The following is a 57671-nucleotide window of genomic DNA, read 5'->3' on the forward strand; positions in this document are numbered from 1 at the left end:
CGATGCCGATCTTCGACACGTTGCGGCCGGCCGGTGAGATCGCCGACGGGTTCGTGCACGCCGGTCCGGTGGGCGCCGGGCATTACGCCAAGATGGTGCACAACGGTATCGAGTACGGGCTGATGCACGCCTACGCCGAAGGCTACGAACTGCTGGCCGCTGAGAAGCTCATCAAGAATCCACAGGCCGTCATCCAGGCGTGGAGCAATGGCACGGTGGTGCGGTCGTGGTTGCAGGAGCTGCTGGCCAAGGCGCTCAAGGAAGATCCCGGTTTCGACGACATCACCGGGTACACCGAGGATTCCGGTGAAGGCCGGTGGACGGTCGAGGAGGCCATCTACCACCGGGTGCCGATGCCGGTGATCGCCGCAGCGTTGTTCGCCCGGTTCGCCTCGAGGCAGCAGGACTCCCCCACCATGAAAGCGGTGGCGGCCCTGCGTAACCAGTTCGGTGGACACGCGGTCCAGAGGATCAGCGAGTCCGGGTGATCGCGATTTCGGTCGCTTAGAAGTCCCCACACGAGAGGTCCAGATGATGACGACCGAACAACCCACCGATCCCTGGGCACTGACTCGTAATGGAAGGCCGGACGTCGGGCAGAAGGCCACGCGTGAGTACACGCTCACCATGGAGCACACCAGGATGTGGGCTGAGATCAGCCAAGACTTCAACCCGTTGCACTTCGATGACGACGCGGCGGCCAGGTCGCTGTTCGGTCGGAGGGTGGGTCACGGGGGCCTCATGCAGGCGATCCTGCACGGCATCTGTGGAACTGACCTACCCGGACCCGGGACGGTCTTTTTGAACCTCGACTGGCAACTAAAGAACCCGATCTACTTCGACGAAACCGTGGTGGGTGAGGTCGAGGTGCTCGAGGTACGCGACGACAAGCCGATGTGCCTGCTACGGACCACGATCACCCGGCCCGACGGTGTGGTCGCCCTGACGGGCGAAGCGCGCACCTGGACCACCGCACTGGACTGATCGCTGTCATGGTGGCGCTTGTCATCAGCGAAATCTGTTGTCCGATCTTGCCATTTGTATTCGGATAAACCTGGATCCGCAGGGCTGCGATGTTTTTCGGTATGCGGTGAGCCCGAACAACTGGCTCGCCGAAGGTTTTGGAGAACCAGATCATGTCGAGCGCAACAGATTTGGTCAACCGGGGCATCGTAGAAGTGATGACCGCGGCCGCCGCTGCAGTCGACAACCATCGCCACCCGTACTGCCAACGAATCTCCAACCTGGGGATTGTCAAATGTGTTGTGCTGGTGCATAGTAACCGTGTGGGTGTAAGACACCTCACAGCCGACGCGACACAGCACCGTGGTTCGGGTTCCTTGGGTGGGCGTTATCGCCGCCGCGAAAACAAACGATCATGGAGGTGGCTGCCGTGGAAGTGACGGTAGTGGTCGGCAATCCGAAGCCGCGCTCACGCACGCGCGAAATCGCCGAAGCGGTAGCGAAGTTCGTCACCGAGCACAACGGGGCGCAGCTGGCCCCGACAATAGATTTGTGCGATGTCAGCGAGTTGATGTTCCGTTGGCCGAACGCCACCCTGGAGGATCTCGGGAACCGGCTGGCAGCAACCGATATTGCGGTGGTCGCGTCCCCCACCTATAAGGCGGCCTACACGGGCCTGCTCAAAGCATTTTTGGATCGATACGGCAACAACGGACTGGCCGGCGTCACTGCGATTCCCGTCATGACGGGGGCGGGACTGCAACACGCGTTGGCAGTGGAAACAAGCTTGCGACCGGTGCTGGTGGAGCTGGGGGCATCGGTACCGACCCGTGGGTTGTACTTCGAAGTATCGCAGATGGACCAGATGTCGAAAGTTGTTGAGCGGTGGGCCATGGACAATCTCGCAACATGCGGCGCGATCCGCGGCGCGGCACGGGTTGGAGCCGGGCGATGAGCACCAGACTCGATTTCGACGGCGCCCGCTTTCGTGATGTTCTCGCACACCTTCCGACGGGCGTAACGATCATCACGGCGAACACGCCGGAAGGTCCCACCGGGATGGCCGCAAATTCGTTCACCTCGGTCTCGCTTGATCCGCCGCTTGTGCTGTTCTGCCCGGCGAAATCGTCGTCGACCTGGCCCCTGTTGCGCACCGCCGGAATGTTTTGCGTAAACGTAATGGCCGGGCACCACAGAGAATTGGTCGGGCAGTTCGCCCGCAAGGGTGCCGAGCGATTCGCCGGGGTGAGCTACCAAACCCATGAGGAAGGACCGGTACTCAACGAGGCGGTGGCTTGGCTCACGTGCCGGATTCACACCGAGCACGATGCGGGAGACCACACGATCGTGGTCGCCGAAGTGACCCGCCTAGACGCCCGCCCCGAGAGCGAACCGCTGGTCTTTTTGCGGGGTCGGTACGGGATGTTCCAGGAAGTCGCCACCCGTGAGGTCGTCGCGGAACCGAAACGGGCATGAATACGTGCACTGAAAACCCCGCCATGTCCCCTGACCGTGACTCGAGTCAGCTAGCCAACTCAACGCCCACCCGGATCGGGAGCTTGCGGCGTTCGCACGGATCAACAACTTCTTCAACCTCTTTCGCGCCCGGCATCACCGCTGGGCCACTCGTGGAATGGATCGGTAACTAATGGGAAACGTTGGACTGCTTCTTGTCGGCGTGGCATTGCTCGTCAACGGACTTGTGTCGGTCGGGGTTGTCGAAGCCCGCGGGGCCGCGCCGCTGAACCTACTCGTCGGGTCCGCCCAGGTCGTGCTGCCGACGCTCGTGCTCATCCAGTCCGAAGGCGATCCCGCCATCGTCAACGCGACCTGGCCGAGTTATCTGTTCGGGTTCACCTACCTGTGGTTCGGGCTCATCCAGATCTTCGACCTGGACACGCGAGGATTCGGCTGGTTCAGCTTGTTCGTCGCGGCCATCGCGGTGTATCACGCGATCAAGAGCATCGGCACGGATTCGGTGTTCGCGGTCATCTGGCTCACGTGGGCCATTATGTGGTCGCTGTTCTTCGTACTGATGGCTCTGGGCGTGACCAAGGCGGGCCGCGTCGACCTGGGCCATTTCACCGGATGGTTCCTCGTGCTGCTCGGGGTCCCGACCGCCACCGTGACGGGGATCCTGCTGCTCAACGGGCAGTGGCCCACCTCGGCGGGGGCCGGTTCGGCTGCGTTGGCAATCCTGGTGGTGGCGACGGCGCTCTCCGTGGCGCTGGCGCGGCGCAGCGCACCTCGAGACGAGGACGCGGCGGGCGAGGCGTCGGTGAACGGGGGCGTGCCACAAGCCGTGTCAGTTACCGTGCGTGGCTAAGATCAGTAGGCTGACTGTGATTACCGTCACTGACGAATGGTGGGGCGCCGCTGGGGGGTGCTGAAGATCGGAGGACTCTAGGGTGACAACTCATTCGATCGGTGGGCGGAGCATCACCGGTCGAGAATGGGAAACCCTCCAGCAGGTGCTCGGACACTCGACCAACGCCGAGGTTGCGACGGCTCTCGGAATCAGCGTCCGCACGGTGGAAAGCCACGTGTCGAAACTCCTCGCGAAGTTCGAAGTGACTGACCGACGGGACCTGATCCAGGTCGTCAAGGCCGAGATGGACGATGCGCCCCCCACCCCCGTTGCCCCGCCCACAGCGTTGCTACGCATGGTAGATGCCGGGCGGTTCGTGGGCCGTACCGACGAAATGGGCCAACTTCACCGAGAGTGGGCGGCTGTGCAAACCAGGGCCAGCACCCGGATAGCCCTCGTCGTCGGCGATGCCGGCATCGGCAAGAGCAAGCTGGTCGCCGAGTTCGCCCGGCAGGTCTCGGAGCAGGGTTCGCCACTGGTTTTCTACGGTCGCTGCGAGGAGGTCGGCGGGGGGCCGTTTGAAGCGATAGGACGCGCGATCTCGCCCTACGTCGAGTCGTGTAATCCACTCGCGCTCGCGGAGCACCTGGGTGATCTCACATCCGAGCTGCGCAGAATCTGCCCCGATTCGCGAGTTCGCTTCCCGTCGGGCCTCGCGGACGAGATGCCGACCGATCCCAACCTCACCCGGATGCGGATGTTTGGCGCCACAGCCGGCGTGCTTCGCCATGCGGTGCAGGTCGCGCCGCTCCTACTGGTTATCGATGACCTCCATTGGGCGTCTGCGCGGACGCTGCAGTTCCTGCCCTATCTGGTGAAGTCGGAGTTCCAGGGCCCGATGCTCGTGGTGTGCACCTACCGCCCGCAAGCACCGTCGAGCGCCATGATCGATTTCCTCGGGGAGATGAGCAGGGATATCGTTCCGACGCAGATCCACCTCGACGAACTGCACCGAAGCGACGTGGTCGAGCTGTTGGAGTCGGTGCCCGGTCTGAACGTTTCGCGGGAACGGCTGGCACAGGAGATCTTTTCGGAGACCAGAGGCAATCCCCTGTTCGTGGCGGAGCTGATCCGCAACATCGCCGATAGCTCGGCGGCATCGTCGGCCACGTCGACCCATGTGCCACGTGGAATCAAGGATGTGATCGCTGTGAGATCACGACGCCTCGCGCAGGAAACCCAGGACTTGTTGCGGACCGCCGCGGTGCTTGGACATGAGTTCAATCTGGCCCTGCTGCAGCACGTTGCCCAGGTCGACGATCAGACACTCTTGGCCGCCGTCGAGGAGGCAGTGCAGGCCAATCTGCTGTTCGACGTCACAGTGGCGGTACCACGGGCGGTGGAGCGGTACGCGTTCTGCCATGCGATCGTGCACCGCGCCATCCTGGAGGGCGTGTCAGCCGTGCGGCGTCGACGTCTGCACGCGGCGGCCGCCCGGGCACTGGAAGAACTATATTCCGATGATCTCTCGGAGTGGGCCGACGAGATCGCGCGCCACCTGGTGGAGGCGGGGCAGGTCACCGACCGCGCGGACGCCGTTCGGTACCTGACGATGGCGGGGCGGTCCGCACTGGGTAGTTCCGCAGTCGAGGAGGCGCTAGGCTTCTTCGATCAGGCCATAGTGTTCACCGAGTCGAGCGATGCCTCGGAACGCGCCGAGCTCTCCTATCAGCGGGGCATCGCGCAGCGCGCCCTGGGACAGTGGGCGGAATCGGTCGCGTCACTGTACAAGGCACTCGATCTCTATGCCGAAGTCGATGACGCCGTTGCCATTTCGCGCACATGTATGGCCGCGAGCCAGACCATCTTCTGGTCTTTCCGGACCGGGGAGGCGCGCGACCTGGCGCTCTACGGGTTGGGCTTGATCGGTGACGCGTCCGGCCGGGAGCGGGGACGACTGCTCGGCGCGTTGGCCTTCGCGAACGCGTGGGACGGCGACTACGAAGCCGGCACACAAAACATCGAGGAAGCACTCGAGCTGGCGGAACGGACCGGCGATACGGAGCTCAAAGGCCACGCCCTGGCGATCCGCGCGATGCAGTTGCCGGCCTTCCTCGAGCACGCCAACGCGGTAGCCGCGGGTTACGAGGCTTTGCAGATATTGCGCCACAGCGATGATGCGTGGACCTATGCCAGCCTGTTGGGCTTCATGAAATACGCACTGGTGGGATTGGGGCGCCTGGACGAAGCAACCACGATCGGGGTGGAACTCAACCAGGTGGCGAATCGGGTCGGCAATTATGCGGCACAGCAACATTACAGTCGGATGAAGGCGCTGATTGAGTTCTTCCGGCGTGGACGCATTCCTGATCTGGAGAGGTTCGCCCGTCGCGACCTTGAGTTCTGTGACACCGTCGGTCCCGGCGTGCGAGAGCATTCGTTGTCCTGGCTCGGGCTCAGCAAATTCCTGGCCGGAAACTGGTCGGAAGCTAAGGCTTTGTACTCCGCCGCGCTGGACATCGAGGTGGAGGACACCGCGATGGTCGGCTGGAGTTGGTCGTCGCTGTTCGAAATCCTCGCCTACCTGGGCGACGACAACGCGGCCATGGAACTACTGGACCAGCATCGGCACAATCTGCCCACACCGGGACAGCCGAACACCTGCGGTTCATGGACCGCAGGGCTGGCCGCGGTGGAGGGTTTGGCCATCTTGAAACGGTTCGATCAGGCGGCTGAGCTGCTCCCCGTGGTGGAAGGGTTCCTCGATAAATCCGCCGTGGTGTGTATCGAGTACCGAGGCGGTCGATTGGTCAAGCGTGCCGTTGCCGTTGCCGCCGCCGCGGCGGGTGATTGGGTGCGTGCAGAGTCGTACTTCCTTGCCGCACTTGCCGATGCAGAGTCGATGCCGCATGTCGTGGAACATGCGCACACCCTGCGGTTCTTCGGGCAGATGCTCCTCACCCGGGGAGATGAGGAGTCAACCGCACGCGGCCGGCGCTACCTGGAAGCCGCATTGACCGAATATTCGCACCTCGAGATGCCGCGCCACGCCGCGCTGTGCCGATCCGGACTTTCGGAATAGGAAGTGCTCACGTAAACCGTCGGAACATCCGTGGACGCCACGAGTTCCGGTCAACGGGCTGGGCGGCCTTCACCGCTAATCCGACAGCTGGAAGGCCTGTGGCGAGATCACGACGAGGGACCGAATCCGGCCGATTGTGCGACCGGCTCGTCGACGCCGGTATCCGGCCGACCGAGGAGCCAGCTCAGCAGCGGGCCGGCCATGGCAGTCGTGACCACGGCCATCACGACCATGAGTGAGTAGAGTTCGCGCCCGATAAAGCCGAGCTGCAACCCGACGTTGAGGACAATCAGCTCGGTCAGCCCGCGCGTGTTCATCAGAGTGCCCAGCGCGGCGGCCTGGCGCACGGGCATCCGGTTCAGGCAGGCGGCGACGAACGCGCCGACGAACTTGCCTCCCACGGCCACCGCCAAGATCAGCCCGAGGCTGCCCAGCCCACCCAGCCCGAGCCCGGACAAATCGACGGCCAGTCCGGCTACCAGGAAGAACACCGGCAGCAGCAGGGTCTTGATCAGCGGCGCCAGGCGCTCGTGCACCTCCCGGCGCAGCTGGTCGGTGCCCGCGTGCGGCATGGCGATGCCGAATAGGAAGGCGCCGAAGATGTAATGCAGGCCGATCCATTCGGTGGCGGCGGCCGAAACCAGGAGCCCGGCGAGAATGCCCACGAACACCGTCGGTGCCAGCCGCGGCGATGTGCTGCGGGCAGCCAGCCGGCGCAGTGCCGGCCGAACGACATACAGCATGATCAGCAGGTAGGGGATGGCGAGCAGGACGCGCCATTGGCTGGCGCCGTCGCCCTGCGCTGTGATCGCGACCACTATGGCCAACAGCGACCAGGCCAGTATGTCGTCGATGGCGGCGCAGGCCACGGCGACGACACCGAGTGGTGTCCCCGCCATGCCCCGGTCGGTGAGGATGCGGACGAGCACCGGAAAAGCGGTGATCGACATCGCGATGCCCACGAACAATGCGAACGCCAGCTTGTCGCCGGTACCGTAGCGGGGCATCAGATGCAGGCTGAGCAGGACACCGAGGCCGAACGGCAGCAGGATGGAAGCGATCGACACCGTGACCGGAGTGGCACCGCTGCCGCGAATCACCGCCGGGTTCCATTCGAGGCCGACGATGAACATGAACACCGCCACTCCGATCGCCGCCAGAGCGCTGAACAGTGGTCGGGTCTCGGCCGGGAAGAGCGCGCCGGACACGGCTCCGTGGAAAAACGTCGGGCCCAGTGCGATACCGGCCAGCATCTCGCCGATGACGGCGGGCTGGCCCAACCGCCGGGCCAGCACACCCAGCAGCCGTGCGAGCACCACCATCGTGGCCAGGCCCAGCAGGAGCATGCAAGTTTGTTGGGGGGTCATACGTGATGCACTCCGTTCTCTCCCGGCATCAGCCGAGAAGGAGTTCGAGATGGACGGATGAGGGAATGAGCCGCAGCAGGGGGGAACGGAAAGCCACGTCGAGGCGATTCTCGACCGAAAAAGACGATGTCATGGCCCTCGTCAGGCAGCTGTTCGATAGTCGTCAGCCCGCCCCCACTCACACACCTTCATCGATCCATGACCCTTCGCAATTCCGAGCAACATGTGTGCACACACAGGTTAGGCAACACTAATTTGTTTTGGTGGCCCACGTTGAGCTGGGATACGCAGTGGAATCGCTGTCTATGGGCGAAGTTCGGGACATGTCGGCGGGTCCGGGTGCACAGTGCCCCGAACTGCCGCTTCCCGCAGAACTAACGCCCGCACGACAGTACCGAGGGACGTGGCTGTCGACGCCGCGGCACCAGCCGCTACGCGAGTGCTTCGATAGGCGGGCACGAGCACATGAGATTGCGGTCGCCGTAAGCGCCATCGATCCGACGCACCGGAGGCCAGACCTTCGGCCGAAAACCCTTTCCCAGCGGGTAAGCGGCCTGTTCCCGGGTGTAGGGGTGCTTCCAGTCAGCCACCATCAGGCATTCGGCCGTGTGCGGTGCGCCCCGCAGCGGGTTGTCGTCCACCGACCACTCGCCCGACCCGACCCGGTCGATCTCGGCGCGGATGGCGATCATCGCGTCGCAGAACGCGTCCACCTCAGCCAGGCTCTCGCTTTCGGTGGGCTCCACCATCAGCGTGCCGGCCACCGGGAAGCTCATGGTTGGCGCGTGGAAACCGTAGTCCGCCAAGCGCTTTGCCACGTCATCGACCGTAACCCCGGTGTCCTTGGTGATCGCGCGCAAATCCAGGATGCACTCGTGGGCAACCATGCCGTTCTCCCCCGTGTACAGCACGGGGTAGTACTCGTCGAGCCGCCGGGCGATGTAGTTCGCCGAGGCGATCGCCATCAGCGACGCCGCGCGCAGTCCGTCGGCACCCATCATGCGGATGTAGGCCCAGGTGATCGGCAGGATCGAGGCCGAGCCGTACGGTGCCGCCGAGACGGTGTGGTGATCGGAGAGTTCGTCGGCAAGCGGGTGGCCCGGCAGGTACGGCGCCAGGTGCGAACGCACCGCTACCGGCCCGACGCCCGGCCCGCCGCCTCCGTGCGGGATGCAGAACGTCTTGTGCAGGTTCAGATGACTGACGTCGCCGCCGAAACGGCCGGGCCGGGCCAGGCCCACCAAAGCGTTGAGGTTCGCCCCGTCGACATAGACCTGGCCGCCGACGTCGTGCACCGCGGCGCAGATCTCGACGATGTCGTGTTCGTACACCCCGTGCGTCGACGGATAGGTGATCATCAGCGCCGCAACGCGATCCGCGTGTTCGGCGACCTTGGCCCGCAGATCGTCCAGGTCGACGTCGCCGTTCTGCCGGCAGGCCACCACGACCACGCGCATCCCGGCCAGTGCCGCCGACGCCGCGTTGGTACCGTGCGCGCTGGACGGGATCAGGCAGATGTCGCGGCCGGCCTCGCCGCGCGCCACATGGTAGGCCGTGATCGCCAGTAGGCCGGCGTATTCGCCCTGTGAGCCCGCGTTGGGCTGCAGCGACACCTCGTCGTAACCCGTGATCGCGGTCAGCCAGTCTTGCAGATCGGTGATGAGCCGGCGCAATCCCGGGTTGTCCGATTCCGGGGCGAACGGGTGTTGCCGGGCGAACTCCGGCCAGGTGATCGGCTCCATCTCGGCCGCGGCATTGAGCTTCATGGTGCATGAGCCCAGCGGGATCATCGTGCGGTCGAGCGCCAGGTCTTTGTCGGCCAGTGACCGCAGGTAGCGCATCATCTCGGTTTCGGTGCGGTACCGGGTGAACGCGGGGTGGGTGAGGAACTCGGACGTGCGCGTGGCGATGTCTGCGGACGCGAGGAGCAAATTGGGCTCTGCGGACGCGAGGAGCACATCTGGTTGAGCGGACGCGAGGAGCACATCTGGTTGAGCGGACGCGAGGAGCACATCTGATTCGGAAACCCCGAAAGCCTCACGCACGGCAGCCACATGTGCCTCGGTCGTCGCCTCGTCACAGGACACCGACACGTGATCGGCGTCGACTCGCCACAGGTTGATGCCGCCGGCCTTGGCCGCGGCGATCACGTCGTCGGCACGGCCGGGCACCCGCGCCAGCACGGTATCGAAGAACTTGTCGTGCACCAGCGCGTTGCCGAGAGCCGCGGCGATGGCTTTGGCATGACCGTGCACGCGGTGCGCGATCGCGGTCAACCCGTCGGCACCGTGATAGCTCGCGTACATCGCCGCCATCACGGCCAACAGCACCTGGGCGGTGCAGATGTTACTGGTCGCCTTGTCCCGGCGGATGTGCTGCTCGCGGGTCTGCAACGCCAAGCGATATGCCGCAGCGCCGTCGACGTCGACGGACACCCCGACCAACCGGCCCGGCAGCTGCCGGGCGTGCTTGGCGTGCACCGCCAGGTATCCGGCGTGCGGGCCGCCGAAACCCATTGGCACACCAAAACGTTGGCTGGTGCCGAAGGCCACGTCGGCGCCGATCTCACCCGGTGGGGTGATGACGGTCAACGCCAGCAGATCGGCTCCGACCGCAACCAGTGCGCCGCGCTCGTGGCAATCAGAGACCAGACTCGTCCAATCCACAATCCGGCCACTGGCGCCTGGCAACTGCACGATCGCACCGAAGAACTCGCCGCCGGGCAGACCCTGCGTCAGGTCGGCGCGGACGATCTCGATACCCAGTGGCTCGGCCCGGGTGGCCAGGATCGCGGCCGTTTGGGCGTAGATGTCAGCGTCGACCGCCAGTCGGTTGGCCGATCCTTTGACGGCGCGGTGCATCAACGTCATCGCCTCGGCCGCCGCGGTGCCCTCATCGAGCATGGAGGCGTTGGCGACTTCCAGCCCGGTGAGATCGCAGATCATGGTCTGGAAGTTCAGTAGCGCCTCGAGCCGGCCCTGGCTGATCTCGGGCTGGTACGGCGTGTAGGCGGTGTACCAGGCGGGGTTCTCAAGAATGTTGCGGCGCAAGACCGGTGGGGTGAACGTGTCGAAGTAACCTTGGCCGATCATCGATGTCGCGACCGTGTTGGAGTCGGCCAGCACACGCAGCTCCGCCAGCGCGTCCTCTTCGGTCACAGCGGCGGGCAGGCAATCAAGACCCGGTGCGAGGCCTTCTGCGGCGAGCCCGTCGAGGATGCCCACCGGCAGCGCCTTGGCGGCGAGTTCGTCAAGCGACGCCACGCCGATGACGTCGAGCATCTTGGCGACGGCGGCGAAGTCCGGACCGATATGACGATCGACGAAACGTGCTTGCTGCTGGTCGGACACTCAAGGCTCCCTGGTTGCGCCGCGCCGCCGCGGTAGGTCGAGACGGCAGCCCTGTCCGCAGACGACGGGCTGCACTCCCTCTCCCTCTGTCGTCAACCCGGTCCCGGGCGCCTGAGAGATTCGATGCCGGTCGGCATCTTTCCCCATGGGCGGGCACTCGCGGGGAGCACCACTTTCCAGAGGCATCGGGGCCCGTGCGGTCCTGGGTACCTGAGAGGTTGACGGAGAGGTGTTGCTCCTTCGGCGTCCGTAGCTGGCAACCACGGAACTCTCCCGCACAAGGGCGATGCGCGGTCAATTCTACCGGCCGGTTGCGGCCACCGCGAACACCGCTCTTGCCGGCGAAATCGAGCGGCTCAGCCGATCTTGCGGTCGCGACTCTTGCGCCGGGAAGCCAGTTCATCCTCCGGGGCGGCGATCGACTCACCGCCGTCGGCGCGCTCACCCGGGAAGTCCGCGATGGCGCCGGTCAATTCGCGCATGGCACCCGATACGGCGATTCCGAACACCCCCTGGCCGCCCTGCAGGAGGTCGACCACCTCCTCGGCCGAGGTGCACTCGTAGACCGTGGTGCCGTCGGAGAACAGCGTGATGTTGGCCAGATCCTGGACGCCGCGCTGGCGCAGATGATCCACAGCCACGCGGATGTTGTGCAGCGAGATGCCGGTATCGAGCAATCGCTTGACAATCTTCAGGACAAGGATGTCCTTGAACGAGTACAGCCGCTGGCTCCCGGAGCCGGCCGCACCGCGAATCGAAGGCACCACCAACGACGTGCGGGCCCAGTAGTCCAACTGCCGGTAGGTGATACCTGCGATCTGGCAGGCACTCGGACCGCGGTAACCGACCAGTTCGTCTGGCACAGAATCGTCGGGGAACAACCCGCCCTGAACAGGCTGGGCAGCCGGCCGAACAGGCGCATCGACCTCGCTTCCGGTGGTGAGATCCAACTCTCCCTGCCGTGGCGTGTCACCCACTGTGAATCCTCTCGCCGATCGAACCCGCCTACCCTCACCGCCGCCGTGACCTGCACCGCAGCGGGTTTGCTGCGAGCCCGAATGTGTCGAGCATACGCTTCCCGCCGAGCCCTCACTGCTCGTCACCCTCAAAGTATGGCTGCCCAAAACGGACTTGGATGACACCCACACCGCGTGTCGAGGCCCATCAGGTCAGTTGAGACGCATCCGTGACCTCGGCGCCCTGAGGTGGCTGACGGTCATGTTGCCTTGAAGTCGTCAGGCGACACGCTGTCGAGGAACTCTTTGAACTTCTCCACCTCGTCCTCGCGGACGGTGCCGGCAGCTTCTTCGTCGTTTTCGTCCGGGATCAGCAGCCCGGCCTCGGCCAGCACTGCCTCCTCCACGTAGATCGGCACCCCGACCCGCAACGCGATGGCCACCGAATCAGAAGGCCTGGCCGACACCGTGATATCCCGATCGAAGATCAGGTCAGCGTAGAACGTGCCTTCCTGCAGGTCGACGATCCGCACCTCTTTCAATGAATGCCCAAGTGCGGCAATGAGATCTCGGATCAAATCATGCGTCAGCGGTCGGGCCGGCTCGACACCCTGCTGTTCCAGCACGATGGCGGCGGCCTCCGACTGCCCGATCCAGATCGGTAGGTAGCGATCGCCATTGGACTCGCGCAGCAGCAGCACAGGCTGGTTCTGCGGCTGTTCCACGCGAATGCCCACTACCCGAACCTCAGCCATCTGTGCCTGCCCTCCGCACCGCTGTGCTGCTTCGTCGCTTATATCCGTCTGTCGCTGATTCGTCGGAGGCACACCTCAACGAAATAGCTGTCGAATACGAGTCTAATCCTCAGCGGTCGAGAACGTCTCGCACCGCCGACTTGATCAACGACGTGTGCAAGGTGATCGCCAGCGCGGCCACCTCCCTGGCCAGATCGTCGGCCCGGTCACGGGCCCCGGCCTTGCCGGCCTTGACCATTGGTCCGGCAATCTGGGCGATCAGGTCGGATTGCCGGTCGGCAGCCGACCGGAACGCGCGCAGATGGCGTGGCTCCACGCCGTAATCTGCAAGCGCGCCGGCACACTGCGCGATCACCACGGAATGCTCGTCGAAGAACCCGCCCGGTCCGGTGGTGATCACGCCGTTCTTGACCAGCGCGCCCAAGAGCTCGTCCTCGACACCTGATCGAGCCAGCAGGTCCTCGCGCGACAACCGCACCTGAGTCGGCGCCATGGCCGACGCTGCTGCTGCGCCGTCAGTCGGTTCCACTGCCACCAAACGCGGTACGCCGTAACCGGATCCACTCTGGGGCAACTCGCCGTCGGGCTGGGCGTCCAGTTGCGCCTTGATCACCTTCAGTGGCAGGTACTGGTCCCGTTGTGCCGTCAGGACGAACCGCAGCCGCGCACAGTCGTACGCGGTGAACCGCCGATACCCCGACGCTGTGCGCTCCGGAGTGACCAACCCTTCGGCTTCCAGGAACCGGATCTTCGAGATCGTCACGTCCGGAAAGTCACCGCGGAGCAGGTCGAGGACAGCACCAATCGACATCCCGGCAAGAGCTGGGCGGTCAGGCTGAGTCATCGGCTCTTCGCCTGTGTCCGCGAGCACTCATAAGCTAGCCGGTCGAGCCACTGTCGTCGTCGGACCTGGGGCCGGTCAGGAACACCAGCCGGAACTTGCCGATCTGCACCTCGTCGCCATTGGCGAGCACGGCAGAGTCGACCGGTTCGCGGTTGACGTAGGTGCCGTTGAGGCTGCCGACGTCGACAACCTGGAACTCGGCACCCTCCAACCGGAACTCGGCGTGGCGACGGCTCACGGTCACGTCATCGAGGAAGATGTCGCTGTCCGGATGCCGCCCGGCCGAGGTGGTCGGCTGGTCGAGAAGGAAACGCGAGCCCGCATTCGGGCCACGTTTTACGACGAGCAAAGCCGAACCCGAGGGCAGGCCCTCAACCCCGGAGACGGTGCCCTCGGCGCTCTTCGCGGCAGGGGCGTCCAGTTCGTTGAGGAAGTCCGCACGGAAGACGGATGTCGTCTCCACCGTAACTTCGTCAGACGTCTGGTCAGCCCCCAGATTGCTGTCCTTGTCCGTCACCCGCTGCTCCTCACTGGCTGCTGTGGCGTTGCCCGGCGGGGCCCCCAGCCGTCGTCGGTGTCACGTCGACCGTACCGCGCAATGGGCCTTGTTGTGTCCACCAACGCCGGATCCGATGTGGTGGAAATCTGCGCGTTACGTACGGCCGAACAGGTCGATGCAAACCCTAACAACTCGTTACTCCGACGCGACCGCGCGGTAGCCGTCGGCGTCGAGCAGGCCGGTCAGCGCGTCCGCGAGCACACCGGACTCCAGCTTGAGGTCCACGAGCCAACCCTCACCGTACGGATCGGAGTTGACCAGCTGCGGGTTGGCTTCCAGATCACCGTTGACAGCAATGACTTTCGCTGTCACCGGTGCATACAGATCCGACACCGACTTGGTCGATTCCACCTCGCCGAACGAGTCACCTGCGGTCAGGTCGGTGCCGACATCCGGCAGTTGAACGAACACCACGTCGCCCAAAGCCGACTGGGCGTAGTCGGTGATACCCACGCGTACCACGTCATCGCCGGTGCGCTGCACCCACTCGTGCTCGGATGTGTAGTACAGCTCGGCTGGGATCTCGCTCACGGCGCTCCTAGGTTGTCAGGGGTCGGGTCAGGTCGCTCGGAAGCTCACTTGACGGGCTGAGCGTATTGGCGTGGTTTCGGTTGCCGCAAGGCGGTCACGTCGACCCGCTCGGCTTGTTGTACCACCATCGTCCCGCCAACCCGCTTGATACTGTCCATCGCGCCGCCGGGAATGTTCATCGCCGCTGCGAGCGTGGGAGGATCGCCAATCGCCAGAACCGAATAGGGCGGCTGCAGAGCGACGTTGTCGATCGTGAGCCGGCCGGGTGTGCCGACCACCCACGTGTCGACGCCGACGCGTACAGCACTTTGCTGATCTGCCCCACCGCCACGGATCTCGATGGCCTCGGCGCCGGCCGCGCGCAGTTCGTTGATGACATCGAGCATGGTCTCGGCCGACACCCCCGGCGCGGTGTCGTCGATGGTCAGGGTCACGCCAGGGCCCGTCGCCCCGACCGTGCCGATCTGGATGGACAGGGCGGCCAAGCGGGCTTGGGCGTTCTCGATCGCGGCCTGATCGCTGCTGCCCGACGCCTGGAGCTGTTGCAGCGTCCGCTGCAGATCGGCCACCTCCGTATTCAGCGATGCCTCACGCTGCTGCAGAGAATCCAGCAGGATCAACAGGTCGGCCGGACGTGCGGTCTCCAGAGAATCACCCGAATCGTTTTGCCGGACCTGGGTGACGATCGCCACGCCGAGCAATACGCACAGCAGCAGCCCGAGCGCGCCAAACATCAACTGGGAGCGGCCTCGGCGCACGACGGCCAGATTCGCCCACCGGTTGCGCGGCGTGTCGTTCGGCATCTCGTGCCTGCCGTGGTGCTCCGCCTTGTGCTGGCCGGTTTCCGTGACATCCTGGGACGCATTCTCGCCGGCCGGAGCATGAGCCGCCGCAGGCGGGCGGGCGGGCAACTCAGCGTCCTTCGGGTGCTCGGCTTCACTCATGTCAGGCGCCGAACAGCCTGCGGCGCAACGCGGCAGCGTTGCCGAAGATCCGGATGCCCAGCACGACGATGATCGCCGTCGACAGCTGGGTGCCCACCCCCAACTGGTCACCGACATACACGATCAACGCCGCGACCAGCACGTTGAAGACGAACGAGATGACGAACACCTTGGAGTCGAAGATGCGTTCCAGGTAGGCGCGCAGCCCACCGAACACCGCATCAAGCGCCGCGACGACGGCGATCGGCAGGTAGGGCTCGACGAACTCAGGCACGTTGGGATGAAACACCAGACCCAACACGATCCCGACGACAAGTGCGGCGATTCCGATCATCTACCCGGTCAATCCTGTGTATCTCAAGGCCGTCCAATCTGCTTGGCGAAGTTGACATCCCGCACCGGCACCGCCGGCACACTGAGGCCGTCACCGGCGCTCACGCTGACCTCGACACCGTACGAGGTCTCCAGCAACCGCAGCCGTTGCAGCCCGGGGCTGCGGTTGAAGGTGTCGGCCATCCCGTGCGGCGGGCCAATGGCCACGATGGCATACGGACTGGTGATCGGCTGATTGTCGACCAGGATCCCACCGCCGGCCTGCCGGATGGTGACTCCTGCACCGATCCGCACGCCGCCGACCGCAATGGCCTCGGCGCCACTGACCCACAGCGAATTGACCACGAGTTGCAGGTCACGGTCGAGGATCACCTGCTGGCTGCCCGCCACCCGCTGCTTGGACACGTCGCTGAGGTCCTTCGACATGCCCGGATCGGTCACTGTGACGGTCAGGCCCGGACCGATCATCGGTGTTGCGGCGGCCACGATATTGGCCGTGTCGAGATCGCTGAGCAACTGTCGGCCGTTCTCGTCCATACCCAGTTTGGCGTGTCGCTCGGCATCCACTCGATCCGTCAGCGCATCCCGCGCAGCACTGGCGTGTCGCGTCGCGGCCTCCACCGCCCGCACTCGGCCGGCCAGGGTGTGCTGGGCCTCTCGGGCGGCCGGCGCCGTGATCTGGGCCTGTGCGGCCGCGACCGCGAAGACGGTGGCAATCGCCAGCGCAGCCAGCACTTGCCAGGCCCATTCGCCGAGCCGGCGCCGCGGTTTCGCACCCGCCTCCCGGGCGGCGGCCGCCGCGGCATAGCCGGGGTCCAGATGCTCTGACAACAACGACCGCAGCAGTGAAGGCACCGGGATACGCACCGGCGCGTCGGCGTCGTGGGTGTTCAGCCCGGCGCCTGAGGCGTAGCCCCCGAGTTCGCTGCCTCCAGAAGTGCTCATGGGCGCTCTCGGCTCATCGCGGCAACCTAGGGAGGTGGCGCACCACCAACACCACCTGAATGAGATACAGCACCGCCGACCACAGATACAGCGCCATGCCCCAGATCAGGAACGCCCAGCCGCAGTACAGAATCACCTTGCTCCACAACGCATCCCACTGTCCGAACAGAACCAGAGGAAACCCCGACATCAGCGCGAACGTGGCAGCCTTGCCGATGTAGGTCACCGACAGGGCGGCGAGCCCGCGGCTGCGTATCACCGGCAAGGTGGCAGCCAACACCAGATCGCGTCCGATCAACGTGGCCACGAACCACCACGGCACCACGCCATACAGCGCGAGCGCCAGCGGGACGGTCACCATGTAGATCCGGTCCACAAGTGGATCGAGCAGCTCACCCAGCCGCGAGGATTGGTTGGCCATCAGGCGGGCGATCTTGCCGTCGGCCCAGTCCGAGAACCCGCTGAACATCAGCACCGCGACCGCCCATGCGTTCGCGTGGGCGCCGAACAGCAGCCACAGGAACACCGGCACCAGCACCAGCCGCAGCACGCTGAGCGCGTTGGGCACAGTCACTATCCGGTCCGGCACCGCGGTCGCGTCGGAAGCCGCGCTCCTGCCCTGGGGAGCAGGCGCGTTGTCCATGGCTAAAACTTAGCGGAACACCCCGGGCAGGCTCAGTGCAGACATGGTGTCGTCGTTGAGCGGGTTGTCGTGAACCATGTAGGTCCACGTCGAGGTGGGCCGTGCCAGTTTGGACAGATCGACGCCGGGTTCGTCCTCGATCGAGTCCGCGGTGTCGAAGGTCTGCTGGGCCGCCTCGATGGCGTCGGCGGCCAGCGAGGCGAACGCGTCCACGGCCATCCGGTGGAACTCGTCGAGCGGGTTCTGCCTCCCCAAAGCCCTCAGGTGGATGCTCTCGCGGATATCGGCAAGGTAGGCAAGATGCTCGCACCAGCCGCGGTCCAGGTGATACAGCATGATCAGCCGGCAGATCTTGACCAGCTTGGCCTCGGCGTCCTCGCCGAGAACCTCGACCAGACTGTCGTAGCGTTCCGGCGAACGTTCCCGGAGCTCGTCACGCGCGGTCTCGGTGCGTAGCAAGGTGTCGCGCCGGTCCACGATGATGGCGCGCTGCTGGGCGATCAGCTGGTTGTAGCGCCAGGTGTTGGCGTGCACGTCCAGTAGCCGGCCCTCCGCCACGCGCTGCGCGTGGTCGAGCAGCCCGGCAGCCTTGGGATTGACGATCCGGCCGTTCTCGTCCGTCTCGGTCGGTAGTTTGCCGCTGTCCAGGTGGGCGGCCACCACGTCGTCTTCCCAGCTGGAGAAGAACACCGACGAGCCGGGGTCACCCTGGCGGCCGGCGCGGCCGCGCAGCTGATTATCCAGCCGCTCGGTGTGGTGTCGACCGGTACCGACCACGTGCAGACCGCCGAGTTCGGCCACTTCATCGTGGCTGGATTCATCGGAGCCGCCCAACCGAATGTCGGTACCGCGTCCGGCCATCTGGGTGGACACCGTGACCGATCCGAGCTTTCCGGCCTCGGCGATCACCGCGGCCTCCTCGGCGTCGTTCTTTGCGTTGAGAACCACGGCGGGAACCCCGGCTTTGACCAGCTTCTCGTGCAGCTCTTCGGATTCGGCGACATCGTGGGTGCCGACCAAGACGGGTTGTCCGGTCGCGTGCACCTCGGCGATGTGCTCGACGATCGCGTCGGTCTTGGCCGCGGCGGTGATGTACACCCGGTCGGTTTCGTCCGCACGGATGTTGGGCATGTTCGACGGGATCGGCGACACGCCGAGCTTGTAGAACTGGCGCAGCTGCTCGCCGGCAGCGAGCGCGGTGCCGGTCATGCCGCACACGGTCGGATAGCGGTTGACCAGTGCCTGGACGGTGATGGTGTCGAGCACCTCACCGGTCTCGGTGGTCTCGATGCCCTCCTTGGCCTCAACCGCGGCCTGCAACCCGTCGGGCCATCGCTGTAGCGAGGCGATGCGGCCACGCGAGGCGTTGATGAGGTGCACCGCGTTGTCGCGCACGATGTAGTGCACATCGCGCTGCAGCAGCACGTGTGCGTGCAGCGCCACGTTGACCTCGGTGAGCGTGGTGCCGACATGCTCCTCGGAGTACAGGTCGATGTTGCCCAGTCGGGCTTCCAACTTGCGGGCCCCGGTGTCGGTGAGGTGCACGTTGCGGTTGTCGTCGTCGGTGTCGTAGTCAGTGCCTGCGGTGAGTTCGCCGACCAGTCGGATGACCTCGACCCGGGGCTGCTCGCGGTGGCTCGTACCCGCCAGCACGAGCGGCACCAGCGCCTCGTCGACCAGCACCGAGTCGGCCTCGTCGATGAGCGCGACATCGGGGTTTGGCGACACCAGATCGGCGACGTCGGTGACCAGCTGATCACGCAGGACGTCGAAGCCGATCTCGTTGACCGACGCATAGGTGACATCGCACTCGTAGGCCGCGCGGCGCTCCTCGGCCGTCGAATCCTCGGTGATCCAGCCGACCGTCAGCCCCAGCGCCTCCAGCAGCGGACTCATCCATTCCGCGTCGCGCTTGGCCAGGTAGTCGTTGATGGTGATGACGTGCACATTGCGCCCGCCGATGGCGTAACCGGCCGCGGCGATCGCGCCGGACAGGGTCTTGCCCTCGCCGGTCGCCATCTCGACGACGTCACCGGCCAGCATGCGCAGCGCGGCCAGCAACTGCACGTCAAAGGGCCGCAGCCCGGTGGCTCGTTCGGCGGCCTCGCGGGCGATGGCCAGGAACTGCGGAATGTCAGCGGCCGCGGCCAGGTCCTCCAGCTGCAGCAGCTTGGCGGCCTTGGTCAGCTGCTCGTCGTCGAGGCCGGCGGCCTTCTCCTCGAACTTGTCGGCGCCTTTTACCTCCGTGAGCGAGCGGGCCTCGTTGCGCTCGGTGGTGGCACCCAGTAGCTTCCAGAACTTGCTGCTCAAGCGCCCCGGTTTGGCGCTGGACGTCTTCGGCACACGTTCACGTTACGCGGCCGCCGGTCCGCGTCGTCCACGCCCGTGGCAGCGCCGCGGAGTACCTTGCCCGCATGGAGATGTTCACCCCGTCACTCGACTGGGGCAACGAGTGGGGCGCGTCACTAACGTGGATTGCCACGGTATGGGTGTACACGGCGATACCAACCCTGATCGTGCTGGTGTTACTCGGGCGGTTCACGACATGGGGTCGGCAGTGGTGGCGCATCACCGGCGCCTACTTCACGGGCCGGCCCAGCGTCACGGTCTGGGTATGGCTCGCGGTCCTGCTGGTCTCGGTCGTCGGCGGCGTGCGCATCGATGTGCTGATGAGCTACTACGGCAACGATCTGATGTCTTCTGCGCAAACGGCCTTCGAGGGGATCGGCGCAGGCAATCAGGCGGTCAAGGAGTCCGGGATCCACGGCTTCTGGTGGGCCCTCATCCATTTCGCCGTTCTCGCCACCATCCACGTGGTCCGCGTGATGCTGGACCTCTTCCTGATGCAACGCTTCACGCTGAGGTGGCGCGCGTGGCTGACCGACCGACTCACCGGCGACTGGCTCAACGGCAGGGCCTACTACCGCAGTCGGTTCATCGACGACAGCATCGACAACCCGGACCAGCGTATCCAGTCCGACATCGACATCTTCACCAACGGGATCGGCCCGTTGCCCAGCAATCCCAACACCTTCACCCAGAGCACATTGCTGTTCGGCGCCATCGACGCCATCGTGAGTGTGGGCTCGTTCACCGTCATCCTCTGGAACCTGTCCGGTCCGCTGACGATCTTCGGGTTCACGTTGCCCAGGGCGATGTTCTGGATCGGTATCGTCTACGTCCTGCTCGCCAGTGTCGTGGCGTTCTGGGTCGGCCGCCCATTGATCCGCCTGACCTTCAACAACGAGCGATTCAACGCCGCCTTCCGATATGCGCTGGTCCGGCTGCGCGACGCGGCCGAGGCTGTGGCGTTCTACCGCGGCGAGGTGGCCGAACGGCTGCAGCTGCGGCAACGGTTCTCCCCGGTGGTGGCCAACTACAAGCGCTTCATCAACCGGTCGGTCAAGTTCTACGGCTGGAACCTGTCGATTTCGCAGATCATCGTTCCGCTCCCGTGGATCATTCAGGCCCCGCGGATGTTCGCCGGGCAGATCAAGCTCGGCGACATCTCGCAGACGTCGTCGGCGTTCGGCAGCATCCAGGGTGGTCTGTCGTTCTTCCGGAACAACTACGACGGCTTTGCCGGTTGGCGTGCGTCGATCATGCGTCTGCACGGCCTGGTCGTGGCCAACGCGGAAAGCCGGGCGCTGCCCGAGCTCACGGTCGAGGCGGGCGACGACTGCCTGGTCGAACTCGAGGATGTCCACATCAACACGCCTACCGGCGAGACGTTGATCGAGGACCTCGACCTGCGCCTGCACGCGGGCGACACCCTGATCGTCACCGGCAAGTCCGGCGCGGGCAAGACCTCTCTGCTGCGTTCGCTGGCCCAGTTGTGGCCGTATGCCACCGGCACGTTCCGCTGCCCGCAGGGTGTCGAGGAGACGATGTTCCTGTGCCAGCTGCCCTACGTGCCGCTCGGCGATCTGCGCGCCGTCGTGTCCTATCCGAAGAAGCCGGGTGAGATTCCCGACGAGACATTGCACTGGGTCTTCGAACAGGTCGCGCTGCCGCAATGCGTCAAACGCCTGTCCGAGGTGGCCGACTGGGCCAAGGTGCTCTCACCGGGCGAACAGCAGCGCATCGCGTTCGCCCGCGTGCTGCTGACCAAACCCAGGGCGGTCTTCATGGACGAGGCCACCTCGGCACTCGACGAGGGCCTGGAATACATGCTTTATGGATTGGTTCGCAAACACTTGCCGGACACCATCCTGGTCAGTGTCACGCACCGCAGCACGGTCGGCCAGCACCATGAGCAGCACCTCGAGCTGCTCGGCGAAGGGCGTTGGCGGCTCGGCGAAACCGATGAGAACTCCGCTCGCAATCCCGCGTTGGTAGACCAGTAGCAGCCTGTCCGCCGGTACCTTCCCGGCATGGAGATGTTCACCCCGACGCTGGACTGGGGCAACGAGATCCTCGCGTCGGTGCTGTGGGTTGCCAAGGCGTGGGTCGTCGGCGCCGTGGTGACGTTGGCCGTCCTTGCCGTGCTGGCGCGGACCACCACGTGGGGCCGCCAGTTCTGGCGGATCACCGGTGGGTATTTCACCGGGCGCCAGAGCATTACGCCCTGGATGCTGCTGTCGGTGCTGCTGCTGTCGATACTCATCTCAGTGCGGATGGACGTGCTGTTCAGTTACTACGCCAACGACCAGTCCTCGGCTTTGCAGGTCGCCTTCGAGGGCGCCGCCGCGGGTGACGACGCGGTCCGCAACTCCGGTGTCAGCGGGTTCTGGCGCTCGATCATGATCTTCGCGCTGCTGGTCGCGGCCGACATCACCCGCACGTTGCTCGACCTGTATCTGATGCAGTACTTCATCATTCGCTGGCGGGTGTGGCTCACCGACCATCTCACCGGCGACTGGTTCGGTGATCGCGCCTACTACCGCGCCCGTTTCCTGCCGTCGTTCGGCGGCGATCTCGTCGACAACCCGGATCAGCGCATCCAGCAGGACATCGACGTGTTCACCACCGGGACGGGGCCGGAGACCAACACCCCGACCGTCGGAACCGCCCAGACGCTGCTGTTCGGTTCGGTGAACTCCGTCGTCTCGGTGGTCGCGTTCACTCCGATCCTGTGGAATCTCGCCGGGCCGCTGACGATTCTGGGTGTGACGGTACCCAAGGCATTGTTCTGGATCGCGCTGGTGTGGGTCGCGGTCACGACCGTGGTGGCGTTCTGGATCGGCCGGCCCATCATCCGGCTGACTTTCCGCAACGAGCTCACCAATGCCGCATTCCGGTACGCGCTCGTGCGCATCCGTGACGCCGCCGAAGCGGTGAGCTTCTACCGCGGCGAACACACCGAGCGCGGCGCGCTCTCGCTGCGCTTCGCGCGGATCATCGCCAACTACCGCAGGCTGGTCCGCCGCGGCGTGGCTTTCCTCGGTTGGAATCGCTCGATCAGCCAGATCATCTCCCCGCTGCCGCTGATCGTGCAGGCCCCGCGGTTGTTCGCCGGAGAACTCAGGCTGGGCGACGTCATGCAATCGGCGGGGGCTTTCGGCTCGGTGCAGAGTTCGTTGAGCTTCTTTCGGGCCGTCTACGACGCATTCGCCGGCTACCGCGCCGCGATCATCCGGCTCGACGGACTGGTCACCGCGAACGAACAGGCAAGGACGCTACCGAGATTGGCGGGTGCGTCCAGCGTCGACGGCACGCTTGAGATCGACGCTGTCGAGGTGCGCTCACCGGCCGGTCAGCTCCTGCTGGACGACCTCGATCTGCGACTGGCAACCGGCGAGGCCCTGGTGATCACCGGCCCGTCCGGAACCGGCAAGACCACGCTGCTGCGCACCCTCGCGCAGCTGTGGCCGTTCGGCTCGGGAACGGTCCGGTTTCCCGACGATCGCCGGGTGATGTTCGTGTCCCAATTGCCCTATGCCCCACTCGGCGACCTACGCACCGTGGTCAGCTACCCGGCGGCGAGCGGGGCGTACGGCGACGACGCCATCCGGGACGCCTTGGCGACAGTCTCGATGGGGCATTTGGTATCTCGACTGGACGAGGAGTCGGACTGGTCGAAGGTGCTCTCCCCCGGCGAACAACAACGCGTCGCATTCGCCCGCGTGCTGCTGGCCGAGCCGCGGGCGGTGTTCCTCGACGAGTCGACCTCGGCGCTCGATGCCGGCCAGGAATTCGCGATGTACACGGCGTTGCGCAGCCGGTTGCCGGACACGATCGTGGTGAGCGTCAGCCACCGCGACACCGTCGAACAGCATCACGACCGGCGTCTCGAGCTGCTTGGCGACGGCCGTTGGCAGCTCACCGAACTTGGCACTCCTGCCTAGTTTCGGCCGCATCATGTAGCCAACACGTCGACCAGCAGACGGATCTGAACCTCGAACACCAGCCTTGGGTTCGTGAGGGTGTCGGCACCGTACTGACCGAACACCTCAAGGCTCACCGCACCGACCAGCGCCGCCCACAGCAGGAAGCACTTCGCCAGCGCACCATCGCCGCCGGGAAAGTCGAACTCCGCGCGCAAGCGGTCGAAATCGCTCGAAAGTGGTTGCGCTACAGCGTATCCCGATTCCCCGACGGCTCCAGCGGCAACTCCTTCGGCCACCGCCGAGAACAGGGCAGCCGCCACCCGGGTCCCCGGCCCGACCGTACGCTCGGCCGGTGCATGGTATCCGGGCACCGGGCTCCCGTACAGCAGCGCCCAGCGTGCGGGCTGATCGATCGCCCACCGACGGACCGCATATGCCATTTCCGACAGCCTCGTCCGCCAGTCTGATTCGACAGAAAGCCCGGCCGCGGCCTGATCGACTGCGTCGGCGAGTTCGGAATAAGCGTCGACCACCAGCAGCGTGAGCAAGTCATCGCGGTCGGCAACGTAGCGGTAGATCGCCGAAGACACCATGCCGAGCTCGCGCGCGACGGCCCGCAAGGACAGTCCGGCCGCACCTTCGGTGACCAGGTGCCTCCTGCCGATCTCGACAATAGCCGCCTCAATGCGCCGCCGGCTCTCCTGCCGTTTGCCCACGGCAGTAGTCTGCCACAACCGAGATCGGCGCTCTTGAATTATCGCCCCGATCATGCCACGCTGCTATTCGAGAGCACTGCTCTGTTTTATGACTTGTAGGAGGCCGACGATGACCGAGCGATACGACGCACCGGGCCTGCTGGCCCGTACCGGCAACAACCTGATCCTCCGGCTCGCCAAGGCCGGTGTCAGCATCGCCGGCACCACCGTCCTGCGCGTGCGAGGCCGGCGCACAGGGCAGACCCGCACGGTGGTGGTGAACCTGATGTCGGTGGACGACAGGGATTTCCTGGTGTCACCTCGCGGTGAAACTCAGTGGGCCCGCAATGCCCGGGCGGCGGGCGAGGTCGAGATCGGTGCTCGCCGGCGCAGTTCGACGCGCCGGCTCACCGAGGTTCCCGACGAGGCCAAGCCCGCACTGCTGCGCAACTATCTCGCGCGGTGGTACTGGGAGGTCAAAGGCCACATGGCCGGGTTGACACCGCAGTCATCGGATGTCGAACTGTGGGCCGCAGCCCCGGCCATCCCGATCTTCGAACTGCTCGACTAACGCTGTAGCCCAGGCGGCTCAGTGACCATCGACCTGACCGGAGGCCTGCACCACGCCGCGAGCCTGGCCACTGGCGTTCTGCCATGACACCGCGGCCGGGAACTGCCCCCAGGTGCTGTTGAACACCCCGACGATGGCGGCCCGCCCATCCGGTGTGACGACGTACACCGGGCCGCCCGAATCGCCCTTCTGGCTGACGATGCCGTGCGCCATGGTGAACCAGCCATTGTTGACCGCCTCGATGCTGCCACAGCTCTCACCGGTGACCACGCCGAAATGGCATACCGCCAGCCCCGGCGTCGGGACAATTCCGCCGTCCTCCACCAGTATTCGTCCGCCCGGCAGGATGTCGTTCGGCGCGACGTCACCGTCGAGCTGGATGGTCTCCCAATCCGAGATCTCGTGGTTGGTATCGATCGTGGCGCCGTCGGGCGTGTTGTCCTCGAACAGGATCTGCCGGCCGATCGGGTTGCCGTCCCGGTCCGTCACCGCCCCGCCGCCCCGGCAGTGCCCCGCCGTAAACGCCACGCGGGCATCGGGATCCACGAAGCCCACCGTGCACACCGTGTCGCCCTGCCGAATCTCCATGCCCGGATACACCAGCACCCCCGGGGTGGCACCCGCCACCGGCTGCTGGCCCGTCAGCAGCCCCAACACCGCGGCCGCCGAAACCACCCCTACCCTAAGCCACGGCTGGCGCACGGTCGGCCTCCGATCGTCATGTGCTCGTAAGGGTTTTCAGGGTACCGGTACGCAGGGTTTCAGCGCTCCACTGTCGCCAGGACGGTGTCGTCGGCGTCGACGATGTTGAGCTTTCGCAGCTTCGGCATCGGAATCGACGTCGCCCCTTGCACAATCCCTGCCCCGGTCGGCATTGCCGCCCAGGTGGCGGCCGGTTGCATCTGCCCGCTGTCATCCATGGTGCGCAGCGTGAACACACCGGCGGCCGGCAACTGCTTGAGGTCGAGCACGATGGCGGTCCCCCACGGCTTGGGCGTCAGGGTCACCGACCCGGAAGCTCCTGCGGCGATGACTGAGTGCATCGCAAACGTGCCGGTACCCGCAGGGGTGGTGGTACCGCGCGGGATGACCAACACCAATGCGAGGGCCGCCAGCACCGCGGCGCACGCGGCCACCGCCACCCGGCGGCGGCGACGGCGACGGCGGGTCGCCGCCGCACGTCGTGCGGCGAGCATGTCGAGCAGCGCCCGGCCATCGTCGGGTTCGGTATCCAGATCCGCCGGGTCGATCTTGCTCAGCAGCGCAGGCAGCGGAGCGAAACCCGCAGCTTCGGCGCGGCACTGTGCGCATTCCTTGAGGTGGACCTCGAACCGCCCACGTTCTTCGGCGTCGAGGCCACCGAGGATGTAGGCGCCCAGCAGAACATGAGGTTCGTCGATCACAGCAGCCCCATCTCATCGAACGCCGCTCGCAGTACACGCACTGCGTAGTAACTGCGTGACTTCACGGTACCCACAGCGACATTGAGCCTTTCCGCCGCTTCGACAAGAGTCAGATCATCGAAGTACAGCGCCTTGATCACCGCGCGGTGTTCGGGCGACAACCGTTGCAAGGATTCACCGATGACGATCCGCTCCAAGGACTTGTTGACGGCATCGGCGCTGGGCAACGCGATATCGGTGTCGACAAGCACCTCGCCCCGCCGGGACCTGCGCCGCCATTGATCGACGATGACGTTGCGGGCAACCGTGAACAGGAACGATCTCGGGTTGCCGTCGTCGGCGTCGATCTGGTCGATGTTCTTCCAGGCCCGCGCGAACGTCTCTTGCACGATGTCCTCACGGTGCTGTACATCGACGACATGGCCGGCGACGAAGCGCCGAACCGCCTCGCCGTGCATCGTGTACAGCATGGTCAGGAGCCGATCGTGGTTCGGCACGGGTTCACTCCGACCCAAAACTCATTCTCCGCAGCATGCCATCGCGCAGGGCCAGCGTGTGCAAAAGCACCGCCGACACGTGCGCCGCGATCATCACGACCAGGGCATACGCCAGCACTGAGTGGCCGTTGCGAAGCAGGCCGAACAGTTCGGCGTCCGCGGGGACGATCGGTGGCAGCCGAAGCACCCCACCCACCACCACGGGAACCCCGCTCGCCGACACCATCGCCCAGCCCAGCAACGGCTGCGCCAACAGCAGCAGGTACATGCCGAGTTCGGAACCGATGACCGCTACCCGCTCGACCCGCCCGACCGTCGCAGGGAGAGCAGGCCCGCGATCGTTGAGCCGGTTGATCACGCGGAACACGAACACCACGAACACCAGTGCACCCAGCACCTTGTGCACGCCCAGCAGCTCCGGGTAGCCCGCAAGTGAGTTGGCCAGAACGAATCCGAGGATCAGCGTGCTGAACACCAGCACTGCGGCCAACCAGTGCAGCACGCGGGTGCGCGGCGCGTAGCGGGAGCGAGTAGCCACTGTCATTGCGCCACCTCCTCGACCTCGACCTGCGGGGCGGCTCCGGTGACACCGGCGCGGCGGCGAAACGACGCCGCGTACACCGCCGAGCGTGCCGGCAGCAGCGGGTCCTCCGAGGGCTCGATCCCGCCCGGCAGCACCATGGGATCGAAATTGACGTCGCGGGCGTTGCCTGCCGACTCCGTCGCGATCGCGTCGAGCACCACCGTCCCGGAGTCGATTGTGCGCCGCTCGGCCGGCCATGCAATGGTGGCGTCACGCACATCGTCCGCGGGCGCACCGATCGTCAGCAGCAGACGCCAGCGCAGCGGTTCGGCCCGAATGTCACGAATGACGTTGTCGAACAACCAGTTCGGACCGCTCGGTGCGGAAGGGGGTGGTTTGACCTGTTGCAGCGGCCGCAGCGACCATCGCACGGGTGTGCGGTCGCCGTCCGCGTTGACGAAGTAGAAGGCGTGGAGCCCCCGGAAAGTACTGTCGGCGAAACCGGAGGTGGGCGGCTGCTGTTTGATCACCGACATCGCAGTCGCGGTTTCGGGATGGTCGGCCAGAAAGCGCGCCATGACCGTGGGATCGGGTGTGCCGGTACCGGGCACCGGTTTGGCGGCGAGCAACCGGTCGTGGAAACCCTGCACCGAATTGTCTTGGAATACCGGAATATTCAGCATGGCGGTGCGCCACTGCAGACCTTCGGGGTACCCGATCGCCAGGCCGAGGCCGCGCGGGGCGGCCACGGTGTCGGAAACCGTGGGGTTGCCCCCGGGCACGGAGAACCGGCCGACCAGCGCAGTGCGGCCCGCCCGGAAGACTGCGGCCTTGGTCACTTCGGCGCCCGCGCCGTTGCTGTCGAAGTATCCGCTGACCGCAACCCCCTTGGCATGGTTGAGGCGATAGCCGGGATGGATCCCGGCGACCCGGTGAAAGGCGTCGACGAACGCCTGCGGGGTCAGTCGCCGTTCCGATCCGAACGGGCCACGAGCGTAGAGCACCGCGCCCAGGTCGGCGGACAGAAATCCGCCGGCCGCCGCGATCCCCACCATGACGCTGCGCCGGGTTACCGACGCGCCGCGCCACGACGAAGGAACGATCGATCTCCGATCCACAGAACACCTACCTCTGCAATATGGGGTATGTACTCATGGGATTACGCTCGCCGGGCGCCAGAGGTTCACAACCGACCGGCCGCCGTCTTGATCGAAAATCGACAACGGCCCGGACGCTGCCGTCCGGGCCGTTGGGGTGTGCGTGGTGAGGTTAGGGAATCGTCAGGACCTGGCCCGGCTGGATCAGGTCGGGGTTGGAGACGCCGCTGGCGTCCGCGATCTCCTGATAGCGGTTGCCGTCGCCGTAGAAGCGCTCGGCGATCGCCCACAGCGTGTCACCCGACTCCACCGTGTAGGTGCGCCGCTCGGGGGCCGGTGGCGGTGCGGCGGGTTCGGGTTCCGGTGCGGGTGCCGGCACTTCAGCCGCGGCCGGCTCGACTACCGGCTCGGGCGCGGCGGCCTCGGGGGCCGGCGGTGGCGGCTCGGTGGTTTCCGTCTTCGACGACCAGGCCGGCCCGTCACCGGCGTAGAGCACCAGGTTGCGGTCGTCCTGAAGGACGAGCTTCACGTTCTTCTTGCCCTTGGTGTCGGTGTGCCACACGGGCTTCGCCGACGTGTAGAGGACGAAGTTACCGTCGGACTGCACCTCGGCGCGAACGACATCCTGTCCGTTGGTCTCCGTCGACCAAACCGCCTGGTCGCGCGCGTACAGCACCAGGTTGCCGTCATCCTGCAACGTCAGAGTGTAGGCACCGTTGTTGGAAGTGAGCGATCCGCCCTTCTCGAGCTTCTGCCCTTCGGTCAGTGTGTCTCCCACTCAGATCCCCTATTCTCTCTACCCGGCCGGCCGGATCGAGTCCGGCTGCGGGTCAGCTTACTGATCTTGGATTTATTTGTGGGGCCTTATGCTCGCCGCAATTCGAAACGGCAGGCTAACTCCCGGTGACGTCGCGACATCGCGCTTCAGCGGAAGTTGAGCACCTCGTCGCCCCAGGCCGTGCGTAGCTCCCGGTCCAGATCGGTCACGGTCCTGTCCTGCTTGTCGATCAACAGCACGGCATGGTCGTCGCGGCGGTACCGGCGCCACACCGGCTCACCGGGCGCACTGTCTGGTGTCCCGGTGGCCGCGAAGTTGGTCCAGCGGCGGCGCATGCGCTCCGACACCGCCCGACCGTGCTTGAGCCCACCCAGCTTGAATGTCGGGTCCTTGGGGCCGGCAACCAGATTGCCCCACACGAAGGGCAGCTCGGTGGCGTGTGCGGCACCGAGTCCCAGTAGCCGCAACATCGGGGTGGCGAAGTCGAATCGGTAGAAATAGACGGGTGCCACGGCACTGTGCCCGTCGGCGAACCATAGTGACGGCATCCGAAATCCGATGTCGCGGGCCACGCCCATGCCGCGGGCCTTGGTACGCAGGCCAGAATATGCAGCAGCGATCTGGGCCTCCGTCGGCAGCGACAATCCGGGCTGCTCGGCGGCGATACCGTCGAACATCGCCCGGATCGCTTCCGGGGTGATCGGCATCAGCGGCGACTTCATCCAGCGGAACAACGCGGCCTCGTGCTTGTTGGTCCCGATGATCAACGGCACCGGATGGGTGCGGCCCTCGCGCGCCCGGTTTACCGGATAGTCCGGCACCACGTCGCCGTCGACGATAGGAGCGAATGCCAACGTTCCCGGCACCTGCTCCGGCACCGAGTTGAACACCCGCCGGGATACCGAGAGCACGGCTGAAACCGGCACCTGCGCCATCAGTCCGGCATCGTCGGGGGCGATGCCCAGTCCGTCGAGGACCTCACGTGCCACCCGGCGGGACCGTTCGGCGTCATAGATCGAAGTGACCGGGGAACTCTGGGCGATCGCCGCGTTGAACAGACCCGCGGCAGCCGGGCTGGCCAGCAGCGTGGTGACGATGCCACCGCCTGCGGATTCACCGAACAGGGTGACCCGGTCCGGGTCGCCACCGAATGCGGCGATGTTGTCGCGCACCCAGCGTAGGGCGCACAGCACATCGCGCAGACCCAGATTGGTGTCGAAACGTATACCGGCTGTGCTCAATTCGGTCAGGTCGAGGAACCCGAAGGCACCCAGCCGGTAGTTGACGGTGACAACGACCACATCGCCCTCGGCAGCCAGCATCTGGCCCCGGTACAGCGGTTGACTGGCCGAGCCCAGCACGTACGCCCCGCCATGGGCCCACACCATCACCGGTTTACCGTCACCCGGCTCGGCACCCGCAGGCGCCCAGACGTTGAGCACCAGGCTGTCCTCGGCCTGGGGCCCACCGAGATCGATCGGAATCCGCGGATCGACGGGTTGCGGGCAGACCGGGCCCACCGTGGTGGCATCGGCGATTTCCCGCCATGGCCGGGGCGGTTCGGGTGCGCGCCAACGCAACTCGCCCACCGGGGCGGCGGCGTATCGAATTCCCTGCCACGCCTTGACCGTTCGGTCATCGGTTCCGCGTACCGGCCCGTAAGTAGTGTCGACCACCGGGCCGTCGGCGGCAACGGTAGGTTCGGACATGACCGGCTCCTCGATGGTGCGACGACTGCCAACTCCCCCACGTTACGCAGCCGCGCCGGCCGCCCCGACTGGGTCTCGTCGTCCAGGACACCGACCTTTCGCTAGGTTGGTGCGGTGCGGACGTGGGCGTTGCTGGTCGCGGCGATCGCCGCCGAAGTCGCGGCCACCCTGTCACTACGAGCCTCCCAAGACCATGCGGCCTGGATATTCGTGGTGGTCGTCGGCTACCTCGGTGCGTTCGCGCTACTGACCATGGTGCTGCGGGCGGGCATGGCGATCGGCGTGGCCTACGGCGTCTGGGGTGCGCTGGGCACCGCCACCACTGCGGTCCTCGCCGCGGCCTTGTTCGGTGATCCGTTCACCTGGCCGATCGCGGCGGGCATCGGCCTGATCATCGCCGGGGTGCTGCTCGTGGAGCTGGGATCACCGGCAGAGGACGCGCAGCGATGATGTGGGTGGTGCTGAGCGGCGCGATTCTGTGCGAGGTGTTGGCAACCCTGGCGCTGCGGGCATCGGATGGTTTTCGCCGCAAGGCCTGGATCTTGCCGGTGTCGCTCGGGTACGTGGTGTCCTTCACCCTGTTGTGGTTAGCGTTGTCGTTGGGCATCCCCGTCGGCATCGCCTACGGCATCTGGACCGCATGTGGCGTGGCCCTGGTCGCCGTCGCTGCCAGGTTCTTGTTCCACGAGGCCCTCACGCCCGTCATGATGATCGGCATCGCGCTCATCGTGTCGGGTGTGTTCACGATCGAGCTGGCCGGTGCGGCACACTGAGTACGTCGTGACTGCTGCCCAACGCCCCTGCCAGCGCCATCACCAGCACGCCGGCCACCGGCACGATGAGCAGGCCGGCGCGTAGTCCGGCGGCATCGGCGACGACTCCGACCAGCAACGGCGCACCGAAGAACCCCACCCGCATCAGCCATGTCACCGCCGTCAGTCCAGTGCCCGGCCGCAATCCGGGCAACTGGTCGGCACCGTGCATGGCGGCGGGGATCAGGGTGGCCACCCCCAGCCCGGCAGCCGCGAAACCTGCAATCGTCGCGGGCACGCTGGGGAACGCGAGCGCAGCGCCCATTCCCGCAGTCGTGACGAGGCCGCCGGCGCGCGCCACGGAGCGCTCGCCGAACCGGTCGACCAACCGGTCCCCGAACAGACGGCCCACGAACATGAATCCGACCACCGCGATGTAACCGAACGGGGCGACAGCCGAGGGCGCCTGCAGGGTGTCCCGCAGGTAGAGCGTGGCCCAGGAGCTTCCGGAATCCTCCACGGTCGCCCCTGCGATGGCGATCACGACCAGCGCCAGCAGGGCCAGGTAGACGCCGGTGCCCGGCCGCGTTACCGGCCGGGCCGGCGCGGCGGGGTGATCCTCATGATCAGGCCCTGAAAGCAGGAAGCGGTCAGCGACCAGGACCACTGCGCAGACCACCACCGCGACCACCGTGAGGTGGACGCCGCGCGGCACACCGAGGGCGATCACCGCGGCGCCGGTCAGTCCCCCGAGTATCGCGCCGACCGCCCACACCGCATGGAACGAGTTGATGATGGACCGGCCATAGCCGCGCTGCACCCGCAGGCCGTGGGCGTTCTGGGCCACATCGGTGATCGCGTCGCAGGCTCCGGCCAGGAACAGCGCCCCGGTGAGCACGGCGGCGCTGTCGGTGATCGCGGCGACGACGACGAGACCGGCCAGCCCGATCGTGGCGACCACGGCGACCCGGGCCGACCGGTAGCGCCGGATCAGCGCGCCCGCGGCCAGGCCGGCGACCAGCGCACCTGCCGAGAACGCCGCGACGGTGGCGCCGTAGGCGGCGTTGCTCAATTGCAGGTCGGCCTTGATCTGCGGATAGTGAGGAACCAGATTGGCGAAGATCGCCCCGTTGGTCAAGAACAGCGACGCGACGGCGACGCGCGCCCGTAGCAGTGGGGCCGAATCGACCTGTCCCGAAACCACTGCGGCGACGATACCGCCCGTCAGCCGACGGTAGACACCAACTGATGGCCGATGCTGTGGGCAACCGAGATGGCACCATGCACCAAGATGGCACCATGACTGGATTGCCGCAGACCCTCGTGGAGCTCGCCCGGCGCTACGGCGTCGCCACCGAGTACAACGACTGGATCGGACACTGGACCACGGTGTCCGAATCGACGCTGGTGGCGGTGCTGGAGGCGTTGGGGGTGGCGGCCGGGACCGAACAGGACCGTGCCGCCGCGTTGAGCGCTCACGAGCGCGGCTATTGGCAGCGTCCGCTGCCGCCGATCGTCATCGGCCGAGCAGGATGGTCTACGGCATTCTGGGTCCATGTGACCCATGGCGACCCTGTCGACGTGACGCTGCGACTGGAGGACGGCAGCACGCGAACCGGGCTACGCCAACTGGAGAACAATCGCCCCCCGTTCGATCTCGGTGACCGGCTGGTCGGCGAGGCAACCTTCGAACTACCGGCCGATCTTCCGCTTGGTTATCACCGACTGCACCTCACGCTCGGGGACTTCCACACCGAAACACCCGTGGTGATCTCCCCTGCCGCACTGACCCTGCCACCCCGGCTCGGTGACCGGCGCGGCTGGGGGGTCTCGGTGCAGCTGTACAGCGTCTCGTCGCAGAACTCCTGGGGCGCCGGCGATCTCACCGATCTGACCGACCTTGCTGTGTGGTCAGCCGCTGCCCATGACGCCGATTTCATCCTGGTCAACCCGTTGCACGCAGCCGCACCGACTCCGCCGATGGAGCCGTCGCCGTACCTGCCCACATCACGCCGCTTCGTCAACCCGTTGTACCTACGGGTCGAAGCCATCCCCGAGTACGCCGCCGCGCGCCACCGCGGCCGCATCCGCAAACTGCAGGCAAACGTCGCCGAGCGGGCCCGCCGCCGCGAGCTGATCGATCGCAACAGCGCGTGGGAGGCCAAATCGGCCGCGCTGAAACAGGTGTATCGCGTACCCCGGTCGGCCGGCCGCGAGCTGGCCTACACCGCGTACCGGGCCAGGGAAGGGCGCGCGCTCGACGATTTCGCAATCTGGTGCGCGCTGACCGAAAAACACGGGCGCGACTGGCACAACTGGCCCATCGAGTTGCAGCACCCGCGTAACCCCGAGGTCGCAGCGTTCGCGACCGCCAATCCCGCAATCGTCGATTTCCACCGCTGGCTGCAATGGCAGCTCGACTGCCAGCTGACCGCCGCCCAGGCCACCGCGATGCAGGCCGGGATGGCGCTGGGAATCATGGGTGATCTGGCGGTGGGCGTCGACCCCGACGGTGCCGACGCCTGGGCCCTGCAGGACGTGCTGGCGCTGGGCGTCACGGCGGGCGCACCGCCCGACGAGTTCAACCAGCTCGGTCAGGACTGGTCGCAGCCGCCCTGGCGGCCGGACCGGCTCGCCGAGGATGCCTACGAACCGTTCCGCGCGCTGGTCTCCATGGCGTTACGGCACGCGGGTGGCCTGCGCATCGACCACATCATCGGCATGTTCCGGCTGTGGTGGATCCCCAAGGGAGCAGCCCCCACGGAGGGCACCTATGTGCGCTATGACCACGACGCGATGATCGGCATCATCGCGCTGGAGGCGCACCGTGCCGGGGCTGTCATCGTCGGCGAGGACCTCGGCACCGTAGAGCCGTGGGTGCGCCATTATCTGCGCGACCGCGGCCTGTTCGGCACCTCCATCCTGTGGTTCGAGGGCGACGACAGCGGCGCGCCGCTGTCCGCCGAACGCTGGCGCGAGTACTGCCTGTCCTCGGTCACGACGCATGACCTGCCGCCGACCGCCGGGTATCTGGCCGGCGAACACGTGCGGCTACGGCAGGAACTCGGCCTGCTCACGCGGCCTATCGAGGTCGAGCTGGCCGAGGACCGGGCCGCGCAGGATGCGTGGTTCGCCGAACTGCGCCGGATCGGTCTACTTGACGTCGAGGCCGGTCCCGAAGAGATCGTGACAGCGCTGTACCGCTATCTGGGGCTGACCCCGTCCAAATTGTTGACGTTGTCGCTGGCCGACGCGGTAGGCGAATTCCGCACGCAAAATCAGCCAGGCACCACTGACGAATACCCCAACTGGCGCGTCCCGCTCGGTGGCCCCGACGGCCGTCGCCTATTCGTGGAAGACGTGTTCGGCAATACCCGGGCGGCGGCGCTCAGCGACCTGATGGCGGCGCTGGTGCAGTCGCGTTTGTAACACCAGGCGGCGCTGCAACGGTTTCACAATCGTCACAGCTGCGATATGTTCGCAGCTCAACCCGAACGTTCGGAGATTTGACGTGAACAAGCAGCTTCTTGTGCTCGGTGGTGGACTCGCCGCCGCCGGCGCGATCACCCTGTTCGGCGCGGGCACCGCGGCCTCGCAGCCCAATGCCGGCGCAGTCAACGTCGTCGGCGAGCCGTACATGAAGGCGCTGCAGATTCTCAAGAGCCAGGGGGTCAAGGCGTACTTCGGCGGGTCGTTCGGTAGCGCATTGCCGCAGTCCCAGTGCCTCGTGGACGCCCAGAAGGTCACCTCCCAGGGCCGGATGCTGCTGACGCTGGACTGCACCGAGCACGCGTTGGAACAGCTGCAGGAGACCCAGAGCTCAGGCGGGGGGCCCGGTGCTCCGCACGTGGGCTCCAACGGCGTGACCACGGTGACGCCCACACCGGTGGTTCCGGTCCCCGGCGCACCGGGTGCGGGAACCCCGGCCCCGAACTGATCCGCAACGCCGGCTACATCCTGATCTGACTGTCACGGGCCGGAAAGGGTGATCATCTGACGCTCGATCTGTAGGGCGCGACGGTACTATTCCGCGCATGCCGCTGGCCCCTGGTGCGACGTTTGCGGGATACACGATTGTCCGATTGTTGGGGTTCGGCGGGATGGGCGAGGTGTACCTCGCCCAGCATCCGCGGCTGCCTAGGCAGGATGCGCTGAAGGTATTGCCGACGGCGGTCTCCGCCGACAGCGAGTACCGCGAACGGTTCAACAGGGAAGCCGACATCGCCGCGTCACTGTGGCATCCGCACATCGTGACGATCCACGATCGCGGCGAGTACCAGGGGCAGCTCTGGATCTCGATGGATTACGTCGACGGCACCGATGCCGCCAAGGCACTGCGAGAGCGGCACCCGAGCGGTATGCCCAAGGATCAGGTGTGCGAGATCATCTCCGCAGTGGCCGAGGCGCTCGACTACGCCCATCAACGCGATCTGTTGCACCGCGACGTCAAGCCCGCGAATATCCTGCTCGCCCAACCAGCTCCCCACGAACAGCGGATCCTGTTGGCCGACTTCGGTATTGCGCGTTATGCCGACGAGGCCAGCGGGCTCACCGCGACCAACATGACCGTCGGCACCGTGGCCTATGCCGCCCCCGAACAGCTGCTGGGACATCACCTGGATGGACGGGCCGACCAATATGCACTGGCAGCCACGGCTTTTCATCTTCTGACCGGCACGCCGCCGTTCGAGAATTCCAACCCCGCCGTGGTGATCAGTCAGCATCTGTCATCCGCTCCGCCGGCACTGGCCGCAAGCCACCCCGATCTCGCCCCGCTCGACCCGGTGCTGGCCAAGGCCATGGCCAAGATCCCCAAGGACCGGTTCGAGCGCTGCGTGGATTTCGCTCGCGCCCTACGTCATCAGCTCGATGCCGGAGACGTCGACGGAACCCGTCTGGCGCCGGTGGCTGCCGCGCCGCACCGACGCCTGCTGCGGCCGGCGGTGCTCGTGCCCGCGGTGCTCGCGACGTTGTTGATCGCGGCGATTGTCGTTGCGACAGTGGAGTTCCGGCGCGCCGACGAGCGTCCGATCGCGAAGACGACGGTGACCACCACCCCAACCACCGCGCCGGCGAGCACTCTGGCCGCACCTCCCCCACCGCCACCGCCCACCGACAGCGCGACGACCGTGACGACAACTGTTACGACGGTGGCTCCGGCCACCCCGGCCGCCGTGGTGATCGGCGCCAACTGCGCGCCCCCGGGTGCGACGGGCACCACCGCCGGCGGCGCCACGGCGTACTGCTCGACGCTGCAGACCACCGGTACGTCGATATGGTCACTCACGCAAGGTGATATCCCGAGCCCGACGATCACCGTCGATCCCACCGAGGAACAGTTACCGGTCACCGAGGAGTCGCCGGTCCGGGTCTGTATGCAGCAGACCGGTATGACCCGGCGCGAATGCCGTGAGTCGATTCGCCGCAGTAACGGTCTGCGATAAGCCTCAGCGTCGCGGACCGGTTGGCGCTGGCACGGTCGAGCGTTGATCCTCACCGCTATCGAGACGCGGCCGCTGCGTCACCTTCGTGGTAACCGGCCAGCTCCGGGGCGGCCATCAGCTGGTCCAGCAGGGGCCGCTGGCCGGCCAACAGCTTCTCCCGGGCAGCAGCCACCGGAAGCCATGCGGCGCAGTCGATCTCGGGAAACTCGCTGAGCTTGCCGGAGCCCCTCGGCCACTCCATCGCGAAGGTGTTGCTGTGGACAACGGTCGCATCGAAGTCGCCGCACACCGCGAACACGGTGACCACCTTGCCGCCGGCCTGCCGCACCGGAGCGAGGTCCAATCTGGGCCCGTCGGGCGCCGGCGCGCCCAGTTCCTCCGTGAACTCACGCCGGGCCGCCGCCCACGGATCCTCACCGTCGGCATACTCCCCTTTGGGGACCGACCAGGCTCCATTGTCCTTGCGCGCCCAGAACGGGCCGCCGGGATGGACGATGAGCACTTCCACACCACCCTCGGCGATGCGGTACAGCAACAGTCCGGCGCTCAGTTTCGGCATTCCCTGCACCCTACGTGCACGCGCCCGGCACCGCCCGACCGTGTTGCCCCGTGGTTCAGCAGCTGACGGGCATCGGCGTGAGGACGTTCTCGGCCACTCACGGCGATGGGTGTGGCGTTGGATCTCCCACGGCTGCCGCGACGAATATCGCCCCCATCACTTTGCTGATGCATTGTAACGCACGTCACGAAATGAACTGAGACGGCCGTCTCAATCCGGCGGGTCGATGACCCGTCCGACAGCCCTTTCGGCTGCCGAGCAGATTTTTGTGCGTATGGAATTAAATCGCTGAACTGCTGGTTTAAGCCGGTGTAACCAATTCGGTAGGTAGTGAGAGTTTGCGCGTGAGTGCCGCAGGCACTGGGTCGTCGCCCACTCGGCGGATAACCGAAGAACGAAAGAAGGCACAGAAGATGAAGAAGTTTGGATTAGCTACAGCACTTGTTGGCGCGGCCACTGCGGCCGTCATCGGGGTCGCCGGTCCGGCGCAGGCCGCTCCCGCCGGACCGGGAAACGCCCAGCAGACGATCTCCGAGCTGCAGGCCCAGGGATACAACGTCATCGTCAACCGGACCGGCTCGACACCGCTGGACCAGGCCACCGTCGTCGCGGTACGGCCGGGCCAGAAGTTCTCGCAGACCGATCACCGCAGCCCGGGCAGCGATCTGCAAACCACCGTCACCGGCAAGACGGTTTACGTGGACGTGAAGTAACGCCAAACAGAACCAAACATCAAGGAGGGGTGCCCGATTCGGGCGCCCCTCCTTCGCGTTCGGCGGCCCGGCCGTGAGTTGCCACAGATCCACGCCGCGCTAGAGTCGCCAGAGTGCGAGGCTTCAACCGCTTTGTCGCACTCGGCGACAGTCAGACCGAAGGCCTGTGGGACGGCGACGACGACACCGGCCTGCTGGGATTTGCCGACCGCCTGGCGGTCGAGATCGACCGGCTCTACCCGGGATTAGGGTATGCGAACCTGGCGGTCCGCGGCCATCGCATCGGTGATGTGCTCACCGGCCAGCTGCCGCAAGCCTTGTCGATGCGCCCCGACCTGGTCACCGTATGCATCGGCATGAACGACGTGACGCGCCCCGGGCGGTCGTTCGACCGCGCACTGATCGATCTGGATCGGATCTACGCCCGACTGGCCGACTCCGGGGCCACCGTGGTCACCACGACGTTTCCCGACATCACCCAGATCCTGCCGGTGGGGCGAGTCCTGGGAAAACGGGTGGTTCACATCAACGCCGCGATCGCCGATGCCGCCGGCCGCCACGGGTTCCGGCTCGTCGACCTCTACTCGGCGCCGTCGATGCGGGAGCCACAGACCTGGAGCCCCGACCGGGTGCACGGCTCGGCCAGGGGTCACGAACTGTTCGCTGCCGCGGCGGCCGAGGCGCTGGGATTGCCCGGTAGCAACCATGATTGGGCGCACGGGCGCGGTCCGGTACCGCCCCAGTCTCTGCGGGCGCGGATTTACTCGCAGGCGTTGTGGACGCAGAACATGCTGATGCCGTGGATCTGGCGGCACCTGCGCGGGCGTTCGGCCGGGGCCGGACGCAGTGCGCGCCGCCCGGCCCTGATGAGCCTGACCGCTTAGGCGCCCACGGTCGACGGGATCAGACCCCTTTCCAGGCGGATTGGATCTCGGTGCCGATGTCGATGACCTTGGCCTTCTCCGCTCCCGGGCTGTCGATCTCACCGGCCACATGCGCGGCGATGAATCGCCTGATCTCGGCATCCACCCCGGCCAGGATGCGCAGCAGCTCGGCTCGCAGCGATTTCGAGGTGACGTGGATCGAGATGTCGGATGGTCGCGGCTTCTTGACGTCGAGGATCAGCAGCAGAGGTTCGGCGGCCAGGGCCGTGGCGCGCAGCGCGATCTCTCCGAACACCATGAACCTTGGACGGTCGATCCGCAGGTCGATCACCATGTCGATCTCGAGCGGTATCCGGATGGAAAACGTGATCGTTTCACCGACATTGCGCGTCACCCGCGGCTGCTGGATCTTCACGCGCGCCGTGACTTTGGCGATCTTCCCCGGCCCCTGCCCGATAGGGCCGATCTCGAATTCGTCGCCGGCGATCGATCCGATCGAGTCACCGACGCGTTCCTCGGAGACGGCGATCTCGAAGAACCGGCGCCCGAATTCCTCGTAGGTGATGTAGTCGTGGTCAACCATGGTCCTGATACGGTCTCACGTCAGCCTCCCGCGGCGGGACAACCGGGCCGAAACGGTGAACCCTTTCGCCTCGTCCAGCGACGCAGCGCAAGCCGGTCCGCCGTCAGCGAACAGGCCAACCCAGCCGGCACGGTCGCGAGAGCCTGCTGCCTGCAGGGATTGCTGGCAGCGGCGAGCAGATCAGCGGGCGTGAAAGCCATATGGTTCGATTGGCATCCTGCTGTTCCCCGGATGCGCGCACACTGGTGTTGACCGCGGTTGACTGAGGAGGACGCGATGAGCAGCAACGGACCCTTCGGATTCGATCCCGACGACTTCGACCGCGCCGCCCGCGAGGCGCTGGACGGGATCGGCAAGTTCCTGTCAGGCGGCGGGCCGGGTTGGGCGGGTCTGGTCGACGAACTCGGCCGGTTCTCGAGACCCCGGACCGAACCGGAGACCACGGGCGAGGCGGGCGACGGTGTGTGGGCGATCTACGCCGTCGACGACGACGGCGGCGCCCACATCGAGCAGGTGTTTCCCACCGAACTCGACGCGTTGCGCGCCAACAAGACCAACACCGATCCGACCCGGCGGGTCAGATTCCTGCCCTATGGCATCGCGGTAAGCGTGCTCGACGCGGACACCGAGGAGTGACCCGCGGCAAAAGGTGACGGGGCCACCGCGGCGCCGACTAGGCTGCTGCCCAGGGCCGACGAGGCCGGCCTGTGCGTCGGCGAACCTGAGGGTGGGACATGATTCGTGAACTTCTCGTCGCCGCGGCTGTCACCGGGGCTGCTGTGGCAACCGCCCCCGGGGCAGCGGCCGACGACAACAGCAATATGTACTTCGATCAGCCGGGCCACTACGCCACCGACGTTCCCGGCATGAGCTATAACGCGGCCAACGGTGCACCGTGCTTCAGCTGGGAGACCAACGTCTTTGGGCGGGGTCCCGGCGGCGAGGCCATGCAGTGCCGGTGGATCCCGAACCAGTGGCCCCCGATCGATACCGGCTTCTGGACCTACGCCTACCCGCTGCAGGGTGTGCAGCAGATCGGTTCGCCGTGCCCGGGCCCGCAGACTGCGGCGCAGTCGCCCGACGGCCGGCCGCTGCTGTGCCTGGGAGCGCAGGGCTGGCAGCCCGGTGCGTTGACCGGAAACGGTTTCTTCCCGCAGTGACCTAGGCCGGGTTACCGGACAATTATCTTGCACGACAGTCGAATTCAGCGTGCCGCCGTCCTTGGCCGTCAGGCTACAAGCGCCATCCCTGCCACGCGCATGGGCTCAGATGGGCGACGCGGCCAACCCCTCGAACGACCCCGACACAACGTGACAATACGCGATGTCCAACAGTTTTCCTTACGTTTCGCTGAATACCGACGCACGCGAATTTGACGGTCGCGATAATCAATGACGCGGACTAATGTTCCGCCGCCGTCGGACCGGGTCAGGAGGCCGAATATGACCGGCAAAGAACAAGCCTGGAGCAGGCCGGCTGCAATGGCCATCCCCAAAGCGGGGTACTTTGAATTGGAGCGCGGCCGGTACGGGCCGGTGTACCCGAAAACTCCTGCTTGCTATGGCTTTTCAATCATCGCCAAGGTCAAGCAAGGTCGTGAGGATGCGGTCCGCGCGTACGGTAAGCAGATCCAGGACGCCGTCGCCGACAGCCCCGATGTATTGGCCCCGTTGCGACTGCACTATTTGCGCTGGCAACTATTCGATGTCGGGTCAGGGTTGCATTTCCAGTATCAGGGGATCTTCGACACCGACTTCGACAAATACACAGAGGATGCCGTCGCTTTGTTCAGCGCGACCGGGATCACCACGGTGTTCACCAACCTGGAGGGTTTCCCCGAAGATTGGAAAGAAAACCCGGCGGCGTTCGTGAAGTTTGTTCGAGAGCATCAAGTCCCGAGCTTCCTGGAGTACGGCGAGTACCCGTACGTTACGGCCGACGAGATCAAGAAAGCGTTGCGCCTCAAGGCCGCGTTCTCCGACATGCTCGACCAGATGCAATGACCGAGGCGCTCGAACTCGACGATATTCAGCACATTCTGCTGACCCGCACGCCCGCGATCACCGGCCGCTACGAGTTCCTCACGTTCGACACCGCGGTGGGCGGCCGGGCGTGGCTGTCGGAGTTACTGGACAAGGTGCAGTCCGCTGCCGACGTGGCGGCCACCATGGATTCCTCGGACCGCTGGGTCACCATCGCATTCACCTGGGCCGGCCTGCGCGCTCTCGGTGTGGCCGAGGATGCGCTGGCCAGTTTCCCCGATGCGTTCCGTGAGGGCATGGCTGCGCGTGCGAGCATCCTCGGCGATACCGGCGCCAACGCCCCTGAACACTGGGTCGGTGGTCTGGCCGGCGAGGATCTGCACGCGATCGCGATCCTGTTTGCCCGCACTGACGAGCAGTGCCAGAAATCCATCGCCGAGCATGACAAGCTGCTGGCCCGCACCGACGGCGCCCGCAGCCTGTCCTACCTCGATCTCAACTCAACACCGCCGTTCAACTACGCCCACGACCATTTCGGGTTCCGCGACCGACTCTCGCAACCGGTGATGAAAGGCTCCGGCGAGGAGCCGACGCCGGGCTCCGGAGACCCTTTGGAGCCCGGCGAATTCGTCCTGGGCTATCCGGACGAGAACGGCCCCGTCACGCTGCTCCCACCGCCGGAACTCTCGCGCAACGGTAGCTACCTGGCCTATCGAAGACTCGAGGAATACGTGGCGGTATTCCGCGACTATCTACGCGAACATTCCGAGACCCCGGAGGGTGAGCACCTACTGGCGGCGAAGTTCATGGGTCGCTGGCGCAGCGGTGCTCCGCTTGTGCTCGCCCCACGCCGCGACGATCCCGAGTTGGGCTCAGATCCTATGCGCAACAACAACTTCAACTACAAAGAGATGGATCCGTTGGGCTATGCCTGCCCCCTGGGCTCGCATGCCCGCAGGCTCAATCCGCGCGATACCGCGCACAACATGAACCGGCGGCGAATGATCCGGCGCGGCGCGACCTACGGCCCCGCGCTACCCGACGGCGCACCTGACGACGGCGTCGATCGGGGCATCGCGGCGTTTATCATCTGCGCGGACTTGGTGCGCCAGTTCGAGTTCGCGCAGAACGTGTGGATCAACGACAAGGCTTTCCACGAACTCGGCAACGAGCACGACCCGATTTGCGGCACCCAGGACGGAACGCTCGACTTCACCGTACCGAAGCGGCCGATTCGCAAGGTGTACAAGGGACTTCCCGCATTCACCAGACTGCGGGGCGGCGCCTACTTCTTTCTGCCGGGACTGCGGGCCCTGCACCACCTCGCATCGCTTGAGGAGGCGTGATGAGCGCGGCACGGACCTACAACCAGCTGCATCTGCCGCGCAAACCTGACGGGCACAGGCGGATCAGTATCTATTGGACGTGGAGCTATCCGTGGGAAGCCCAACGCGATCCGGCCGAAATGTACAACCGGTTCTCCACCATGACCGAGGTCCGCAACGTGCTCTGGCCGGGCTACGAAACCCCGGAGTACGACGCAGCTCATTTCCTGCAGGGCATCGCAGGCACGCTGGAACTCTTCCACCGGTCCACCCTGGCATTCCAGGAGCTGGCCGGCTCGGTCACCGGCCACCCCGTGGCGGTCTTCCAGCGCATCGACCAGGCCGGCTACCAGCTACCCATCGACGCCGGCGTCCTCGACGACTGCGACACGTTGATGGTGTTCGGTCTCGACCATCTCCTCTCCGAGCAGGAGGCCGCACCCGAAGAGCTCGAGGCGATCAAGCAGTGGCTGCGCCGCGAAGGCACCTGCCTGCTGTTGGCCCCGCACCACGACGTCGGTAACACCGATGATTACGGACGGCGTCAGATCGAGTACCAGCATCACGGCGACCCTTTGGTGCCCCGCCAACAACGGTTCGGTCAGTACACCCGGTCCCTGATGACGGGGCTCGGCGTGCCCGTGCACAACAACTGGGGTCTGCGGCCTGCTGTCGTGGCCGGCACCACGGACATCGCCCCGTTGTCGGCGCGCCTCGATCTCGACGCCCCGGGCCTACTGGCCAACGTCACCACCTTCAATTTCCACCCACACCTACCGCACTACGAACTCACCGCACCCGAAAGCGACGATCTGCGGATACTGGGGCGTCAGCAGGTCGACCCGTACCGCCCCCACCCGTTCACCGAAGCCGGCAACACCGAGTTCAACGCGCTGATCTGGATGCCCCCAGCCGGTGACCGCGCGGGTGACATCGTGCTCGTCGACTCCACCAACTTCACGACACTGTTCGGCGGTACCGACAGCCTGAAGAACTTCTGGAACAACCTCGCGACGATGGGCTGACAGCCGCTACGGCAGGGCAGCGAAGAGATCGAACGGGTTTGCGGGCGCGCTCTGCTCTTGTGGAGCGGGCGCCTGAGCCGGAGTCACGGGAGCCACGGTTGCTGCCGCAGGCAAAGCCTGCGAGACAGCCGGTGTGGACGAGGCCTCGAGGGCACTCGAGCCCGGCGTCACTGCGTCGGCCGGACCCGGCGTGGCCGGCTCAGCCAGACTCTGGGGCGCGTGGATGGCCGCCCCCGCGGCTGTTTCTGCCGCGGGCGGCATGGCCTGCTCTGCCGCGGGCGGCATGGCCTGGCTCGGCGGCACAGCGGCAGGGACCGCCGAAATCACTTCGCGGCGCAGCACGTCCACCGGTTTGGCAGCCGCGACCGCCGGTTTGTCGGGCACCGCGGCGGGCGCAGTCCGCGATGTGACCGGTCCTTCGATCTCACGGCGGCTCGCGAGTGCGGCCAGCTGCTTGGCGGGCTGGACGTCCCGGGCGTGCACGGCGACCGTCGGCGGTGTCAGGCGCGGAAGCGCCGCCGTCACGATCTCCGGAGAACCGACCGCGGTCAGGGTGGCCGGTGCGGTCGCGCGCTCGGTGTCACCCACCATGAACAGGGCACCCGCGACGATAACTCCGATGACGACGGCCGCGGCGCTGGCGCCGCCGACCCACCACTTCTCGATGCGGTCGCGTGCGCATAGCTTGACGGCCGCTGCCATCCCCGGCGGCACGGTGTCGGTCACGACGGCGTGCGCGGCGCCGTGTGCAGCGGAGGATTCGGCATGGACGACGAGCGCTGACGGGACGATACGGACATCGTCGAACCCCATGGACTTCAGCGAAGCGATCAGCTTGTCGGCCTCGGCGACGATGTCATCCTCGCCGGTGACACCGACCGAGCGCACCTCGTGACCGCTGGATGCCGCGATCGCCTGGGCCCCGCGGGCCGCAGCGACGGCACGTCCGGCCAACTCGTCGCCATCGTCGACCGCGAACGCATCGTCATCGAGGACGACGTGGTCGGTTGCATCACCGCCGGCGAGTAGGACCCAGCTGACGTCCGTGGACGTCAACGCCAGCCCGAGTACCGTCTTCACCCGCAGACCCCAATTCCTGTCGTTGTACTGGCGCCGCGCAGGAGCATATTTTGCGTCGCTCCCGACGGCATCTCAACCAAAATGCCCAAATTCCTGATTTGTTGCTTCTATCGGCGCCGCCGAACCGTGTGTTACCAGCACCGTTGATCACGTTTGCAAGCCCCGTTCCGGGATGTCGTTAAGCTGGTGATCACGAAGAATTCATCCATCAGGACAACCTCGGCAGCGTCGAGGACTCGTGGAATGTGGCGAGGCATTCGCGCAGGGTCTGTCGCGCAACGGATCGACGCGAGGCCACCTGACCGTGGTCTGCCGCGACACCTGAATTTCGCCGATCCCGCATGCGGCAGAGAGGGCAAACCGGGTTCCGCTGCCGCGCCTCGCCCGCAATGATGGATGACAGGCCCGAGTTCCACGAGGAGCAGAGACTCATGTCCACGATCGAAACCAACGCGTCCGCGAGCGCCCCGTTCGACCAGGATGTGGCCGCGACGCAGGCGTATTTCGACAGTCCGCGCTTCGACGGCATCATCCGGCTGTACTCGGCCCGCCAGGTGGCTGAGCAGCGCGGCACGATCCCGTCCGACTATCCGGTGGCACGCGAGGCTGCTGCCGCGTTCTATCCGCATCTGCGAGAGTTGTTCTCCCAGAAGAAGAGCATCACCACGTTCGGGCCGTACTCGCCGGGCCAGGCGGTGGTGATGAAGCGGATGGGTATCGGCGGTATCTATCTGGGCGGGTGGGCTACGTCGGCCAAGGGGTCCATCAGCGAAGATCCAGGGCCTGATCTGGCCAGCTACCCGCTGAGTCAGGTGCCCGACGAGGCGGCGGGGCTGGTGCGGGCGCTGCTCACGGCCGACCGCAACCAACAGTATCTGCGACTGAAGATGACCCCTGAGCAGCGTGCGACCACCCCGGCGGTCGACTACCGGCCGTTCGTCATCGCCGACGCCGACACCGGGCACGGCGGTGATCCCCACGTGCGTAACCTGATCCGCCGTTTCGTCGAGGCTGGCGTGCCGGGATACCACATCGAAGATCAGCGGCCCGGCACGAAGAAATGCGGTCATCAAGGCGGCAAGGTTCTCGTCCCGTCGGACGAGCAGATCAAGCGACTCAACACCGCCCGGTTCCAGCTCGACATCATGCGGGTGCCCGGCATCATCGTCGCGCGCACCGACGCCGAGGCGGCGAACCTGATCGACAGCCGCGCCGACGAACGTGATCAGCCTTTCCTGCTGGGCGCCACGAACCTCAAGATCCCGTCGTACCGGTCCTGTTTCCTGGCGATGATGCGACGGTTCCACACCCTCGGTGTCACCGAACTCAAAGGTCATCTGCTCTATGCGCTTCCCGAAGGCGAGTACGCCACCGCCGAAGCATGGCTCGAGTACCACGGCATCATGGACCTGGTTGCCGAGGCAGCCGCATCGTGGCAGCAGAACCCCGATCAATCCGTCGACGCCCTGTTCGACGGCGTGGAATCGCGGTTTGTCGAAGCCTGGCAGGACGATGCCGGGCTGCAGACCTACGGGGACGCGGTCGCCGAGTTGCTCGAGTTCCGTACACGGGAGGGTGAGCAGTCCGCCATGACTGCGACGGACTGGCGCAAGTTCGCCAAGGGCGCATCGCTGTACACCGCTCGCGAGAAGGCCAAGGAGCTGGGCGCCGACGTGGGCTGGGACCCCGAGCGGGTCAAGACGCCGGAGGGCTACTACCAGATCCGCGGCGGCATCCCGTATGCCATCGCCAAGTCACTGGCCGCCGCACCGTTCGCCGACATCCTGTGGATGGAGACCAAGACCGCCGACCTCGACGACGCCCGCGAATTCGCCACGGCTGTCCACGCGGTGTACCCCGACAAGATGCTGGCCTACAACTTGTCCCCGTCGTTCAACTGGGACACCACAGGCATGACCGACGACGAGATGCGCCGGTTCCCTGAGGAACTCGGCAAGATGGGCTTCGTCTTCAACTTCATGACCTACGGCGGGCACCAGATCGACGGTGTGGCCGCCGAGGAGTTCGCCACCGCACTTCGGCAGGACGGCATGCTGGCGCTGGCCCGGTTGCAGCGCAAGATGCGTCTCGTCGAATCTCCTTATCGCACACCGCAAACCCTCGTCGGCGGCCCTCGCAGCGATGCTGCGCTGGCAGCCTCGTCCGGGCGTACGGCCACCACCAAGGCCATGGGCAAGGGGTCCACGCAGCATCAGCACCTGGTGCAGACCGAGGTGCCCAAGAAGCTGCTCGAAGAGTGGCTGAAGTTGTGGAGCGACCACTACCAACTCGACGAGAAACTCACCGTGCAGCTACGGCCACGGCGGGCGGGCTCCGATGTCCTGGAGCTCGGCATCTACGGCGACAGCGACCAGAAGCTCGCCGATGTCGTGGTGGACCCGATCAAGGATCGTCACGGCCGCAATATCCTCACGGTGCGTGATCAGAACACCTACGCCGAGAAGCTGCGGAAGAAGCGTCTGATGGATCTGATCCACCTGTGGCTGATCCACCGGTTCAAGCCTGAGATCGTCTACTACGTGACGCCCACCGAGGACAACATCTATCAGACCGAGAAGATGAAGGCGCACGGCATCTTCAGCGATGTGTACCAGGAGGTCGGCGAGATCATCGTTGCCGATGTGAACAAGCCGCGCATCGCCGAACTGCTGGCTCCCGACCGCGAAGCCCTGGGTCGGCTGATCCGCAAGGAGGACTGAGCGCCGCGTCAATCATCGCGGGTGTCGCAGCCGACGAGCCCGCTGTCGGCGCGTCCGTTCAGGTTCCCCAGCTCGGCGCGCAATGCCCGGATTTCCGCGCGCAGGTCCTCGATATGCGCTGCGGTGATCGCCTGGCCCGTGGTGTCCTCCTCGGCGACGCGCTGCACGATCCAGGATGCGATCGTGGCGGTGATGGATCCGACCAGGCTGATGCCGCCGACCATCAGCAACGCGGCGATGACACGCCCCGTCATGGTGACGGGGTACTCGTCGCCGTAGCCGACGGTGGTGATGGTCGTGATAGACCACCACAATGCGCGGCCGAAGCTGTTGATGCTCGCGCTGGGGTCGTTTCGCTCGGCCTGCAGGACTGCCAACGATGCGACATACACGAGCAGCACCGCACCGGCGACCGTGTACAGCACGACTCGCCCGCGAATGGCATTGCCTACTGCCTTTTGCAGCACGGTGATCAGTAGCACCAGACGCACCAGGCGCAGCGGCCGAATGATCGGAAGCACGACAATCGCGAGGTCGAGCAGGTGCCGGTAGAACCATGTCCATCGGTGCGGAGCCAGCCACAATCGGACGGCATAGTCGACGGCGAACGCGCCCCAACACAGTGCCGTCAACAGATGCACCACCTGCGCGGCGACACCGTGCGGCTGTTCGAGAACCTCGACCGAATACCCGATCAGGAACGCCAGGGCGACCACCGCGAGCGGCCATTCACCGCGCTGTTCCCAGCGGTCCAGCGGTACATGTGCAGTCACACCGGAGAGTGTGCGGGATGGCCCTGAGCCAGTCCAGAGAGGCATCCCAGGCACCGCGAAATCAGTGGGCGCTAACGCCTTTGGCAACGGCAGCCGGGCCCGCGCATACCCTGGCGGCCAGTACCGCAACCAGGAAACCGCCCAATGCCGTCCAACCGACAACTCCGCTGAGTCCGTTGTTGGCCATCACCACCATGGCGGTGCCGGCCAGCCAGACCAGCACACCCGTGGCGATCGAGCGGATACCAGTGGGATGCACCCGCGCATCCCACCACGGCAAGGGCCGGTGCTCCAGTGGCGACAGCAGCCGGAACACCACCGCCATGACGACGGCGAACACCGCAGCGCGCAACGCGAGCCTGCCCCAGAAACCCGGTGAGTGCGGGTCGAAGGCGTCAAGACCGAACGCGTGCAGGGTGAAGGTGGCAACGGCGATGGCCGGGATATGCCACAGATAGAGCGTCATCGCTCCCCCGTTGCCGACCGCGACCACCTGCCACACCCGCGGGCGTGCCGCCCAACGCCTGATGGCTCCGGCCGTCGCCACGAACAGACACGACATCCACGTGCAGTGCAACGCGAGCAGCAACGTCGGGGGCGACACGTTCGACACCCGCTCGTTTCCCGTGACGACCAGAGATACGTCGTATGGGCCGTACACCGCCAGCAGGACCTGAACGATGAACGCAGCCGCCGCGGCGACCACGGCTATCCGCACACTGGTCAACCCTCGCGCGTAGGCAACGCCGATGACCATCGGGATCAGCCAGACGATGAGGAGATTAGCGGTGCCGGCCGCCGGATCGCCGACAGCGAGCCGCACGCCGTCCATCACGGCCGAAGCCACCACCAGCGCGATCACCACAGCGGTGGCAGCAGCGCGGTTCGGCAGCCGGGTCAACGGGGGCACGAACGCCAGCGCCATCAGGTAGACGCCCAAAAACCACAACAGCGCAACGCATTCCCGCCCGAGCGCTCGCGCGGAATCGGCTCCCATCGTCACCTGCACCGCGATCAGGGCTAGCGTCCACACCGCGAGGTACCAGAACACCGGCCGACACAGCCGCTGCGCGCGGGTGAACAGCCACGCACCCCACGACGTCATCGAGCCGTTCGGCTGCCAGCTGTAAGCCCCGGCTGCCCCACCCGCGAGGAAGAACAGCGGCATGACCTGCAGAACCCAGGTGGCGGGGGCCAGCGCGGGCAGGGCTCCGAGAATGTTGCCGACCTCCACGCCACCGGCGTCGATGGTGGCCAGGAGCAGGGCGCAATGTCCGAACACGACCACGAGCAGAGCCCCCAGCCGGGCCACATCGACGGCGCGGTCGCGGTCTGGTTTGGTGGCGCGCGCGACGGCGGCCGCCGATGGCACGACCTCGGAGTCAGGCATGGCTACAGTCTGCCGGTGCATGATGCGCCGCCGAAGAGTACTTATACCTGTGTTTCGGCCGGTCTGCTGTACACCGCGACGACGCTGCGGGCCGATCGCACCTCCTCAGCGCGTTGGCACAGATGTCGCCCGTCGCGTAGTTCCCCAGGTGCGGGCCTCGGGGTAGGTCCTACCGGCTCGCGTAGGCGGTGTCTAGACGATGTTGGTTTCCGCAGGGCTGGTAGCAGTGTCGGCGTTGGCGAAGCGGTCGAGGGTGAATCTGCTGATGTCGTAGCGGGGCGTTCTGCCGTGGTAGAGGTCGCGGACGATCTCGCCGGTGGCCGGTCCCATCAGGAAGCCATGCCCGGAATAGCCTGTGGCGATCAGCAATCCCTCGACCTCACCTGGACGGTCGATGATCTGATTGCAGTCGGGGGTCACCTCGTACAGTCCCGCCCACCCGGTACGGATGCCGTAATCGAGCACCGCCGGCGCGCACCGCGCCGCGATCTGACCGACTCCCATCAACCAGTCGTCGAGCTCGAACTTCAGATTGAAACCGGGCTCCTGGCGCGGATCCGACCAGCCCAACAGCAAACCGGCGCCCTCGGGATGAAAGTAGAAACTGGAGGGAAAATCGATGGTCAATGACGGTGAGCGGGCCGGCAACCCCGCCACCGGCTCGGTGAACGCGATCTGACGACGCACTGGCGTGACCGGAATCGCAACACCGATCATGTCGCCGATGACACCCGACCAGGCCCCCGCGGCGCACACCACGGTTCTGGTCGCGATGACACCCCCACTGGTGACCACCCCGGTGATCGAGTCCGCCCGCCGGGTGATGTCGAGAACCTCGCAATGCCGCACGATCCGCGTGCCGTGCTGGCGCGCGGCCGTCGCATACCCCAGCACCACCGCCTCCGGAGTTGCCTTGCCGTCCCGCGGCGACCAGCACGCTCCCACCAGGTCGTCGGAGCGGATCAGCGGTGAAATCCGTTTCGCCTCATCGGGATCGACGATCACACTAGGTACCCCATGTCGATTGTGCACTGCGACCTGCTCGGTGAAGTTGTCCAAGCTTTCCCGATCCGACAATAGGTACAGGTACCCGTCGCGACGAAAGTCGATGTCCTGGCCGTACAACTCACCGAACCGCGCGTAGACCTCCAGGCCACGCAGCCCGATCGCGATATTGGCCGGATCGCTGAACGTTGCGCGCACACCCCCGGCTGCCCTGCACGTCGATCCGCTGGCCAACTCGCCCCGCTCGACCAAAACCACATCACCCACGCCGGAAGCCGCCAGATGACAGGCAATGCTGGTACCGATCACACCGCCACCGATCACGACAACGGAGGCCTGTGGGGGAACAGTTTTCATGCGGTGCACCTCAAATTTTCTTCCTGGCTCCCAGTTACGGCAACGCTCCCGTGGCCAAGCGATGTCGAACCGCGCTCTCCTGTACCCGTGACTCTAATGCCGCCGAGATTGTGCAATTAGGAACAGCGAAAGATTGCAGAACTATCCGTCAAGAATCACTATTGATTCCAAAAGGCGCTCACGAAAGTGAATGGGTGCGGTGCGCGTTCTCTGCGACCAGGCCCCTCAAGCGCTATGCTCGGCCGACTACAGGAGACCTACTTGCGTTCGACCGTCGGTCGCGATCTTCTCGAACAGCGTCATGTCACCGGCGAATACCGAGTCCGGCACCGGCCAATGCAGCACGATTTCGGTAAAGCCCATTGCGCTGTGCTGGCCCGCCCAGTCCACGAAGGCGGCAACGGAACTGAGTTTCGGAGACGAGCCATGGACGAGCACCTTGTCGAGTTCGGTCACGTCCCGCCCCACGGCATCGCATGCTGTGCTGAGCTTGTCCAGCCGACTCCGCAGGACGCGCAAACCTTCTTCGATCGTAACGTCGCCGGTGGCTGTCGTGTCGAGGTCGGTGACCCAGCCTTGTCCGTACCGCGCGGCGAGACCGAGACCGCGCCTGCCCGTCGCTGCGACGTAGAACGGAATCCGCGGCGCCTGAACGCAACCCGGGATGTTACGCGCCTCGATAGTTGTGTAGTAGTTACCGTGCGAGGTTGTCGCGTCCTGCTGGAGCAGCGTGTTCAGTAGTGCAAGGAATTCAGCGAAGCGATCTGCTCGCTCCCGCGGTGTCCAGGGCCCATCACCCAGTACGCTGGCATCGAACCCGGTTCCACCAGAGCCTATCCCGAGCGTGATACGACCATCGGACAGATCGTCGAGCGTAATGAGGTCTTTGGCCAGGGTGACCGGGTGCCGGAAGTTTGGGTTGGTCACCATGGTTCCCAATCGGATGACTTCGGTCGCTGTCGCCGCGGCGGCGAGCGTAGGTATGGTTCCGAACCATGTACGGTCACGAAATGTGCGCCACGACAGATGATCGTATGTGTAGGCGGCTTGGAAGCCGAGCCGCTCGGCTCGTTGCCAGATGACACGCGCCTCCCGCCACGGATAGACGGGAAGGATGATGGTGCTCAGCAGCATGCGACGAGCCTATGCGCCCACACAAGTGTCATTTCGTACTACCTCGGGTCCATGAACTCCTAAGCGACCGAATCCGGTTGCGCGGCGATCAGGCTGCGTCTACGCCGGCAGAAAGCGGAGACGACCTCATCAGAGCCAGCTCGGCGGTCTGATGGCATTGGCGAAGTCGACCAGGGTGTAGCGGTGTCGTCGGCGTGGTGTGTGCCGTGCCAATTCCCGCAGCACCTCCTCGATACTCATGCGTAGGCCCCGCTGGTCAAAGGAATGCCCAAAGATCGGATCGTCGGCGGCCGGCTCAGCCCCTGACCGCAACCAGTCAAGCGCGATGCCCAGCACGAGCGCTCGGATCTGCAGAGCTCGCGGCTCGGTCTCGGACAGGCGGCTCACCCGCCGTGCCGTATCGCGCAGATCTGCCTCGGTGATCTCGGTGCTGGGGCGGCCATCTAACAGCATCACCACCGACGTGAGTTGAGCTTCACCGTAGTGGCGCGATGTCGATGGAACCTGGTCGAGCACCTCGATCGCACCGGCCCGATCGCCGCGACCGGCGAGTAGGCGCGCCAGGCCGAACGCCGCGTTGACCATCGACGAGTCGGTGCGCCACAACGTTCGGTAGTCCCGCTCGGCCAACTGCCGCAATCGCTCGACTCCGGATGCGTCGGGGGTGTCCAGGAGAAGCTCAGCCGTCGCTGCGGCCGCAAGCTTGGGCGCAGCTTCACCGGGCAACAGGGCGACAACCCGTTCGAAACACGCAAGGGCCGCACCGAGATTGCCGGCCTCGAGTCCGGAAATCCCGTCATCCCAATCCTCTCGCCATTCGTCATTCGGCTCCTCAACGGGTACCGGGCTCGGCAGGGAATGGGCGACGTCTCGCGCGTTCAGTCGGACGTTATGCGGGCGCCCGTCGATGAACACATCGGTGGGCTGCAGGGCCAGATCGGCACCGCACGTGGAGCGGGGCACGCTGAACAGCGTCGATACCCGGGGGCATGGCACGCCCGTCTGCGCGGCGAGGATTTCGTGCAGCACCCCCTTGCACTGGTCGGCCAGCTCGTCGATGGACGAGAACCGTTGCATGGGACGAGGATTGGTCGCACGGACCAACAGCCGGTAAAAGGACTCGTACCGTTCGAACAGCGGCACCTCGTCGCGGCTCGGTAATGTCTCGGCGTACCGGTCGTTGGGCAGGTCGACGGTCAGCTTGGCCAGCGTACGGCCGACCGTGTAGACATCCGTGGCGATCGTCGGTCCGGTCCGCACGATCTCAGGCGCCTGGAATCCCTTGGTGCCGTATATGTATCCGAAGTCGCCGATGCCCGACACCGCACCCATGTCGATCAACTCGATGTTGTCCTCGGTGAGCATGATGTTCTCGGGCTTGAGATCGTTGTAGATCAGGCCGAGCGAATGCAGATAGGACAGCGCAGGCATGACATCGAGCAGATAGCCGAGTGCCTGCTCCACGGGCATCATCGGTCTGGGTTCGCCGGCCGGAGCGGCTTGCTGCGTCGCGAGGATGGCTTCCAGCGTGGTTCCGCCGATGTACTCCATGACGATGTAGCCGACGGGGCGCCCATCGAACCCCGGGTGTTCGACGAAGTTGTAGATCTTGACGATGCCAGGGTGGTTCACCATTGCGAGGAACTGACGTTCGGCGACGGCGATCGCCTGTGCCTGCTGTCCTCCGGGCTGAAGCAGGCCTTTGAGCACCACCCACCGGTCGCTGACATTGCGGTCGACCGCCAGATAGATCCAGCCGACTCCGCCGTGGGCGATGCAGCCCTGCACCTCATACTGGCCGGCCACCAATTCCCCCGCATCCAGTTGCGGCGAGAACGAGAACAACGCGCCGCAGTGCGGACACACACCGTCACTCGGCCCGGGCCGGCCGGCGCTCCCCCGCCCCACCGGCTGCCCGCAGTCGCCGCATCCCCGTTTCGACTCGGCGACAACGGGATTGGTGAGGATCGCACTGCCAGGCTCGATGTCCTCGCGAATCGGGATCTCGACTAGGCCGTCACCGATCCGCCGCCGCCCGGTACGCAACCGCGGGCGGGTGGCCTCGACCTTGGTCGGCCCAGATTCGCTCACCAGGACGGCGCGCGTGCCCTCGTCACCGGCCATGTCAATCCCGATACTTCGGTTGTGGCGGGCTCGGCGCCGGGCCGAGGATACTGAACCACTTGCGGTACAGCCGAACCCACGTCCCGTCCTGCCGGATCCGTTCCAGGCTGGCATTGACCGCGCGGACCAGATCTTCTTCGGATTTGTTGACTCCGATACCGTAGGGCTCGTTTTCCAGGCTCGGCCCGACGATCTCCAGGTTCGGATCCTGTCCGGCCATGCCGACGAGAAGCGAATCGTCGGTGCTGGCCGCGTCCACCTGACCCTGCTGAAGCGCGACCAGGCAGTCGTCGAAGTTCTGCACGCCGACAATGGTCGCCGCCGGGGCGACCCGGGCGACGGTAGCAATGGATGTCGTCGCCAGTCCGGAGCAGACCCGCTTGCCTGCCAGATCGGCCGGCCCCTGCACCGGCGAACCCCGTGGCACCAGCAGCCGTTGATGTCCTTCGAAGTACACGGTCGAGAACGCTATCTGCTCCGCGCGGGGACAGGTGATCGTCGTCGCCTTCGTCAGGATGTCGACGGTTTTGTTTTGCACCGCGGGCATCCGCTCCGGCTCCGTCAGGAGCCGGAAATCCACCTTGTCTGGATCACCGACGAGGTCCCGCGCGACCTCGTGCGAGAGGTCGACCAAGAAACCCCGCAGTTCCCCGGTCACCGGATCGCGAAAACTGAGCGGGACGGTGTTCTGGTCAATGCCGACAATCACTCGTCCGCGGCGTCGGATCTCCTCCACCGTCGGCCCACCTGCCGTGGACGGCCGCAAACTCGCTGTCGCGTCGCAGCTTTCGACCGCCGCCCCGCTGACCGACGGCGCCACGACGGCACCGCTGGGCAGCGGCAGGGTCGTGAGCGAAGCGGGCACCTGCGCAAGTGGCTGCACAGTCGAACAGCCTGTCAGCACGGTCGCTGCGAGGACGAGAAGCCCGGTGACGGCACGCATCAGTGGTACTCGCTCAGCCTCGGTGCGACACCCGCGGCAACCGCCAGCGCCGCCAGCACACTGATGGCCGCGGCACCGGCCGGAAGTGCACTCAGCGCCATGTACGCACGCGTGATGCCGTCGCGCTGCCGCTCCCGCAGCCGTGCGATGTCGTCGCCCAATGCTTGATCCAAGAGGGTGAACTGGGCCGCGGAATGCTGGAGCCCGCTGTCTCGCGCGATCGCCACCGCGCCCTGGTAATCGCCCCGGCCCAGTGCGCTTCGGATCTGATCATGGGCACTTGTCCAGCCGTGCAGGGCGTCCCGCGCCCCATCCACCGGGTGGCTGTCGAGCAGTTGCCCGACCTGTGTGGTCCGCTCATCGAACCCGGCGTCGGATCCGGTGTCGGAACCGCGTTTGAGCAGGCCGAGAATTTCGTCCGCGCGGGCTTGCTGAACAAGGATCCGGGCGGTCACCGCGACTTCGAGCGGCTCGCCACCCTTCGTGCGGGCGTCGTCGGCGGCGTGTGCCGCCACCAGCCCGGCGACTGCCAGCCACACCGTGAGCGCTGCCATCAACACCGAAGCCAGCACCAGTCCCGGGTTGAGCCGACGATGACTGTGGCTGGCCAGGAAAACCTGTGCGAGCACCAGCAATCCCACGGCGAACGCGGCTCCCACGATCGCTGCATACGGGGGCGCGGTCGAACGCTGCGATGCCGTGACAGCGTCGGTCTGCGTCCGGTACAACTGCTCGGCATCGGGCAGGATCGACTGTTGCAGCAGCGTGGATGATTCACTGAGATACGCGACGCCGATCGGGAGGCCGGCGCGGTTGCTCGAGCGGGCGGTCGCCATCATCCCGGTGTACAGCGCGAGCTGGTTGGACAGGTTCGTGAGTAACGTCAGCGAGTGGGTGTCGTTGGGCGACACGCCGTTCGACGCCGTCACCAGACCGGCGGATGCCTGTCCGATGGCGGCGTCGTAGCGGTCGCGGATCTCGCTGGGTTCGACACCGCCGGCCAGAAACGCGGTAGCCGCCGTCGTGTTGGCGGACGACAGAGCGCTGTAGATTCGCTGCGCCGCATCGGAGAGCGGTTCGGTGTGCGAGCCGAGGGTCCCTAGCTCCCGTTGCCTGCTGGACACCGTCGCCGACGCCGCGACGCCCACGGCCAGCACCACTGCTACGAGAATGACGGCCACCGCCGCTATCCGGCCGGGCGTGGCCCGCAGGAAGTCGATGACCGGGCGGTCCGGCTCGTCGAGATCGACCAGCAGAGACTCGTCGAGTGTGCGTGCCCGCAAACTCTCCAACTCACCGCTGTGCACTCGACATCTCCTCGTCGCAGGCTGGGGCCAGACCAGCGATACCACACGTCATCCAATGCGGATAAATCGCACGGTAGCGCCTGCAAACGCCTCGCGTGCGGGGTTGCCTCACACAAAGGTCACGATGTCGTGGAAGAGACCCTATGTGCCTGGATATGTAGGCGTAACGCCGCTGAGCGGCCAGTTGCGTCACGCATTCTTCGAAGAGTGGTGCACCAAACTGGCCATTCGGGCTGCCCGTCTCCGTCAGCGCATCCTCAGCTTTCACACAGCAAAACGCCTGAGGTTTGTAGTTGTGATGCCCGGCCCAGTGTCGTACCGTCAACCTAGTTGATTAGCCGTCCTAGCGGAGATTTCCTCTGTCCGCGCCTGGTCGCCGCTCATTGAAAGGGTCACGAATGCAGCGGGTTTCGATCGGACGTCGGCTGAGCCGACGCTGGATGCTGCTG

General features: G+C 65.8%; 53 protein-coding genes, 1 pseudogene and 1 riboswitch (1 of these 55 running past the window's edge). Of the genes and pseudogenes, 23 read left to right on the forward strand and 31 right to left on the reverse strand.

Annotation, left to right across the window (positions count from 1 at the left end; translation table 11 throughout):
- The 6 genes and pseudogenes from H276_RS0118755 to H276_RS0118780 all read left to right on the forward strand — a co-directional run.
- Window positions 1-488, forward strand: a pseudogene (locus tag H276_RS0118755) (6-phosphogluconate dehydrogenase); the annotation flags it as partial.
- Between the two features lie 46 nt (window positions 489-534).
- Window positions 535-984 (forward strand): MaoC/PaaZ C-terminal domain-containing protein, encoded by a 450-nt coding sequence (locus H276_RS0118760; RefSeq protein WP_051111480.1) that lies wholly within the window; start codon window positions 535-537, stop codon window positions 982-984.
- Window positions 985-1393: 409 nt separating this feature from the next.
- Window positions 1394-1918, forward strand: coding sequence for an NADPH-dependent FMN reductase (locus tag H276_RS0118765; protein ID WP_196807956.1), 525 nt, complete (start codon window positions 1394-1396; stop codon window positions 1916-1918).
- Window positions 1915-2439, forward strand: a complete 525-nt coding sequence (locus H276_RS0118770; protein WP_036461362.1) for a flavin reductase family protein — start codon at window positions 1915-1917, stop codon at window positions 2437-2439. Before H276_RS0118765 ends, H276_RS0118770 begins: the two co-directional genes overlap by 4 nt.
- Window positions 2440-2611: 172 nt before the next feature.
- Window positions 2612-3289, forward strand: coding sequence for an AmiS/UreI family transporter (locus H276_RS0118775; RefSeq protein ID WP_019972825.1), 678 nt, complete (start codon window positions 2612-2614; stop codon window positions 3287-3289).
- Window positions 3290-3371: 82 nt separating this feature from the next.
- A complete protein-coding gene (locus H276_RS0118780; protein ID WP_036461350.1) occupies window positions 3372-6353 on the forward strand; it encodes an AAA family ATPase in 2982 nt (993 codons plus the stop codon).
- Window positions 6354-6460: 107 nt separating this feature from the next.
- On the opposite strand, the gene H276_RS0118785 is transcribed toward H276_RS0118780, so the two are convergent.
- From H276_RS0118785 to secA2, 12 genes are all read right to left on the reverse strand, one after another.
- Window positions 6461-7720 carry a cation:proton antiporter gene (locus H276_RS0118785; protein WP_051111479.1) on the reverse strand — a complete coding sequence of 420 codons (1260 nt, stop codon included), beginning with the start codon at window positions 7718-7720 and terminating at the stop codon, window positions 6461-6463.
- A 431-nt stretch (window positions 7721-8151) separates the two neighbouring features.
- Window positions 8152-11070, reverse strand: coding sequence for an aminomethyl-transferring glycine dehydrogenase (gene gcvP, locus H276_RS0118790; protein WP_019972828.1), 2919 nt, complete (start codon window positions 11068-11070; stop codon window positions 8152-8154).
- 187 nt (window positions 11071-11257) lie between these two features.
- Window positions 11258-11356, reverse strand: a riboswitch (glycine riboswitch).
- 70 nt (window positions 11357-11426) lie between these two features.
- The gene (locus tag H276_RS0118795) at window positions 11427-12047 is read right to left on the reverse strand and encodes a MerR family transcriptional regulator (protein WP_019972829.1); all 621 of its coding nucleotides are present in this window, start codon (window positions 12045-12047) and stop codon (window positions 11427-11429) included.
- A 239-nt stretch (window positions 12048-12286) separates the two neighbouring features.
- Entirely contained in the window at window positions 12287-12781 is a 495-nt protein-coding gene (locus H276_RS0118800; RefSeq protein ID WP_019972830.1) for a bifunctional nuclease family protein, read from the reverse strand.
- A 109-nt stretch (window positions 12782-12890) separates the two neighbouring features.
- Window positions 12891-13625 carry a MerR family transcriptional regulator gene (locus tag H276_RS0118805; RefSeq protein WP_026357175.1) on the reverse strand — a complete coding sequence of 245 codons (735 nt, stop codon included), beginning with the start codon at window positions 13623-13625 and terminating at the stop codon, window positions 12891-12893.
- A gap of 34 nt (window positions 13626-13659) precedes the next feature.
- Window positions 13660-14142 carry a glycogen accumulation regulator GarA gene (gene garA / locus H276_RS0118810; RefSeq protein ID WP_019972832.1) on the reverse strand — a complete coding sequence of 161 codons (483 nt, stop codon included), beginning with the start codon at window positions 14140-14142 and terminating at the stop codon, window positions 13660-13662.
- Window positions 14143-14319: 177 nt separating this feature from the next.
- Entirely contained in the window at window positions 14320-14715 is a 396-nt protein-coding gene (gene gcvH, locus H276_RS0118815) for a glycine cleavage system protein GcvH (RefSeq protein ID WP_019972833.1), read from the reverse strand.
- Between the two features lie 44 nt (window positions 14716-14759).
- On the reverse strand, window positions 14760-15659 hold the full coding sequence (locus tag H276_RS0118820) for a DUF881 domain-containing protein (RefSeq protein ID WP_019972834.1): 900 nt from the start codon (window positions 15657-15659) through the stop codon (window positions 14760-14762).
- 1 nt (window position 15660) lies between these two features.
- Window positions 15661-15993 carry a small basic family protein gene (locus tag H276_RS0118825; RefSeq protein WP_019972835.1) on the reverse strand — a complete coding sequence of 111 codons (333 nt, stop codon included), beginning with the start codon at window positions 15991-15993 and terminating at the stop codon, window positions 15661-15663.
- A gap of 23 nt (window positions 15994-16016) precedes the next feature.
- On the reverse strand, window positions 16017-16937 hold the full coding sequence (locus H276_RS0118830) for a DUF881 domain-containing protein (RefSeq protein WP_019972836.1): 921 nt from the start codon (window positions 16935-16937) through the stop codon (window positions 16017-16019).
- Window positions 16938-16950: 13 nt separating this feature from the next.
- Window positions 16951-17580 (reverse strand): CDP-alcohol phosphatidyltransferase family protein, encoded by a 630-nt coding sequence (locus H276_RS0118835; RefSeq protein WP_026357176.1) that lies wholly within the window; start codon window positions 17578-17580, stop codon window positions 16951-16953.
- Window positions 17581-17589: 9 nt separating this feature from the next.
- Window positions 17590-19923, reverse strand: a complete 2334-nt coding sequence (secA2, locus tag H276_RS0118840; RefSeq protein WP_019972838.1) for an accessory Sec system translocase SecA2 — start codon at window positions 19921-19923, stop codon at window positions 17590-17592.
- 71 nt (window positions 19924-19994) lie between these two features.
- On the opposite strand from secA2, the gene H276_RS0118845 reads away from it, so the two are divergent.
- The gene (locus H276_RS0118845; RefSeq protein ID WP_019972839.1) at window positions 19995-21926 is read left to right on the forward strand and encodes an ABC transporter ATP-binding protein/permease; all 1932 of its coding nucleotides are present in this window, start codon (window positions 19995-19997) and stop codon (window positions 21924-21926) included.
- A 27-nt stretch (window positions 21927-21953) separates the two neighbouring features.
- The gene (locus H276_RS0118850) at window positions 21954-23867 is read left to right on the forward strand and encodes an ABC transporter ATP-binding protein/permease (RefSeq protein ID WP_019972840.1); all 1914 of its coding nucleotides are present in this window, start codon (window positions 21954-21956) and stop codon (window positions 23865-23867) included.
- An 11-nt stretch (window positions 23868-23878) separates the two neighbouring features.
- Here the strand turns inward: H276_RS0118850 and H276_RS0118855 are convergent, their stop codons facing one another.
- Window positions 23879-24565, reverse strand: coding sequence for a TetR/AcrR family transcriptional regulator (locus H276_RS0118855; RefSeq protein ID WP_019972841.1), 687 nt, complete (start codon window positions 24563-24565; stop codon window positions 23879-23881).
- A 109-nt stretch (window positions 24566-24674) separates the two neighbouring features.
- On the opposite strand from H276_RS0118855, the gene H276_RS0118860 reads away from it, so the two are divergent.
- The gene (locus H276_RS0118860; RefSeq protein WP_019972842.1) at window positions 24675-25115 is read left to right on the forward strand and encodes a nitroreductase/quinone reductase family protein; all 441 of its coding nucleotides are present in this window, start codon (window positions 24675-24677) and stop codon (window positions 25113-25115) included.
- An 18-nt stretch (window positions 25116-25133) separates the two neighbouring features.
- Here the strand turns inward: H276_RS0118860 and H276_RS0118865 are convergent, their stop codons facing one another.
- From H276_RS0118865 to H276_RS0118895, 7 genes are all read right to left on the reverse strand, one after another.
- Window positions 25134-25790, reverse strand: a complete 657-nt coding sequence (locus H276_RS0118865; protein WP_019972843.1) for a hypothetical protein — start codon at window positions 25788-25790, stop codon at window positions 25134-25136.
- An 86-nt stretch (window positions 25791-25876) separates the two neighbouring features.
- Window positions 25877-26518, reverse strand: a complete 642-nt coding sequence (locus H276_RS23685; RefSeq protein ID WP_019972844.1) for a zf-HC2 domain-containing protein — start codon at window positions 26516-26518, stop codon at window positions 25877-25879.
- The gene (locus H276_RS0118875) at window positions 26515-27015 is read right to left on the reverse strand and encodes a sigma-70 family RNA polymerase sigma factor (RefSeq protein ID WP_019972845.1); all 501 of its coding nucleotides are present in this window, start codon (window positions 27013-27015) and stop codon (window positions 26515-26517) included. Before H276_RS0118875 ends, H276_RS23685 begins: the two co-directional genes overlap by 4 nt.
- 4 nt (window positions 27016-27019) lie before the next feature.
- Window positions 27020-27559 (reverse strand): cytochrome b, encoded by a 540-nt coding sequence (locus H276_RS0118880; RefSeq protein WP_036461353.1) that lies wholly within the window; start codon window positions 27557-27559, stop codon window positions 27020-27022.
- Window positions 27556-28656 (reverse strand): catalase family peroxidase, encoded by a 1101-nt coding sequence (locus H276_RS0118885; RefSeq protein ID WP_026357179.1) that lies wholly within the window; start codon window positions 28654-28656, stop codon window positions 27556-27558. Before H276_RS0118885 ends, H276_RS0118880 begins: the two co-directional genes overlap by 4 nt.
- Window positions 28657-28807: 151 nt before the next feature.
- On the reverse strand, window positions 28808-29413 hold the full coding sequence (locus H276_RS0118890; RefSeq protein WP_019972848.1) for a LysM peptidoglycan-binding domain-containing protein: 606 nt from the start codon (window positions 29411-29413) through the stop codon (window positions 28808-28810).
- 146 nt (window positions 29414-29559) lie between these two features.
- Window positions 29560-31122, reverse strand: coding sequence for a carboxylesterase/lipase family protein (locus H276_RS0118895; RefSeq protein ID WP_019972849.1), 1563 nt, complete (start codon window positions 31120-31122; stop codon window positions 29560-29562).
- A 114-nt stretch (window positions 31123-31236) separates the two neighbouring features.
- On the opposite strand from H276_RS0118895, the gene H276_RS0118900 reads away from it, so the two are divergent.
- Window positions 31237-31572, forward strand: a complete 336-nt coding sequence (locus H276_RS0118900; RefSeq protein WP_019972850.1) for a multidrug efflux SMR transporter — start codon at window positions 31237-31239, stop codon at window positions 31570-31572.
- Window positions 31572-31895 (forward strand): multidrug efflux SMR transporter, encoded by a 324-nt coding sequence (locus H276_RS0118905; RefSeq protein WP_019972851.1) that lies wholly within the window; start codon window positions 31572-31574, stop codon window positions 31893-31895. The genes H276_RS0118900 and H276_RS0118905 overlap by 1 nt, the downstream gene beginning before the upstream one ends.
- On the opposite strand, the gene H276_RS23285 is transcribed toward H276_RS0118905, so the two are convergent.
- Complete coding sequence (locus H276_RS23285; RefSeq protein WP_019972852.1) at window positions 31864-33078, reverse strand: MFS transporter; 1215 nt, start codon at window positions 33076-33078, stop codon at window positions 31864-31866. The two genes, H276_RS0118905 and H276_RS23285, sit on opposite strands and share 32 nt — an antisense overlap.
- Window positions 33079-33173: 95 nt before the next feature.
- Between H276_RS23285 and malQ the strand changes: the two genes are divergently transcribed.
- The 3 genes from malQ (at window position 33174) to H276_RS0118925 (ending at window position 37318) form a co-directional block, all read left to right on the forward strand.
- The gene (malQ, locus tag H276_RS0118915; RefSeq protein ID WP_026357180.1) at window positions 33174-35303 is read left to right on the forward strand and encodes a 4-alpha-glucanotransferase; all 2130 of its coding nucleotides are present in this window, start codon (window positions 33174-33176) and stop codon (window positions 35301-35303) included.
- A gap of 82 nt (window positions 35304-35385) precedes the next feature.
- Window positions 35386-35811 (forward strand): hypothetical protein, encoded by a 426-nt coding sequence (locus H276_RS0118920; protein ID WP_019972854.1) that lies wholly within the window; start codon window positions 35386-35388, stop codon window positions 35809-35811.
- Window positions 35812-35908: 97 nt separating this feature from the next.
- Window positions 35909-37318: a serine/threonine-protein kinase gene (locus H276_RS0118925; protein WP_019972855.1), complete on the forward strand. Its 1410-nt coding sequence runs from the start codon at window positions 35909-35911 to the stop codon at window positions 37316-37318.
- A 55-nt stretch (window positions 37319-37373) separates the two neighbouring features.
- On the opposite strand, the gene H276_RS0118930 is transcribed toward H276_RS0118925, so the two are convergent.
- A complete protein-coding gene (locus H276_RS0118930; protein WP_019972856.1) occupies window positions 37374-37877 on the reverse strand; it encodes an NUDIX domain-containing protein in 504 nt (167 codons plus the stop codon).
- 413 nt (window positions 37878-38290) lie between these two features.
- On the opposite strand from H276_RS0118930, the gene H276_RS0118935 reads away from it, so the two are divergent.
- Complete coding sequence (locus H276_RS0118935) at window positions 38291-38590, forward strand: hypothetical protein (protein WP_019972857.1); 300 nt, start codon at window positions 38291-38293, stop codon at window positions 38588-38590.
- 113 nt (window positions 38591-38703) lie between these two features.
- Window positions 38704-39474: an SGNH/GDSL hydrolase family protein gene (locus H276_RS0118940; protein ID WP_019972858.1), complete on the forward strand. Its 771-nt coding sequence runs from the start codon at window positions 38704-38706 to the stop codon at window positions 39472-39474.
- A gap of 19 nt (window positions 39475-39493) precedes the next feature.
- On the opposite strand, the gene H276_RS0118945 is transcribed toward H276_RS0118940, so the two are convergent.
- Entirely contained in the window at window positions 39494-40057 is a 564-nt protein-coding gene (locus tag H276_RS0118945; protein WP_019972859.1) for a hypothetical protein, read from the reverse strand.
- A gap of 276 nt (window positions 40058-40333) precedes the next feature.
- Between H276_RS0118945 and H276_RS0118950 the strand changes: the two genes are divergently transcribed.
- The 5 genes from H276_RS0118950 (at window position 40334) to H276_RS0118970 (ending at window position 44389) form a co-directional block, all read left to right on the forward strand.
- On the forward strand, window positions 40334-40693 hold the full coding sequence (locus tag H276_RS0118950) for a hypothetical protein (protein WP_019972860.1): 360 nt from the start codon (window positions 40334-40336) through the stop codon (window positions 40691-40693).
- A 98-nt stretch (window positions 40694-40791) separates the two neighbouring features.
- On the forward strand, window positions 40792-41217 hold the full coding sequence (locus tag H276_RS0118955; RefSeq protein WP_019972861.1) for a hypothetical protein: 426 nt from the start codon (window positions 40792-40794) through the stop codon (window positions 41215-41217).
- Between the two features lie 282 nt (window positions 41218-41499).
- Window positions 41500-42060 carry a hypothetical protein gene (locus H276_RS0118960; RefSeq protein ID WP_026357181.1) on the forward strand — a complete coding sequence of 187 codons (561 nt, stop codon included), beginning with the start codon at window positions 41500-41502 and terminating at the stop codon, window positions 42058-42060.
- Window positions 42057-43385 (forward strand): peroxidase, encoded by a 1329-nt coding sequence (locus tag H276_RS0118965; RefSeq protein ID WP_019972863.1) that lies wholly within the window; start codon window positions 42057-42059, stop codon window positions 43383-43385. Before H276_RS0118960 ends, H276_RS0118965 begins: the two co-directional genes overlap by 4 nt.
- Window positions 43385-44389 (forward strand): hypothetical protein, encoded by a 1005-nt coding sequence (locus H276_RS0118970; protein WP_019972864.1) that lies wholly within the window; start codon window positions 43385-43387, stop codon window positions 44387-44389. The genes H276_RS0118965 and H276_RS0118970 overlap by 1 nt, the downstream gene beginning before the upstream one ends.
- Window positions 44390-44395: 6 nt before the next feature.
- Here the strand turns inward: H276_RS0118970 and H276_RS0118975 are convergent, their stop codons facing one another.
- On the reverse strand, window positions 44396-45469 hold the full coding sequence (locus H276_RS0118975; RefSeq protein WP_019972865.1) for a hypothetical protein: 1074 nt from the start codon (window positions 45467-45469) through the stop codon (window positions 44396-44398).
- A 431-nt stretch (window positions 45470-45900) separates the two neighbouring features.
- On the opposite strand from H276_RS0118975, the gene aceA reads away from it, so the two are divergent.
- On the forward strand, window positions 45901-48189 hold the full coding sequence (gene aceA / locus H276_RS0118980; RefSeq protein WP_026357182.1) for an isocitrate lyase ICL2: 2289 nt from the start codon (window positions 45901-45903) through the stop codon (window positions 48187-48189).
- An 8-nt stretch (window positions 48190-48197) separates the two neighbouring features.
- On the opposite strand, the gene H276_RS0118985 is transcribed toward aceA, so the two are convergent.
- The 7 genes from H276_RS0118985 to H276_RS0119015 all read right to left on the reverse strand — a co-directional run bounded on the left by H276_RS0118985 (window position 48198) and on the right by H276_RS0119015 (window position 57222).
- On the reverse strand, window positions 48198-48962 hold the full coding sequence (locus H276_RS0118985) for a potassium channel family protein (protein ID WP_019972867.1): 765 nt from the start codon (window positions 48960-48962) through the stop codon (window positions 48198-48200).
- Window positions 48963-49023: 61 nt separating this feature from the next.
- Window positions 49024-50352 (reverse strand): acyltransferase, encoded by a 1329-nt coding sequence (locus H276_RS0118990; RefSeq protein WP_019972868.1) that lies wholly within the window; start codon window positions 50350-50352, stop codon window positions 49024-49026.
- A gap of 192 nt (window positions 50353-50544) precedes the next feature.
- Entirely contained in the window at window positions 50545-51714 is a 1170-nt protein-coding gene (locus tag H276_RS0118995; RefSeq protein WP_026357183.1) for an FAD-binding oxidoreductase, read from the reverse strand.
- 246 nt (window positions 51715-51960) lie between these two features.
- Window positions 51961-52848 (reverse strand): LLM class flavin-dependent oxidoreductase, encoded by an 888-nt coding sequence (locus H276_RS0119000; RefSeq protein ID WP_019972870.1) that lies wholly within the window; start codon window positions 52846-52848, stop codon window positions 51961-51963.
- 129 nt (window positions 52849-52977) lie between these two features.
- Complete coding sequence (locus tag H276_RS0119005; RefSeq protein ID WP_019972871.1) at window positions 52978-54972, reverse strand: serine/threonine-protein kinase; 1995 nt, start codon at window positions 54970-54972, stop codon at window positions 52978-52980.
- A 1-nt stretch (window position 54973) separates the two neighbouring features.
- Window positions 54974-55915, reverse strand: coding sequence for a glutamate ABC transporter substrate-binding protein (locus H276_RS0119010; RefSeq protein ID WP_019972872.1), 942 nt, complete (start codon window positions 55913-55915; stop codon window positions 54974-54976).
- On the reverse strand, window positions 55915-57222 hold the full coding sequence (locus tag H276_RS0119015) for a hypothetical protein (RefSeq protein ID WP_019972873.1): 1308 nt from the start codon (window positions 57220-57222) through the stop codon (window positions 55915-55917). Before H276_RS0119015 ends, H276_RS0119010 begins: the two co-directional genes overlap by 1 nt.
- Before the next feature lie 398 nt (window positions 57223-57620).
- On the opposite strand from H276_RS0119015, the gene H276_RS0119020 reads away from it, so the two are divergent.
- A protein-coding gene (locus tag H276_RS0119020; protein ID WP_019972874.1) for an MmpS family transport accessory protein crosses the window boundary here: on the forward strand, window positions 57621-57671 show its 5' end (the start). 396 nt of this gene lie beyond the right edge of the window; 51 of the gene's 447 nt are visible here — the first part of the coding sequence; it begins with the start codon at window positions 57621-57623; its stop codon lies off the right edge, out of view.

The organism is Mycobacterium sp. 141 (genome assembly GCF_000382405.1).
Lineage (GTDB): Bacteria > Actinomycetota > Actinomycetes > Mycobacteriales > Mycobacteriaceae > Mycobacterium.

Bases quoted from the DNA above. Each gene is read 5' to 3' on its own strand.
- H276_RS0118760 (WP_051111480.1), top strand. From the start codon at position 535: ATGACGACCGAACAACCCACCGATCCCTGGGCACTGACTCGTAATGGA.
- H276_RS0118770 (WP_036461362.1), top strand. From the start codon at position 1,915: ATGAGCACCAGACTCGATTTCGACGGCGCCCGCTTTCGTGATGTTCTC.
- H276_RS0118775 (WP_019972825.1), top strand. From the start codon at position 2,612: ATGGGAAACGTTGGACTGCTTCTTGTCGGCGTGGCATTGCTCGTCAAC.
- H276_RS0118785 (WP_051111479.1), bottom strand. From the start codon at position 7,720: ATGACCCCCCAACAAACTTGCATGCTCCTGCTGGGCCTGGCCACGATG.
- H276_RS0118800 (WP_019972830.1), bottom strand. From the start codon at position 12,781: ATGGCTGAGGTTCGGGTAGTGGGCATTCGCGTGGAACAGCCGCAGAAC.
- H276_RS0118805 (WP_026357175.1), bottom strand. From the start codon at position 13,625: ATGACTCAGCCTGACCGCCCAGCTCTTGCCGGGATGTCGATTGGTGCT.
- H276_RS0118820 (WP_019972834.1), bottom strand. From the start codon at position 15,659: ATGAGTGAAGCCGAGCACCCGAAGGACGCTGAGTTGCCCGCCCGCCCG.
- H276_RS0118825 (WP_019972835.1), bottom strand. From the start codon at position 15,993: ATGATCGGAATCGCCGCACTTGTCGTCGGGATCGTGTTGGGTCTGGTG.
- H276_RS0118830 (WP_019972836.1), bottom strand. From the start codon at position 16,937: ATGAGCACTTCTGGAGGCAGCGAACTCGGGGGCTACGCCTCAGGCGCC.
- H276_RS0118835 (WP_026357176.1), bottom strand. From the start codon at position 17,580: ATGGACAACGCGCCTGCTCCCCAGGGCAGGAGCGCGGCTTCCGACGCG.
- H276_RS0118845 (WP_019972839.1), top strand. From the start codon at position 19,995: ATGGAGATGTTCACCCCGTCACTCGACTGGGGCAACGAGTGGGGCGCG.
- H276_RS0118850 (WP_019972840.1), top strand. From the start codon at position 21,954: ATGGAGATGTTCACCCCGACGCTGGACTGGGGCAACGAGATCCTCGCG.
- H276_RS0118860 (WP_019972842.1), top strand. From the start codon at position 24,675: ATGACCGAGCGATACGACGCACCGGGCCTGCTGGCCCGTACCGGCAAC.
- H276_RS0118880 (WP_036461353.1), bottom strand. From the start codon at position 27,559: ATGACAGTGGCTACTCGCTCCCGCTACGCGCCGCGCACCCGCGTGCTG.
- H276_RS0118895 (WP_019972849.1), bottom strand. From the start codon at position 31,122: ATGTCCGAACCTACCGTTGCCGCCGACGGCCCGGTGGTCGACACTACT.
- H276_RS0118905 (WP_019972851.1), top strand. From the start codon at position 31,572: ATGTGGGTGGTGCTGAGCGGCGCGATTCTGTGCGAGGTGTTGGCAACC.
- malQ (WP_026357180.1), top strand. From the start codon at position 33,174: ATGACTGGATTGCCGCAGACCCTCGTGGAGCTCGCCCGGCGCTACGGC.
- H276_RS0118925 (WP_019972855.1), top strand. From the start codon at position 35,909: ATGCCGCTGGCCCCTGGTGCGACGTTTGCGGGATACACGATTGTCCGA.
- H276_RS0118930 (WP_019972856.1), bottom strand. From the start codon at position 37,877: ATGCCGAAACTGAGCGCCGGACTGTTGCTGTACCGCATCGCCGAGGGT.
- H276_RS0118935 (WP_019972857.1), top strand. From the start codon at position 38,291: ATGAAGAAGTTTGGATTAGCTACAGCACTTGTTGGCGCGGCCACTGCG.
- H276_RS0118945 (WP_019972859.1), bottom strand. From the start codon at position 40,057: ATGGTTGACCACGACTACATCACCTACGAGGAATTCGGGCGCCGGTTC.
- H276_RS0118950 (WP_019972860.1), top strand. From the start codon at position 40,334: ATGAGCAGCAACGGACCCTTCGGATTCGATCCCGACGACTTCGACCGC.
- H276_RS0118955 (WP_019972861.1), top strand. From the start codon at position 40,792: ATGATTCGTGAACTTCTCGTCGCCGCGGCTGTCACCGGGGCTGCTGTG.
- H276_RS0118960 (WP_026357181.1), top strand. From the start codon at position 41,500: ATGACCGGCAAAGAACAAGCCTGGAGCAGGCCGGCTGCAATGGCCATC.
- H276_RS0118965 (WP_019972863.1), top strand. From the start codon at position 42,057: ATGACCGAGGCGCTCGAACTCGACGATATTCAGCACATTCTGCTGACC.
- H276_RS0118970 (WP_019972864.1), top strand. From the start codon at position 43,385: ATGAGCGCGGCACGGACCTACAACCAGCTGCATCTGCCGCGCAAACCT.
- aceA (WP_026357182.1), top strand. From the start codon at position 45,901: ATGTCCACGATCGAAACCAACGCGTCCGCGAGCGCCCCGTTCGACCAG.
- H276_RS0118990 (WP_019972868.1), bottom strand. From the start codon at position 50,352: ATGCCTGACTCCGAGGTCGTGCCATCGGCGGCCGCCGTCGCGCGCGCC.
- H276_RS0118995 (WP_026357183.1), bottom strand. From the start codon at position 51,714: ATGAAAACTGTTCCCCCACAGGCCTCCGTTGTCGTGATCGGTGGCGGT.
- H276_RS0119000 (WP_019972870.1), bottom strand. From the start codon at position 52,848: ATGCTGCTGAGCACCATCATCCTTCCCGTCTATCCGTGGCGGGAGGCG.
- H276_RS0119005 (WP_019972871.1), bottom strand. From the start codon at position 54,972: ATGGCCGGTGACGAGGGCACGCGCGCCGTCCTGGTGAGCGAATCTGGG.
- H276_RS0119010 (WP_019972872.1), bottom strand. From the start codon at position 55,915: ATGCGTGCCGTCACCGGGCTTCTCGTCCTCGCAGCGACCGTGCTGACA.